The 57671-nt window shown below is 37.5% G+C and carries 51 protein-coding genes (1 of these 51 running past the window's edge); 19 read left to right on the forward strand and 32 right to left on the reverse strand.

Annotated features, from left to right (window positions below):
- Positions 1 to 131: 131 nt before the first annotated feature.
- Together OM074_RS13875 and OM074_RS13880 are read right to left on the reverse strand one after the other, a co-directional pair.
- Positions 132 to 1367, reverse strand: a complete 1236-nt coding sequence (locus OM074_RS13875; RefSeq protein WP_301200416.1) for an ATP-binding cassette domain-containing protein — start codon at positions 1365 to 1367, stop codon at positions 132 to 134.
- 122 nt (positions 1368 to 1489) lie between these two features.
- Positions 1490 to 2020 (reverse strand): hypothetical protein, encoded by a 531-nt coding sequence (locus tag OM074_RS13880; RefSeq protein ID WP_301200418.1) that lies wholly within the window; start codon positions 2018 to 2020, stop codon positions 1490 to 1492.
- 294 nt (positions 2021 to 2314) lie between these two features.
- Between OM074_RS13880 and OM074_RS13885 the strand changes: the two genes are divergently transcribed.
- The 5 genes from OM074_RS13885 to dusB all read left to right on the forward strand — a co-directional run bounded on the left by OM074_RS13885 (position 2315) and on the right by dusB (position 5789).
- Positions 2315 to 3031, forward strand: coding sequence for a hypothetical protein (locus OM074_RS13885; RefSeq protein WP_301200420.1), 717 nt, complete (start codon positions 2315 to 2317; stop codon positions 3029 to 3031).
- Positions 3032 to 3097: 66 nt separating this feature from the next.
- On the forward strand, positions 3098 to 3514 hold the full coding sequence (locus OM074_RS13890; protein ID WP_301200421.1) for a DUF8840 domain-containing protein: 417 nt from the start codon (positions 3098 to 3100) through the stop codon (positions 3512 to 3514).
- Positions 3511 to 4173: a hypothetical protein gene (locus tag OM074_RS13895; protein WP_301200423.1), complete on the forward strand. Its 663-nt coding sequence runs from the start codon at positions 3511 to 3513 to the stop codon at positions 4171 to 4173. Before OM074_RS13890 ends, OM074_RS13895 begins: the two co-directional genes overlap by 4 nt.
- A gap of 9 nt (positions 4174 to 4182) precedes the next feature.
- Positions 4183 to 4785 (forward strand): TlpA family protein disulfide reductase, encoded by a 603-nt coding sequence (locus OM074_RS13900; protein WP_301200425.1) that lies wholly within the window; start codon positions 4183 to 4185, stop codon positions 4783 to 4785.
- Complete coding sequence (gene dusB, locus OM074_RS13905) at positions 4785 to 5789, forward strand: tRNA dihydrouridine synthase DusB (protein WP_301200427.1); 1005 nt, start codon at positions 4785 to 4787, stop codon at positions 5787 to 5789. Before OM074_RS13900 ends, dusB begins: the two co-directional genes overlap by 1 nt.
- Before the next feature lie 35 nt (positions 5790 to 5824).
- Here the strand turns inward: dusB and OM074_RS13910 are convergent, their stop codons facing one another.
- From OM074_RS13910 to OM074_RS13955, 10 genes are all read right to left on the reverse strand, one after another.
- Positions 5825 to 7054 carry an ABC transporter permease gene (locus tag OM074_RS13910; RefSeq protein WP_301200429.1) on the reverse strand — a complete coding sequence of 410 codons (1230 nt, stop codon included), beginning with the start codon at positions 7052 to 7054 and terminating at the stop codon, positions 5825 to 5827.
- A 9-nt stretch (positions 7055 to 7063) separates the two neighbouring features.
- A complete protein-coding gene (locus OM074_RS13915; RefSeq protein ID WP_301200431.1) occupies positions 7064 to 7891 on the reverse strand; it encodes a class I SAM-dependent methyltransferase in 828 nt (275 codons plus the stop codon).
- A 2-nt stretch (positions 7892 to 7893) separates the two neighbouring features.
- Positions 7894 to 8232, reverse strand: a complete 339-nt coding sequence (gene rbfA / locus OM074_RS13920; RefSeq protein WP_301200433.1) for a 30S ribosome-binding factor RbfA — start codon at positions 8230 to 8232, stop codon at positions 7894 to 7896.
- A gap of 63 nt (positions 8233 to 8295) precedes the next feature.
- A complete protein-coding gene (gene yidD / locus OM074_RS13925; protein WP_301200435.1) occupies positions 8296 to 8547 on the reverse strand; it encodes a membrane protein insertion efficiency factor YidD in 252 nt (83 codons plus the stop codon).
- Positions 8534 to 8947, reverse strand: coding sequence for a ribonuclease P protein component (locus OM074_RS13930; protein WP_301200436.1), 414 nt, complete (start codon positions 8945 to 8947; stop codon positions 8534 to 8536). The genes yidD and OM074_RS13930 overlap by 14 nt, the downstream gene beginning before the upstream one ends.
- Positions 8948 to 9039: 92 nt before the next feature.
- Complete coding sequence (locus OM074_RS13935; protein WP_301200437.1) at positions 9040 to 9792, reverse strand: uroporphyrinogen-III synthase; 753 nt, start codon at positions 9790 to 9792, stop codon at positions 9040 to 9042.
- Positions 9793 to 9825: 33 nt separating this feature from the next.
- Complete coding sequence (locus OM074_RS13940; protein ID WP_301200438.1) at positions 9826 to 11013, reverse strand: DUF4271 domain-containing protein; 1188 nt, start codon at positions 11011 to 11013, stop codon at positions 9826 to 9828.
- Between the two features lie 55 nt (positions 11014 to 11068).
- A complete protein-coding gene (locus tag OM074_RS13945) occupies positions 11069 to 11656 on the reverse strand; it encodes an LOG family protein (RefSeq protein ID WP_301200440.1) in 588 nt (195 codons plus the stop codon).
- A gap of 11 nt (positions 11657 to 11667) precedes the next feature.
- The gene (locus OM074_RS13950; protein WP_301200442.1) at positions 11668 to 12108 is read right to left on the reverse strand and encodes a DUF417 family protein; all 441 of its coding nucleotides are present in this window, start codon (positions 12106 to 12108) and stop codon (positions 11668 to 11670) included.
- Positions 12109 to 12123: 15 nt separating this feature from the next.
- Positions 12124 to 12501, reverse strand: a complete 378-nt coding sequence (locus OM074_RS13955; protein WP_301200444.1) for a YccF domain-containing protein — start codon at positions 12499 to 12501, stop codon at positions 12124 to 12126.
- 291 nt (positions 12502 to 12792) lie between these two features.
- Between OM074_RS13955 and OM074_RS13960 the strand changes: the two genes are divergently transcribed.
- Both OM074_RS13960 and OM074_RS13965 read left to right on the forward strand, forming a co-directional pair.
- Positions 12793 to 15012 (forward strand): T9SS type A sorting domain-containing protein, encoded by a 2220-nt coding sequence (locus OM074_RS13960; protein ID WP_301200446.1) that lies wholly within the window; start codon positions 12793 to 12795, stop codon positions 15010 to 15012.
- 124 nt (positions 15013 to 15136) lie between these two features.
- Positions 15137 to 15535, forward strand: coding sequence for a hypothetical protein (locus tag OM074_RS13965; protein ID WP_301200449.1), 399 nt, complete (start codon positions 15137 to 15139; stop codon positions 15533 to 15535).
- 70 nt (positions 15536 to 15605) lie between these two features.
- Here OM074_RS13965 and OM074_RS13970 read toward each other — a convergent pair whose 3' ends face one another.
- The 9 genes from OM074_RS13970 to rplM form a co-directional block, all read right to left on the reverse strand.
- The gene (locus tag OM074_RS13970) at positions 15606 to 16625 is read right to left on the reverse strand and encodes a branched-chain amino acid aminotransferase (RefSeq protein WP_301200451.1); all 1020 of its coding nucleotides are present in this window, start codon (positions 16623 to 16625) and stop codon (positions 15606 to 15608) included.
- A 291-nt stretch (positions 16626 to 16916) separates the two neighbouring features.
- Positions 16917 to 18716, reverse strand: a complete 1800-nt coding sequence (typA, locus tag OM074_RS13975) for a translational GTPase TypA (protein ID WP_301200453.1) — start codon at positions 18714 to 18716, stop codon at positions 16917 to 16919.
- 88 nt (positions 18717 to 18804) lie between these two features.
- Positions 18805 to 19626, reverse strand: coding sequence for a class I SAM-dependent methyltransferase (locus OM074_RS13980; protein WP_301200455.1), 822 nt, complete (start codon positions 19624 to 19626; stop codon positions 18805 to 18807).
- Between the two features lie 120 nt (positions 19627 to 19746).
- Positions 19747 to 21069 carry an SPFH domain-containing protein gene (locus OM074_RS13985; protein ID WP_301200457.1) on the reverse strand — a complete coding sequence of 441 codons (1323 nt, stop codon included), beginning with the start codon at positions 21067 to 21069 and terminating at the stop codon, positions 19747 to 19749.
- A 359-nt stretch (positions 21070 to 21428) separates the two neighbouring features.
- The gene (locus tag OM074_RS13990) at positions 21429 to 22166 is read right to left on the reverse strand and encodes a tRNA lysidine(34) synthetase (RefSeq protein ID WP_301200459.1); all 738 of its coding nucleotides are present in this window, start codon (positions 22164 to 22166) and stop codon (positions 21429 to 21431) included.
- A gap of 66 nt (positions 22167 to 22232) precedes the next feature.
- A complete protein-coding gene (gene tsf, locus OM074_RS13995) occupies positions 22233 to 23060 on the reverse strand; it encodes a translation elongation factor Ts (RefSeq protein WP_301200461.1) in 828 nt (275 codons plus the stop codon).
- A gap of 30 nt (positions 23061 to 23090) precedes the next feature.
- Positions 23091 to 23906, reverse strand: coding sequence for a 30S ribosomal protein S2 (gene rpsB / locus OM074_RS14000; RefSeq protein WP_301200463.1), 816 nt, complete (start codon positions 23904 to 23906; stop codon positions 23091 to 23093).
- A 190-nt stretch (positions 23907 to 24096) separates the two neighbouring features.
- Positions 24097 to 24483, reverse strand: a complete 387-nt coding sequence (gene rpsI, locus OM074_RS14005) for a 30S ribosomal protein S9 (RefSeq protein ID WP_301200465.1) — start codon at positions 24481 to 24483, stop codon at positions 24097 to 24099.
- A 6-nt stretch (positions 24484 to 24489) separates the two neighbouring features.
- Positions 24490 to 24945, reverse strand: coding sequence for a 50S ribosomal protein L13 (rplM, locus tag OM074_RS14010; protein WP_301200466.1), 456 nt, complete (start codon positions 24943 to 24945; stop codon positions 24490 to 24492).
- 370 nt (positions 24946 to 25315) lie between these two features.
- Between rplM and OM074_RS14015 the strand changes: the two genes are divergently transcribed.
- Positions 25316 to 25786: a nucleoside deaminase gene (locus OM074_RS14015; RefSeq protein WP_301200468.1), complete on the forward strand. Its 471-nt coding sequence runs from the start codon at positions 25316 to 25318 to the stop codon at positions 25784 to 25786.
- Entirely contained in the window at positions 25786 to 26295 is a 510-nt protein-coding gene (locus tag OM074_RS14020) for a DNA-3-methyladenine glycosylase (protein ID WP_301200470.1), read from the forward strand. Before OM074_RS14015 ends, OM074_RS14020 begins: the two co-directional genes overlap by 1 nt.
- Here OM074_RS14020 and OM074_RS14025 read toward each other — a convergent pair.
- Both OM074_RS14025 and OM074_RS14030 read right to left on the reverse strand, forming a co-directional pair.
- Complete coding sequence (locus OM074_RS14025; RefSeq protein ID WP_301200472.1) at positions 26289 to 27080, reverse strand: LytR/AlgR family response regulator transcription factor; 792 nt, start codon at positions 27078 to 27080, stop codon at positions 26289 to 26291. The two genes, OM074_RS14020 and OM074_RS14025, sit on opposite strands and share 7 nt — an antisense overlap.
- Before the next feature lie 11 nt (positions 27081 to 27091).
- Positions 27092 to 29071, reverse strand: a complete 1980-nt coding sequence (locus tag OM074_RS14030) for a tetratricopeptide repeat-containing sensor histidine kinase (RefSeq protein WP_301200474.1) — start codon at positions 29069 to 29071, stop codon at positions 27092 to 27094.
- Between the two features lie 245 nt (positions 29072 to 29316).
- Between OM074_RS14030 and OM074_RS14035 the strand changes: the two genes are divergently transcribed.
- From OM074_RS14035 to pbpC, 3 genes are read left to right on the forward strand one after another with little or no spacing between them, the layout of a single operon-like run.
- Positions 29317 to 30243, forward strand: coding sequence for an SdiA-regulated domain-containing protein (locus OM074_RS14035; RefSeq protein WP_301200476.1), 927 nt, complete (start codon positions 29317 to 29319; stop codon positions 30241 to 30243).
- Positions 30244 to 30252: 9 nt separating this feature from the next.
- A complete protein-coding gene (locus OM074_RS14040; RefSeq protein ID WP_301200478.1) occupies positions 30253 to 33951 on the forward strand; it encodes a metallophosphoesterase in 3699 nt (1232 codons plus the stop codon).
- Between the two features lie 3 nt (positions 33952 to 33954).
- Entirely contained in the window at positions 33955 to 36303 is a 2349-nt protein-coding gene (pbpC, locus tag OM074_RS14045; RefSeq protein WP_301200480.1) for a penicillin-binding protein 1C, read from the forward strand.
- Positions 36304 to 36379: 76 nt separating this feature from the next.
- Here pbpC and OM074_RS14050 read toward each other — a convergent pair whose 3' ends face one another.
- From OM074_RS14050 to nadB, 4 genes are all read right to left on the reverse strand, one after another.
- Positions 36380 to 36763, reverse strand: coding sequence for a DUF4890 domain-containing protein (locus OM074_RS14050; protein ID WP_301200482.1), 384 nt, complete (start codon positions 36761 to 36763; stop codon positions 36380 to 36382).
- Between the two features lie 172 nt (positions 36764 to 36935).
- Positions 36936 to 37688, reverse strand: coding sequence for a glycosyltransferase family 2 protein (locus OM074_RS14055; protein WP_301200484.1), 753 nt, complete (start codon positions 37686 to 37688; stop codon positions 36936 to 36938).
- A 12-nt stretch (positions 37689 to 37700) separates the two neighbouring features.
- On the reverse strand, positions 37701 to 38960 hold the full coding sequence (locus tag OM074_RS14060) for a glycosyltransferase (RefSeq protein WP_301200485.1): 1260 nt from the start codon (positions 38958 to 38960) through the stop codon (positions 37701 to 37703).
- Positions 38961 to 39007: 47 nt separating this feature from the next.
- On the reverse strand, positions 39008 to 40582 hold the full coding sequence (gene nadB, locus OM074_RS14065) for an L-aspartate oxidase (protein ID WP_301200487.1): 1575 nt from the start codon (positions 40580 to 40582) through the stop codon (positions 39008 to 39010).
- A 296-nt stretch (positions 40583 to 40878) separates the two neighbouring features.
- Here nadB and OM074_RS14070 point away from each other — a divergent pair, with 296 nt between their 5' ends.
- The gene (locus OM074_RS14070) at positions 40879 to 42435 is read left to right on the forward strand and encodes a glycine--tRNA ligase (protein WP_301200490.1); all 1557 of its coding nucleotides are present in this window, start codon (positions 40879 to 40881) and stop codon (positions 42433 to 42435) included.
- Between the two features lie 279 nt (positions 42436 to 42714).
- Here OM074_RS14070 and OM074_RS14075 read toward each other — a convergent pair whose 3' ends face one another.
- The 4 genes from OM074_RS14075 to OM074_RS14090 all read right to left on the reverse strand — a co-directional run bounded on the left by OM074_RS14075 (position 42715) and on the right by OM074_RS14090 (position 48876).
- Positions 42715 to 43884 (reverse strand): protein disulfide isomerase family protein, encoded by a 1170-nt coding sequence (locus OM074_RS14075; RefSeq protein ID WP_301200492.1) that lies wholly within the window; start codon positions 43882 to 43884, stop codon positions 42715 to 42717.
- Positions 43885 to 44054: 170 nt separating this feature from the next.
- Positions 44055 to 45890 (reverse strand): glutamine--fructose-6-phosphate transaminase (isomerizing), encoded by a 1836-nt coding sequence (gene glmS / locus OM074_RS14080; protein WP_301200493.1) that lies wholly within the window; start codon positions 45888 to 45890, stop codon positions 44055 to 44057.
- A 74-nt stretch (positions 45891 to 45964) separates the two neighbouring features.
- Entirely contained in the window at positions 45965 to 47905 is a 1941-nt protein-coding gene (locus OM074_RS14085) for a DUF4954 family protein (protein ID WP_301200495.1), read from the reverse strand.
- A 164-nt stretch (positions 47906 to 48069) separates the two neighbouring features.
- Positions 48070 to 48876, reverse strand: a complete 807-nt coding sequence (locus OM074_RS14090; protein WP_301200497.1) for a glycogen/starch synthase — start codon at positions 48874 to 48876, stop codon at positions 48070 to 48072.
- 331 nt (positions 48877 to 49207) lie between these two features.
- On the opposite strand from OM074_RS14090, the gene panC reads away from it, so the two are divergent.
- The 4 genes from panC to radA all read left to right on the forward strand — a co-directional run bounded on the left by panC (position 49208) and on the right by radA (position 52401).
- Positions 49208 to 50068: a pantoate--beta-alanine ligase gene (panC, locus tag OM074_RS14095; RefSeq protein WP_301200499.1), complete on the forward strand. Its 861-nt coding sequence runs from the start codon at positions 49208 to 49210 to the stop codon at positions 50066 to 50068.
- Entirely contained in the window at positions 50058 to 50408 is a 351-nt protein-coding gene (gene panD / locus OM074_RS14100) for an aspartate 1-decarboxylase (RefSeq protein WP_301200501.1), read from the forward strand. Before panC ends, panD begins: the two co-directional genes overlap by 11 nt.
- 67 nt (positions 50409 to 50475) lie before the next feature.
- The gene (gene rfaE2, locus OM074_RS14105; RefSeq protein WP_301200503.1) at positions 50476 to 50979 is read left to right on the forward strand and encodes a D-glycero-beta-D-manno-heptose 1-phosphate adenylyltransferase; all 504 of its coding nucleotides are present in this window, start codon (positions 50476 to 50478) and stop codon (positions 50977 to 50979) included.
- Positions 50980 to 51036: 57 nt separating this feature from the next.
- Positions 51037 to 52401, forward strand: coding sequence for a DNA repair protein RadA (gene radA / locus OM074_RS14110; protein WP_301200505.1), 1365 nt, complete (start codon positions 51037 to 51039; stop codon positions 52399 to 52401).
- Between the two features lie 63 nt (positions 52402 to 52464).
- Here the strand turns inward: radA and OM074_RS14115 are convergent, their stop codons facing one another.
- Entirely contained in the window at positions 52465 to 54825 is a 2361-nt protein-coding gene (locus tag OM074_RS14115; RefSeq protein WP_301200507.1) for a penicillin-binding protein 1A, read from the reverse strand.
- Between the two features lie 268 nt (positions 54826 to 55093).
- Between OM074_RS14115 and topA the strand changes: the two genes are divergently transcribed.
- Complete coding sequence (gene topA / locus OM074_RS14120; protein WP_301200509.1) at positions 55094 to 57517, forward strand: type I DNA topoisomerase; 2424 nt, start codon at positions 55094 to 55096, stop codon at positions 57515 to 57517.
- An 11-nt stretch (positions 57518 to 57528) separates the two neighbouring features.
- Positions 57529 to 57671, forward strand: the 5' portion of a protein-coding gene (locus OM074_RS14125; RefSeq protein WP_301200511.1) for an arginase family protein. 1018 nt of this gene lie beyond the right edge of the window; the window shows 143 of its 1161 coding nt (coding positions 1–143); its start codon is at positions 57529 to 57531; its stop codon lies beyond the right edge, outside the window.

Here is a 57671-nt window from a genome sequence, read left to right on the forward strand (position 1 = left end):
TTTTTATAATGTGCTGATTCTAAATACATTGAATAATTTATGGCAAAATTATTATCTTATTGATTTTAAGCGAATTGTAAATCAGTCTAATGTCTCTTATCTAAAATCTAACGATCTGTTAAAATAATATTCTACAATATAATCCCTTCCGAACCACCTTCATTCGTATTCAACTTATAAACATACTGGGGTAATAATCCTTCTTCTTTTCTATGCGACACATACAATATTGCGGTTTCACTTTCTTCTGCTATTTTCTGAATCAACTGAACCATTAACGACGCATGTATATCATCTAATCCGGTTGAGGGTTCATCTAAAACCAATAATGGGGGATGTTTAATCATAGCACGGGCAATCAATACCATTCGCTGGTTTATCTGGGATAATTTATAAAATCGTTCGTCTTTTTTGTTGAGTAACCCAAGTACTTTTAACCATTGTTGGGCCAGGTTTCTTTGCATGTCGGATGGTTTTAGGTACAAGCCTACACTATCCACAAGTCCGGATATAACCATCTGCTCTACTGTTTGGCTACTATGAAAGCGTTCAGTCATTGAGGGTGTAAAGTAGCCGATTTTTTCTTTGATATCCCAAACGCTTTCTCCACTGCCTTTCTTGTTTCCAAAAATATATATGTCCTGACCAAATGCCTTTGGGTTATCTCCGTAAATCATGGTAAGCAAGGTGGTTTTACCTGAACCATTAGGGCCAATCAGGTGCCAGAACTCTCCTTTGTTGATTGTCCAGTTGATATTGTTTAGGATACACCTGCCATCATAGTGCACCGTTACATTTTGTAATTTAACCAACTCATTTGGTGTGTTGCTGAACCGTTTAATTGGAGCGGGAATGGAGCCTTGCAAAAATGTAGACTCCAGGTGCAAGTGTCTCTTTTTAAATTCACCTATCGTGAAAGAATTGATCAGTTTTTCTTTTTCAATGATTAAAACATCGGTAACAAATGGCATCAGGTCGCTTTTTCTTTTAAAAAGCTGAATTAGCGGAAGCTGTTCCGATATTTCAATTAACTGTTGTTTTAGTGCTGCAACCGATTCCACATCCAGGCAATCGAAAGGGTTATCCAGAACCAGGAAATCGGGTTTCTGTTTAAAAAGGTATTGCAGTAAAGCTTTTCGTTGTTCACCGCTGCTATAAGTCCTGATGCTTCTTTTGGGGTCGGATGTCAATGCAAAATCATCATGCAAAAACTCTTCTTCAATCATCTTTTCTAAAGTAATTGTTGAGAACAATAATCCTTTCTTTCCCTGAAATTCCGGTAAATCAGTGTTTCGTCCTTTCAGTAGATGTTTTATCCAGTTTCCCTTTACCGAGAAATTTTGGCTTTCTATGGCGTAGTGTTTCAAAATAGTATAGCGTTTGATGAGAACAATGCTGCAAATTTAAACTCTTTTTTGAATTCTGATTTTAAATAAAAAAAGTTGCAGTATAGTGCTGCAACTTTTCTAATGTTCTTCTTTTTTTAGGCTTACAAAGAAATGCTGGTTCCTATAAAAAAACCTTGTCTACTAGAGTCATCATCAAAATTAGAAAAACCTTTAGTTGTTTTTTGATAATTATAGCCTGCCAAAAAATTAAGTCTTATTAAGCGGCTTAGTTTTATTTTATAGCCCATTCCTCCTAAAAACATATAACCTTTATCTTCAGTCGATGAGAAAGTGACCTGGGGCCCTCCTTCTGCTAAGAAAAATATGCCTTTAGGTTTCCCGTTAGGGGAGTATTTTATATTTAATACAAGAGGGGCTGTATTGATGCCATGTGCATTAGAATAGCCATCTAGGCCTAATCCTACATTTATATTAATATGATTGTTGATATGATAACCCAATAGGAATCTAATAGAGTTTCCAATAGAGTTTTCATCTTCAAATCCATAATTTGGAGCATTAATATTTGTAGCCATAATTAAATTGTATCTCAATTCTGCATTTATTTTATTTTGAGCAAAAATGGTATGACTGTACAGAATTAAAAATATGGAAATAAAAATTGTTTTCATTTTTAAAGTTATTTAAGGTTTATGAAGAATCGTAACAAAGCAACATCAAAGATGTTTGATTAGCAAATAATTTGAAATTTGCGGTCAAATATTCAACATTAATTAAGTATGTAGAATGCATCAATGCGTTATAGGGGTTAGAAAAGGTTTTTCTGTTCTGGAAACAGAGTTTGCTTAGTATATATTGACATTTCCTATTAAAAAAGATTAAAAACGCCTTCGTGGCCCCTTTAAAATGCAAATTATGTTTGGATAATTGGTATTTTTGAAGTTTCAACCCCAAAATAAATGATTATGGATTACCTGGAAGCTACTGTTTTTTTAAAACAACTGATAAAAGAAACCAATAACGAATTGCTGGCTGTAAATAAAAACGGACTGGTTGAAAAAAACAGGATGGTAATCCGCACCAATTTTGGGAAAAGTATTAGTACCAAAATGGAGGCCTTTACCAATGAGTATGTATATAAAAGTTTGGGCGAATATGAATCGGAGGCTTTTGTAATTACTGATTTGGTTTCGGCAGAAGCAAACGGACAGGAAATAACCTATTTTTTATACAAAGGGTACCATTCATTGTTTGATAAAGGGGTAGTTTATTTTCAAATGGTAGATAAAAATACACTTGCTCCAAAAGGAGAGTTGGATTTTAGTAACCTTGAAGAGAATATTTTTTATAAAGTTGAATTTCCCGATGTGGAGGAAAGTTCGTGTAATGCCATAGAAACTGCTGAAAATACTGCCAAAAATCCAAGTATTGCCTTCTTAATTGGCCACATGAACGAAGAGCGTTTGGTTTATGATATTAATCGTTTGATTTTTGATACGGCCAATAATGTACAAAAGCATAAAAACCGCCATTTTAAATTTACCATCCAGGTGTCTGTTTTTGGAAGTAAGCCATCTGCCAATCTGTTAAAAGAGATAGAAAATATCAAGCAAACGCTTAAAACTTCCGTACATCCGGCATATCCTAATTCTACTTTTGTTTTTGATGTTGATAATGAATAAATAATCAGTTATTCTTTCGATTATTTAGTCTGAATTTCCCAATTTTGCAGCCACAATTTTAAAAATATGGCTGAAGGAAAAATTATGAACCTGGAAGAACTGCATTTTCTGGGTATAAAGGTTGTTTATAAAGATTTGGTGGATAAAGGATACGAAGTCCTTAATGTGCGAAAGGAACTGGATGTAAATCCTCAGATTCTGGCCAAAAAGGATGATGAGTTCCATATGGTTGTAGTTAAAACCGGTTATTATCCTGAAATGGGAATCATACTTCCGGAAGTAATTGAGCAGGTAAGGGAATTGGGTAAAAAGCACCATTCAAAATGCTGGTACGCCAGTGTGGGTATTGCCAATGCCAACGGACAAACAGAGGAGGAGATGGCTAAGCCGGTAGTTGGTGGCGAATTTTATATCAATTATAAAGGGATCATGGCCTTTCCGGAAATTAAAGTTTCAAAAGATTCTTCAGAGAAAAAATCATGAGCAGGCAGTTAAATAATTTTCTTGATTTTTTTAAGAAAAACAGGATTATCATATACGTTATGCTTGGTTTGGCCCTTATGATGCAGGTATGTAGCAGGGGTGCCGGCATACAGGAATCCATGCCTGAAGCTCCGCAATCAGAAGTAGTATCCCCTCAAACATCTGATTATCCTTCGCAAGCCCCGTCTGATGAGGCACCATCAGGAGATGGTGGATTTGTTTCAATGCTGTTGGTAACTATAATTGTTTTAGGCTTTTTTGTTGCCAAACGGTATGGCTATCTCGATAAGTTGCTGCCTAAAATAGTTATATTCCGGGTTGGTTACTATAGGTTAAAATCCAACGGAAATCTTGCCTTGAAGGTGTATATCATCAACCAAACACAAAGAGATATTACCTTTAATGCTCCAACTATTTTGTTTTTTAAAGGCAAGGATAAAAGGGAATTTGCCATTAAAAATATTGGCGGACAAAATTATTTTCCGATTACATTGATGCCTGGAACAGGACATAAGTTTACTATTGATGCCCAAAAATTTTATAATAATGTGGATGGTTTAAATGATTATAAAACCATTCGCATGCAAATCTGTTCTAATTGCGGTAAATGTTATAAAAGTATGAAGTGGCCGGTTGGTTTAACTTTTAAAAAGATTTAAAACAAAACAATGAAGAAATTTTTCAAAGAGCAGTGGGAAAAGTACCGGAAGAGGAAAACAAAGGCAGGGATTGTGCTGGATTTCTTGTTTTTGATCTTGTTTATTTTAATCCTTAACCCTTCTACAAGGTTGCCGATTACTTCGTTTTTTATTAAATACACCATGACATCCCCAAAGGAGTCATCGGAAAAGCAAATATTAAACGAAAGCGATTATGGATGGAAATACCTGAACTTAAATCATGAAACAAAAGATTTTGCAGATTTAAAAGGAAAGGTGGTTTTTCTTAATTTTTGGGCAACATGGTGCCCCCCTTGTGTGGCTGAGTTTTCTTCAATAAATGATTTGTACAAAGAGTTTGGTGGTCAGGTTGAGTTTGTATTGATAAGCAATGAGGAGGCGGCCAAACTTAAAGGGTTTTTAGATAAAAAAGGATATGAAGTGCCGGTAAGCATCATGTCGCAAAGGGTACCGTCCAGCTTGTTTGGGAATACTTATCCAACTTCTTTGATTATATCAAAAAAGGGAGAAGTGGTGATCAATAAGGTAGGGGCAGCCAAATGGAACAGCGATCAGTTTAAAGCGCTTTTAAAGAAATTAATTGCAGAATAGTGAATATAGGTAATTTAAAGTTGAGAAAGCATCCGCTTTTACTTGCTCCAATGGAGGATGTTACGGATCCTTCGTTCAGGTTGTTGTGTAAAAAGTATGGTGCCGATTTAATGTATACTGAGTTTGTTTCAGCAGATGCTTTAATCAGGAGTATTGAAAAAACACAACGAAAACTTAAAATATTTGATGAGGAGCGGCCTGTTGGTATCCAGTTGTATGGCAAAGAAATAGATGCTATGGTTGAGGCTGCTAAAATAGCTGCTGAGGCCGGACCTGAATTAATCGACATCAATTTTGGTTGTCCTGTAAAAAAGATAGCAGGCAAGGGAGCTGGTGCAGGAATGTTGCGGGATATACCCAAAATGGTAGAAATGACCCGGCAGATTGTGGAAGCTGTGGAATTGCCCGTTACCGTTAAAACTCGTTTGGGATGGGATGATAGTTCCAAGGAAATTGTGGAAGTAGCTGAAAAACTTCAGGATACGGGTATTAAGGCATTGACAATACATGGTCGGACAAGGGCGCAAATGTACAATGGCGAGGCTGATTGGAGTTTAATTGGAGAGGTAAAGAACAATCCAAGGATGCATATCCCTATCATAGGAAACGGTGACTTAACGAATCCTGTAAAAGCAAAAAAATATCTTGATAAATATGGCGTGGATGCTTTAATGATCGGCAGGCCATCCATCGGGCGGCCATGGATATTTAAAGAAATCCGACATTATCTGGATACTGGTGAGTTGTTGGAGCTTCCTAAAATACCGGAGCATGTAGAGATGATACGAGAGAATTTGTCCAGTAGTATTGAATGGTTAGGTGAGAGGCGTGGGATTTTACATATGCGCAGGCATCTGGCTATTTCTTTTAAGGGGTTAAGGAATTTCAGGGAGTTGAAGATAAGGATGCTTCGAGCGGATACTGCCGAAGAGGTAAATCAATGCCTGGATGAAATAAAAGAAAGATATGCTGATTGTGTGTCAACAGTTGAGACGTATGAATAGCAGATGCTAAAAGAATTATAGCAGGAGTATGGTATTTAATTTTCGTTAAAGTATCTCTTAACAATAACCTTTACCGGGTATGATGCTGCAAAAAATCCAATGGTTGTTACTGTAAGCAGGGTGTAAAATATATCCATTGCCACCAGGGCAACCGGATATGCATCAACAACAAAACTACTGCTACCGCCAAATGTGATCACTCCAAAATATTGCTGGATAAGGACCAGGATAATGCCAATTGCTAAGCCACATATTACGCCAATCAAAGAAATAAGCCATCCTTCAACCAGAAATATCCTGGTAACCATCTTTTGATCCGCTCCAATGCTTTTTAATATTTTAATGCCTTCTTTTTTATCATAAATAAGCATTGACATGGTGCCGATGAGGTTGAAGGTTGCAATGATCAGGATAAAGCACAATATGAGATAGGCCACCATTTTTTCTACTTTCATCATTTTGTAAAAACTGGCATGTTGTTCGTGCCTGTTTTCAACTTTTAAACCGGCGCCTAATATCTTTTGTATCTTTTTTTGGGTGGCGTAATTATCGTAGCCATCTTTTAGTGCAATGGCCAGGGAAGTAACTTCAGAATCTTTATATTGGAATAAATCCCTCACCAGATCAATATCAACAAGTACGTATTTTGAGTCATAGTCCATTTGTTTTACAAGGAATATGCCTTTGGGATGGACATAATGGGTATTAAATGCTTCATTGGGGCGCATCAGATTGATCTTTTTATTCCGCTTGGGAACATATAAAAGCAGGGGCGTTAAAAATGATACCCGGATATTTAACTGGTCGGCCAATACATAACCTATGGCACCACCAAAACCCTGTTTATCCCTGAGGTTAAATTCCCCTTCGACAATGATGGAATCGAGTTGGCTGACTTTTGAAAAGGCGGCATTAACGCCCATGACAACAGCGGTAACCTGTCTGTCGTCATATTTTAGCAGGGCGTTGTCTTCAATTATCGGACAAATATAGGCAACTTCATCAAGCGCTTCTATTTCTTTGATATTTAACGAATCAGTAGAAAAGAACTTACCTTCAGTAGCTGATATTTTTATGTCCGGATCAAATGACCCATAGAGGCTGCCAATTAATCCGTGCAACCCGTTAAAAACCGAAAGGATGACCAATAAGGCAATGGTACCTACAGAAACCCCAACAATTGAGATGGTAGAAATAACATTTATGATGCCTTTTGATTTTTTGCCAAAAAGGAATTTTAATGCTATTTCGAGTATTAGGCGCATTGACTATTTTTATTTAAAAGCCTTTACAATCAAACCAGTTCCTTTGCTGAATTGGCCTTTCACATCCCAAATATTCAATATAAATGATATAGGGAAGGTAATTAAATAATAGAAAGGCAAAATAATAAAGAATACTTTGGATAAATTCAGCATGATAATGGGATACTTCATGGATAATTTCCATGAAATGTTGCCCGGCCATCCGTATGAGTATTTTACTTCAATATCTTTAAATCCGGCTTTCTGCAGTTTTTGTTTTATTTCCTGTTTGTTGTATCCGTCTCTTACATGTTCGTCAATAAATCCGGTTACGCCATCTTCGTGCTCTACTTCATGATGATGTGCATCAGAGCCTCCCTGATCACTGGGTGTAGAGATCAGTAGCATACCTCCGTTGTTCATGGCCATATTCAGGTTTCTGAACACGCCTTCATCATCTTCAATATGCTCCATTACATCAACAGAAACAACCAGGTCGTACAAGTTTTCTTCTCCCAGTTTGGTTAAATCAGCGTATTTAAAGCAAACCTGTTTGTCCCGCTTTATCTTGCCAAAAAACCTGTTGCAATCTTCAATCTGTTCCGTTTTAACATCAACGCCAGTTACTTTCCAGCTTTTGTTTAAGGATGAAATAAAATATACGTACTGGCCAAAACCTGATCCGGCATCCAGTACGTTGATGTCGTTGCCAATCTTTTTCGACCATGATTTTATTTCCTTCCGGATGTGCCATGCCCTTAATAGCAATAGGTCAAGCAACTTGTAAAATAAAATGCGCAGAAATGGAGAGCGGTTAAAAACTTTACCAAGACTTCTTTTTATAGGATCGTACTGCATTGCTATTCTTTTAAAAGACGGTCAATATTGTCAATGTAATCCAGTGAATCATCAATGTAAAACTGTAGTTCAGGAACAACCCTGAGTTGTTTCCCAACCCTTAATCCAAGATTTCTTCGCATCAAGGAATGGTGCTCTTGTATTTCGTTAAAAATATCTTCCTTTTTTGCTGATGGAAATATGCTGATATACACTTTAGCATTACCAAGGTCGGGCGAAATGCGTACCTTAGAAACGGAAACCATTGCACCTAGTGTATATGCTTTGGCTTCTTTAAGGAACATTTCACTTATTTCTTTTTGTAATAATCTGGATACCTTTTTTTGTCTGGTCGACTCCATATTTTTCTATTTAATTAACTCACGAAAATAAACTTTTTAATTGAATCTGCCCAATAATAAGGATTAAGGAACCGGGTCGTGACCGTGGCCACCCCAGGGGTTGCAGCTTAAAATCCGTTTTATGGCCAGATAGGCTCCTTTGAAAGGGCCGTGTTTTTTTAATGCTTCAACCGCATAAGCAGAGCAGGTTGGCGTGTATCTGCATGAGGCACCAAACATTGGCGATATGGCATGTTGATAAATCTTAATAGGTATTATTAAGATAAAGACCAACGCAGCTTTTATGCTGTTGATTGCCCATTTAATCAGTTGCATGGTTGCTGTTTTTATTAAGTGATAACTGCAATTTAGTTAAGGTTTTTTTTATTCCTTTTTCAATTACAGAGTAACCAAGTTCCTCTCTTGCTATATAAACCAGTGCAAACGTAATTTGTTGATTGTTCTGAGTAAGAAAAGAGGCAAATTCCTCCCTGTTCAAGCGATAGGCTTCCCTGCATCTTCTTTTAAGCAGGTTGCGCATTACCGCCCTTTTAAACCTTTTTTTTGATACGCTGAACAATACTTGCGAATGTATTGGGTCTGGAAGATTGGATTTTTTATAAACCACCCTGAAAGGATAACATACAAATGATTTTCCTTCGGCAAACAGTTGGTTAATTAGTGTATGGCTGCATAACCGATCTGATTTTGGAAAGGAATAATCCGAATGTGCCATTTGCAATTTATGTGTTTGTTAACCTTTAGTTTTGAAAGATAAAAAAAGGGCATTTTAAAATGCCCTTTTGTATTTTGAGTCTCTGTTGGATTCTATTTTTGAGCTTTGTTGTGCTTTTTGATAAACTGCTCCAATGCCATGGTCATTGATGGTGCTTGTGGCATAGGGGCTTGAATATCTAACCTGTAACCGGCCTCTTTAACAGCCTTTGCTGTAGCAGGTCCAAACGAAGCAATTTTTGTTTCTTTTTGATCCCAGCCAGGAAAATTTTGTAACAAACTGGCTATACCTGATGGACTAAAGAAAACAAGGATATCGTAATCAATATCTTTCAGGTCGCTTAAGTCGCTGCTTACGGTTCTGTACAATATGGCTTTTGAATACTTAATATTGTTTTTGTCCAGTAAATCAGGAATTTCTTGCTTGTGGATATCAGAAAGAGGAACCAGGTAGTTCTCATCTTTATGTTTTTTGATAACATCTGTCAAGTCAGCAAATTTTCCTGTAGAATGGAAAATTTTACGTTTCCTGTATACAATGTATTTTTGTAGATAATACGCAGTTGCTTCAGAAATACAAAAATATTTCATTGTGTCAGGAACAGTTACCCGCATCTCTTCTGCAACCCTGAAATAATTGTCAATTGCAGTGCGACTAGTGAAAATAACAGCTGAATGATCAAGGATGTTTACCTTTTGAGCACGAAACTCTTTGGTAGGCACACTCTCTACTTGAATAAACGGTCTGAAGTCAATTTTTACGTTGTTCTTCTCCGCCAATTCAAAATAAGGTGATTTTTCTGTTTGTGGTTTTGGCTGGGAAACCAGGATTCTTTTTATCTTCAAAACTATATCTCTTTAATTCTTACCACGCAATGCCTATTTAATTAAAATCTTATAAACAATCATGATAGGCAAAATTTCTAGGGCACAAAGATACAAAAACAAGTAAAATAATGAAGCTACATTTTTTAAAATAATTGCAAAACCCCTAAATAATTGCATTAAATAGAGTAAGGTGTATATAGAAAGGCCTAAATATATAACTCCCTGGATTGCTTCAGGCGAGATATATGGAAGAACAAGTATGATAGGTAAAATAGCAATGGCAAATACTTTGTTGTGCAGGGAGCTGAAAAACAGATATTCTTTTGTTTCGGGGATAGTGTCGAATACAAAGGCAACAAATCGGTAGAGCGCCATTTTTATTAAGCCAAAAATAAGTATGATCCCTATGATAATTGGGATGAGTATTAGGTTTTGACTGGAATAAGTTCTTATTTGGTAATGATTTATAACCTGGTATAAAAAGATTGAGGTGTTAAATAGAAACAGGCTATTAAGGATGAATGCCGGCTTTTGGTAGTGCAGGTTCACCGTTTTTAACATCTTCCTGGCATTCTGAGTATAAATTAGGGATGAGAACAACTCTTTTAAGTATTTAAAGTTAGTAACCCTTAAAAAACCCAGTATTGCTACCGAAATTAATATAAATCCAGACAGAATGTCTTTATTCCAATTGTGCTCGGGAGCTATGGCGTGTTGAGGATTGACTTCTGTATGTTCTTTTGTTTGTGTTCTACTTCCTTTTTGAGTGTCATTTAAACTGGTAGTTTTCTCCATGAAAAAAGAAGAATCAGTTTGGCTGCTTTCTGCTTGTGGCAGTGTGTTTGATATTTTAGTTTGTAATGTGTCTGTTACAGGTGCCGCATCGTTTTGTATGCCTGCCAATGATGGGTTTTGATTGATCCATATCCTGTCGCTTAAGGGTATCGGCGATAAAAAATCATCGACAATGTTCTTCTTTAATATCCCAAAGTCTTTTTGGTTCCGTTTTATTAGATTAAAGGATAAAGAATCTTCTGGTGATGCCTTAAATAATTCAGGTGTTTTTTTTGGGGGGGTGGCTTGTTTTAAAAATCTTTTGGGAGTTTCGGGAATGGATAAAGTAGAAGTTTGCTTTATATCAACAACGATTGAATCTTTTGGTAACGAGATCTTGTGGTCTTCAATTCTGTTTGTAGAATCCTGTTTTGTTGTATTTTCTGCGTTTATGTAAAGATCCATTGTTAAGTGATTTTTTGCAAAAATATAAAAACCATTGAAGAATTATAACTGAATTTTAAACGGCGGCAATCTTAAATGCTTCCATAGTCCAGGGGGTTGCATTTATAATTGCAGGAATTACATCTTCAGGTTTTTCAACAACACTCCAGATGTTTCGGTGTTCGTCCCTCATAAACTCCTCGTTGGCTATTTTATCAAGCATCTGGATCATAGGATTAAAGAAGCCATTTGTATTTAATAAAATTACAGGTTTTGTAAATAGGCCCAGTTTTTTGTTCGACAGTACCTCGAATAGTTCTTCAAGCGTGCCAGTGCTTCCCGGTAAGCAGATTACCGCATCTGTATTTTCTACCAATAACTTTTTCCTTTCTGCCATGGTGTCAACATGAATCATGTTAGCTACACCTTTGTGTTCCCATTCAACTTCAACCATAAATCGTGGAATAATTCCCGTAACATCACCCCTGTTTAGCAACATGCTATCTGCAATGGCCCCCATTAGTCCAACCGCACCACCGCCGTAGTTCATGCCGATACCTTTCTGAGCCAGAATCTTTCCAAGTAATACAGCGTCTTTGGTATAGCACTCTTTAACTTTTGAACTAGAAGCGCAAAAGACACATACTCTTTTTATTTCTTCCATGTGTTTAAATATTATAAACTGTCGCTTGTGCACCAGGCCGATGCCCCAAGTAAAATAATGTCCTTTAAAATAGTTTGCCCGGCTTTTGATAATTCAGGGAAGCCGTATCCTGTTTGCCATACAATTTTTGAAGTAAACAGTAGCGAAATGCTTACAATAAACATGGTGCAAGCTCCAATGCCACCCCACACCGACATCGGTTTTGATATGGGTTTGAGCATGAGAAAAATCCCTGTTACTATTTGCAAATAGGCAACAATATGATTTAATGCGTAAGGAGTCAGGTATTTTAATATCCACGACATGTATCCTCCAGAGATTAACTGGTGGGTATAGTCTGCTTCAATGTTCTTGAATTTTAAAAATCCTAACCAAATAATAACCAGTCCTAGTCCGTATCTTAGTATAAAAACACCTAGTGTTTTTACCAGTTTGCTTAAAAAGTTCTTCATCTCTCTTAGTAAGGTTTAACGTTTATATCTGATTTCCCTGCCAAATGGGGTTAATGCTATTGATGCCAATTTAAAGTGTTGTTTACCAAAGGGGATTCCAATGATGGTTATACATAAAATCAGTCCCCAAAAAACGTGTGACAGGGCAATCCAAATACCACCAACCAAAAGCCATAAAATATTCATGAATAGAGAGAGGCATCCATCAGCTCGTGGGGAAGCTACTGTTTCTCTTCCAAAAGGCCAGAATGCCAGGCTTGCCAGTTTTAGAGTCTGCAATCCAAAAGGAATACCAATAATGGTGACCATTAAAATTATGCTGGCTACCAAATACTCAAGCGCCACCATAAAGCCGCCAAAAATTAACCAGATTATATTTCCAAGTAGGTTCATGTGTTTTTGTTTCGAATATAACTAATATAACTGTAAAGTATTTTTTATCTCTATAAAATATTGGTATCTGCTTTTTGCACTAATTAAGTTCTCTTTGGCTCAGATATTTTATGTTGTAGCACATGGTAACTTATTTATTCGTCAAAATGTAGAATTTAATCATTTTTAAATTAGGTCGAAAATATTTAAACAATAACATGGAGAGTTGGAATTTGAAGCTTATGGAAATATGATGGGAACATATTAAGTATTAATTTGTTAACTTGATACAACTCATTAAAATATGGAATTATGAAAAAAGCTTTACTTCTGATTTTCGTTTGGTCAGTGATATCGAATTTTCTTTTTGCTCAAAGTTGGGTGCAACTAACAAGTGCTGACCTGGAGGTTCCTTTTCCTGAAACCTTGGTAAAACATCAAACCGATTGGTATTTGGGTACTCCCGGAGGGGTGTTTAAGTTGACCAATGGCAGTGATTCCTGGGTGTTGGTAAATAATAATTTAAATAATGTTATTGGACAGTTGCGAGTGGAAGGAATGGTATCTTCCGGAAACAATCTGGTTGTTGTAAATAGATGGTATGGCATTGTGTACTCAGCAAATGGAGGCTCTTCATGGGTTGCTTCTTCCGGATTGGATGGTTTTTATTATTTATCGAGAAATATTGTAAGTATAGGGGGGAGGTTATTAGTTGTTGCAGAGATTAATGACGGAACAGAAGCGTATGTGTATTATTCAGATGATAATGGAACCAGTTGGGAGCAGGGTATGCAGGTAACCGGGATTGATTACGAGCCTGATATATTTACCGATGGAACCTTTGCGTATATCACACATTCCAATACAAACAACACAGGTGAGTTTCTATCAAAAACTTCTAATGGTCAAGCTGCAGTAAGCCTGGGTTTTTCAGCTGCATACCCGGGAAGTTCTATTGAGAATACTACTATTGAGAGTCTTGTTAAGTCTGGAGATTATCTGATTGTTGGTGGAGAGGGTAGTTTATATCGCTATGATCAGGTTGGCTCAGAGGGGTGGACAAATATTGGTATTCCTCCATACTGGGAAAATGGGATAGTGTTTAATAACCTGTGCGAAAACGGTCTGGGAGAGGTGTTTGCTACATTTTTGGAAGGGGATATGTCTGTAGGTTTTTATAGTACCTTAAATCAGGGGGATAGCTGGACCTTGCATACAACCTCTTTAACAAAAGGGGCTCCTTTTGCTTTGGCATTTGATGCTGTAGGTAATGAAGTTATAGCTTGCTTTATTGATGATGGTATTCATTATACTCCAGATATTAGTACAACTGCAGTGTCTCCGCTTAATTCAGGTTTGTTGGCCAGTGATTTTCAAGAGTTATATGTGTCCGGAGATAACATGTTAACCTCCTTGTTTGTGTCGGGGATATATGGTTCATCTGATTTGGGAAGTTCCTGGAATGTATGGATGAATGGCTTTCCTGCGGAACAGCAGCTGGAGCGGGTATATGGTTATTTAAATAATGGCGCTTACCTGTTTGCCAATTACTCAAATAATCCAGACGATGACCCTGAGCCCCAGGATTTATATCGGTCGGTGGATGATGGTGAGAACTGGGAGAAAGTAAATTACCCGGCAACTATCGATAATGTCAAGGTCGTTGGAAAAAACGGTTCTGTTATTTTTGGAATGGCATTGGATGGAAGTGATATCCGGTATTATAGATCGCTAAATAATGGAGACGCCTGGACTGAAGCAACAACTATTCCTGCTGATTTTGTACCTAAAGTGATATCCGGAGATGGTGTTTCCGGAGAAAATAACTTGTTGTTTATGGCTGGTGTAAACACGTCCAATCTGTTAGAGGTATACAAATCTTCGGATGATGGAGAAACCTGGGCTTTAGCCATGGATGGCATCTCTACAGGAAGTTTGGAAGCTTTATATGATGATGAAGATGTTTTATTGATCACTCCTGCCGGTAAGGCATTTTTAAAGGTAAGGTATTCAAACTGGAATTATAGATTGCTATCCTGGGAGACTAATACATGGGTGCAAAAGTATTCTGGCGACCTACCTTACTATGATTTTAGTGCTATGGCTTATCACGATGGCGTGTTGTTTGTATCGCCCTATGATCAAGGGATTTATTTGAGTTATAATGATGGGGATAGTTATATCTCAACAAGTGGTATAAGTGCTGGTGTAGAGGTATATGATTTTGCATTTTACAATGGAGTAGCCTATACAACTACAGCTCAGGGAATATGGCAATTGACAATTCCTACAAATCTGGATGATTCAGAACTGTACGATGGCGCAGTTTTGTCACCAAATCCTGCCAGTGATATCGTTAACTTGAATATTGAAGCAAATAAAGTATCCATCTATTCGTTAACGGGAGATTTAATACATGTGTATAATGTTGTAGATAATGCTATTAATGTTTCTGATCTGAAAAATGGCATTTATATTGTGCTTGTTGAAGGTAATTCAAGATCTAAGGTGGTTAAGCTTATTAAAAAATAAGGTTGGAGCATTTTATTTTATGTGGGTACAAGATATAATAGGTGGGATAGTATCTTTTATGTATATCAACAATTATTAACAGAAATATCTCAAAATATTTTGGCACTTTTTATAATTTCGCAGCATGATTTACATAGTAGTGTTAATTTTGTTGGCTCTTATTGTGGCATGGTTTGCTTCAAACAAAACCAAACGTAAGGGTGAAGGGCAAGTAGAAGAAGAGGCGGTTGCAGTGCCGGATGATTGTTGTGGTGCACATGAAGTATGTGAGGCGGATAGTTTATTAAGTTCCAGTGCTGAGGTTAATTATTACGATGATGAAGAATTGGATAGGTTCAGGGGTACTGCTCCATCCGCTTATTCTGATGATGCCATTGAAGAGTTTCGCGACATATTGTATACTTTAAAAGGTATTGAGGTGGCAAGCTGGATGAAAAGCATTCAGCTCAGGCAGATTGAACTCCCGGAGATTATTCGTGAGGAAGCTTTGCTTATTGTAGGAGAGAGAAGGAATTTGGTTTAATTACTATAATTTTCAAAAATAAAAAGCCGACTATTTTTAGCCGGCTTTTATGTTTTATATCAATTAGAGATTATCCTATTACGGTAACCCAATTATGGGTATCTGGCTCGTCGCCATATTGGATAGCTCTTAATTTTTTGTATAGTTTCTGACTGATAGGGCCTGGTTCACCAGGTTCTCCATAATGGAATGATTTACCTTCTTCAACGTCGTCAATTTGTCCTACAGGACTAATAACCGCTGCGGTACCACATGCCCCAGCTTCTTCAAGTGAAGCTAATTCTGCAAATTCAATCGGCCTTCTTTCAACTTTCATTCCCATGTCTTCAGCAAGTTGTACCAGGCTCATATTGGTGATACTTGGAAGGATTGAATTTGACAAAGGTGTTATATAGGTGTTATCCTTAATTCCAAAGAAGTTTGCAGGGCCACATTCGTCGATGTATTTTTTTTCCCGGCTATCAAGATATAATACAGCCGAGTAACCTTTTTCATGTGCTATTTTACCTGCCACCATACTGGCTGCATAATTTCCACCTACTTTAATGTTACCGGTTCCCTGTGGAGCTGCTCTGTCAAATTTCCGGTTTATCATTAATTTTGTAGGCTTAAAACCTTCTTTAAAGTATGGGCCAACAGGAGTTACAAATACAATAAATGTATATTCGTCTGATGGTGAAACGCCAACTTTTGGACCTGAACCGATTAATAATGGACGGATATATAAGGATGCTCCTGACTCATATGGGGGAACATAATCCATATTGAGCTCAATTGCACGAATGACGGCTTTATTAAATAAATCAACAGGAACAGGTTCCATTAAAATACCCTCTGCAGATTTTTGCAGTCGTTTAGCATTTTCTTCCATACGGAAAACACGGACCTTGCCATCTTTCCCTTTAAATGCTTTAAGGCCTTCAAACGCCTCTTGACCGTAATGAACACATGTTGCCGCCATATGAATGGTAAGTTGCTCAGAAGTGGATTCTTCCAACTCACTCCATTGGCCATCTTTAAAATAACTACGAACGTTATAGTCTGTTTTTATATAACTGAACGATAGATTTGCCCAATCGATTTTGCTCATGGAGAAATGATTAAAATGAACTAATTTTTTTTACCGATATAAAACTATAACAAATTGGTGAAAGATTTTATGACAGATCGCAACTTTAATGGATGATATTTTATATTTTGACCTGTTTAGTTATTCTATTTCTGAATATTACGCGCTTTTAATTTGAAAGTATAAAAAACTATAATTTATTTTTAACGGATAAAAACAGCTTTGCGTTATTGCAAAAAAAAGCCGCATCAAAACGATGCGGCTAGCTGCTAACTCAAAAAACAGCAAATCAATAAATAATTTCTGTATTATTTATTGCTTTGCTAAACGTTTACGTTCGTGTTCTTCAAGATATATTTTTCGTATACGTATCGCCTGAGGTGTTACTTCTACGTATTCATCACCTTGAATATATTCCAAAGCCTCTTCTAATGAAAAGATGATTGGTGGTGCCAATTTAACCTTTTCATCCGAACTTTGGGTACGCATATTGGTTAATTTTTTTGTTTTTGTAATATTGATGGTTAAGTCACCATCCCTATTGTTCTCACCCACAACCTGTCCCTTGTAAATTTTTTCCTGGGGAGAAACAAAGAATTTACCTCTGTCCTGAAGCTTATCCAACGCATATGGAATAGCTGCACCATCTTCCATGGCTATCAGGGAACCGTTCAATCGTTTGTTGATTTCACCCTTATAAGGTTGGAATTCAACAAAACGGTGTGCCATAATAGCCTCACCAGCTGTTGCGGTAAGTAAAGAGTTTCTTAAGCCAATAATGCCTCGTGATGGAATGTGAAATTCAATAACAACACGTTCACCTTTGCGCTCCATATTCAACATTTCACCTTTGCGTAACTGTACCATTTCAATGGCTTTACCAGAGTATTCATCTGGCAGGTCAATGGTTAGTTCTTCAACTGGTTCGTGTTTAATTGCTGCAATCTCTTTAATGATTACACGTGGTTGACCCACCTGTAATTCATAACCCTCACGACGCATAGTTTCAATTAGTACCGACAAGTGCAATACACCCCTACCAAATACATTCCATGCATCAGCAGATTCAGTATCTTCTACGCGGAGGGCTAAGTTTTTCTCTAATTCAGCATCCAACCTGTCCTTGATGTGGCGGGAGGTAACATATTTACCATCCTGACCAAAGAATGGTGAGTTGTTGATGGTGAATAACATACTCATGGTTGGCTCATCAATGGCAATAGGATCAAGAGCTTCTGGTTCTTCAATGTCAGCAACCGTGTCGCCAATATCAAAACCATCCAATCCAATCAAAGCACAAAGTTCCCCACTTTTAACCAGGTCAACTTTCTTTTTACCTAAACCATCAAAAACATTTATCTCTTTGATTTTTGCTTTTGTAATGGAGCCATCGCGTTTTACTAACGAAACTTGTTGGTTTGTTTTTATTTCGCCTCTGTGTACCCTACCGATAGCAATACGCCCTGTGTACGGCGAGTGGTCAAGAGATGTGATTAGCATTTGGGGAGTTCCTTCAAGATATTCAGGAGCAGGAATATTTTCAATTACAGCTTCAAAAACGGCTGAAATATCTTCAGTCTGTTTTTTCCAGTCTGTACTCATCCATCCATTTTTTGCTGAACCGTAAATGGTTACAAAATCAAGCTGCTCTTCGGTAGCTCCAAGGTTGAACATCAGGTCAAAAACTGCTTCCTGAACTTCCTCTGGGCGACAGTTTTGTTTGTCTACCTTGTTGATAACCACAATGGGCTTTAATCCTAAGCCAATGGCTTTTTGTAGTACAAAACGGGTTTGGGGCATAGGGCCTTCAAAAGCATCTACTAAAAGAAGTACTCCATCAGCCATGTTTAAAACGCGTTCTACTTCGCCACCAAAATCGGAGTGACCAGGGGTGTCGATAATGTTTATCTTGGTGTCTTTATACATTACCGAAACGTTTTTAGAAAGGATAGTGATGCCTCGCTCTCTTTCTAAATCGTTGTTGTCCATGATTAACTCACCAACTTCCTGATGTTCTTTGAACAGTTTGCCTGCCAGTAACATCTTGTCAACCAATGTGGTTTTACCATGGTCAACGTGCGCTATAATTGCAATGTTTCTAATATCCTGCATAACATTATAAAAATGAGGGTGCAAAGGTAGCGTTTATTTTTGTTTTTGGATGAAGTAAATATTAAAAAGAGGTTTAAAAAGAATTGATTTAAGGGTTTTTAACCAAATTGATGGGTTGGTTTGAATTATCGGGTTTTAATACTGCATGGCCGTATTCCTCATTGCTAATTAGGTCAACGCTTAATCCTGCTAAGCGGGCTTCTTCTGTAATTTGGGTTCGGGTGTAATATTTTGCCCACATGCCGTTTTTAAACGATTCCCCAAGTTCTACGGTCCGCTTGTTTATTTTCTTTGCGATGCGATCAACCGTTTGGATTGTATCAGCATTTCGTTTTTCTGCCCAGAATGAGATGATGATCAAACCATTTTCTTTTAAGTTATGATTGATTTCTTTTAAGATTTCAACTCTTTTAGTTTTCCCTATAAAATGTGTGTATACACCCCAACCCAGCCAAAATACATCACATTTTGCACTTGGTATGGTATTGATTGGTAATTGGGTAAAGTTGACTGGCAGATTCTTTTCCTTAAAAAATGATTTGGCATAATTTGCCATAGCCAGGTCTGCTTCAAAAGCGTTTATCTGGCAACCAATTTTGGAAAGCATGTAGGCCTCCCTTCCTCCTCCGGCTCCTACAATAACAATGTTTGAATTTGCAATTGGATATTTATCAATGATTTTTTGCTCCCATGAAAATGGTCCCTGGGTTGTAGTCTCATCAGATCGGTATCTGGCGTTTTTCTGATAGAATTTTTGTAGTAAGTAATATAGTTTTTTTTCAGAAAGGACAGATAACCAAAATGCTTCAATAAGTATGTTGAGTTTATAGAACCAATGCCAAATAAACCTTAATATTTTAAAGTGTGCGTTAATGACTTTTTGTACGAACCTGATAAAGTAAAACAGCATGGAAATTTGTCTTTAAAAACCGATCAAAAATAGCTAAAACATTTATATAACTGGCATGTATAAACAAATTGAGGATACCCGATTATAGGTATCCTCATGAATAGTCTTTGTTAAAAGGAATTACTTTTTAGTGGTTTGCAACTGTTTTGCCATTGCTGCACCAATTAAGCTTTCCAATGGGGTGCCACCTTTTGAATCTCCACCGATTATCATGGTTTCGGGGAATTTTATTTTTGCAATTTCAGCGGCTACTTGTATATCCCTGTTCAGTTCCATTTGCAGTTTTACTTCAGGGGTAATACCGGCATGTACCTTTTTTGCAATTTCATATGCTTCTGCATCTGCGGTAACTTTCTTTTTCTGGGCATTTAATCTTTCTGTTTCCAGTGCTATGGCAGCAAGTTTTTTATTTGTTTCTTCCTGCTTTAATTTTGTTTCAATAGCAATAAGTGCCTTCACCTGTTCTTTTTCCTGATTTACCCGCTCTTCTGCCTTGTCCCTTTCTCCTTGGGCAACAATACGTTGTTGTTCTGCTTTTGCAGTTTCTATTTTTTGTTGCTCCAGTTGTCGTTTGGCTGATTCGTCTCTTTGGGCTTCCAGTCGTTTTTTAAATGTGGCTTCCAGATCAATTTTATCCACAATAACCTGTGAAACTATAATGTTGTTTTCTGATAGTTCATGAGGAATTCGTTTGGGGATGCCATTTTTCAATATTTTTTCAACGATATAGCTGGTCTGAATTTCTTTAATGGTTCTTTCCTTTTGAGTCATGTCTATCTGATGAAAGATAGTGTCTTTTACCTCAATTTTATTTACAGCATAAGTTCCATCTTTTAACTGCTCTTCAAATGTTTGGCGAAATGACTGAGCTTCTCCTGAGATGTAGTTTTGAGCTGCAAACATATAACCGGTATTGATTAACTGTTCGCGAACTGTGGGAATAATGGTGTTGTTTACCAGATTACTCATAGTTCGGTATTTTACGGCAAGGCTTACAAATGATTCTTCATCAGTAGGTAATTGAAAACGCAAAGATACGTATCCATTTGCTGTAACCTGGTCGATAAAGCGAATAGGAATAGGGTGCATGATACCTTCTAATTCATCTATATCTGATTCTGTTTGGTTGCTAACAACCTTTACGTCAATAAATTTTTGCCATTTATCAATTTTTGCCAATCCCCTCCATTTGATACCTTGTTCCATAACGGCACTCATTTTTCCTGTTGGCGATACTAAAAGGTAATTAAATCCGCGATCGGCAAAGAAAAACAGATAAGGTAACATTAACATAAAAATGGCCGCTAATACTAAAATATTGCCATGAGTAGTCTTTATGCCTTTTAACCATAAAGGTAGTCTGGCGTTGCTCTTGTCTATTTTAGAAATAACCCATGCTGTAAGTCCAGCAAGCAAAATTAAAATTCCCAAAAATGTAGTCATAGGTAATTGTTTATTTGTTTATAAAGAATATGATTGAATATAAATAATATTATTGTACTGAATATGCATATAGCAAATTTGAACTACTTAGAAGTAATTTGAATTTATTATAATGAATAAATAAAGGATTGCTCTTTTAAATATGGCGTAACGATTTGATATAATGAAGTGTGACATCATAGTTTATATTAAAGTTAATGTTTGATAATAACTTTTGGAAGTTTTGACTTTGGGTAAGTTAAAGCTTCCCGTGTTTGGTTTTGTAAACTTAATATTTCAAATGTATATATCCAAATTGAAAATTCAAAATATTGAAATTATTTTTCAATTTGAGTGTATTTACTCCGAATAGCGGTTGTTTATGGCAAATAGTCGTGGTCAATATGGCCCATGGATTTATATAGGTTGATGCGGGCCTGTGGGGTTATTGTCTCTAATTGATTAATCCATTCCCGGGCCGAGTTTCTTAAAGTGTGGTCTTCGAAAGGACATTCCTTTTTCAGTGATTTAAATTTTTTGATTTTTGCATACTCTTGCATTTCTTTGTTTGTATTGAGTATTAAGGGTCTGATCACTTCTATTTTGCCCTCAAACATAGTTAGGGTCGGTGGTATTGAAGAAATGTTTGCATGCATCACCATGTTCATTACCAGGGTTTCAATGGCATCGTCGAGGTGATGACCAAAGGCTATTTTTTTGAAGTTGTTTTTTCGGGCAAAATCAAATAATTCTTTCCGTCTGTTCCATGAACACGTAAAACAGGGTTTCTTATCTTGTTTTTCTTGTATGCCAGCGTGTGTTGTCAATAGGTGTAGGTGGATATTTCTGTTGTGGCAAAAGTCGTGTAAAAACTTCCTGTCTATTTCATAAGGTACGTCATCGGTAATGATGTGGATGGCATGTATTTCATAGTTAATGGGTAAAAACTTCCTTCTTTCATAAAGGATGTCAAGTAAAGCAAGAGAATCTTTGCCACCGGATACCGCCACTAAAATCCTATCGTTAGCTTCAATCATGTGGTGCTGATTGATAGCTTTTCCTGAAAGGTTGATGATTTTGCGAATAAAGTTTTTGTTTGTTTTTGAGATAGATTCCATTTTTATCAACAAAAAAAATCCCGGCACTGCATGCAGGCCGGGATAAATATATTTTACAGCGTAAAATTAGTTTCCTAATGCAAAACGCTTAAACTCAGTAACAGTTAAGTCTTTGCTAGTTTCGTTAAGATACTGCTTGATAGACTTTTTGTTATCTTTTACAAAATCTTGCTCAAGAAGAGTAGACTCTTTGAAGAATTTACCTAAGCGACCTTGAGCAATTTTATCAAGCATAGCCTCAGGCTTACCTTCTTCTTTTGCTTTTTCACGACCAATCCTTAATTCTTGCTCAACAATCTCAGCAGGAACCGAATCTTTGTCAACACCTACAGGAGCCATAGCAGCAACTTGCATAGCTACGTCTTTACCAGCTTGCTCTTCAAAGTCAGCTTGGTTGAAGCCAACAATTACAGAAAGTTGGTTACCTGGGTGAATATAAGGAACTACTGTTTCAGCGCTTACAACAGCATAGTCTTCAATCTCGATTTTTTCACCGATAACACCAATTTGCTCAGTGATAACATCTTTGATTGCAACACCATTTAATTCAAGTTCTAAGATATCCTCTTTAGTAGCAGCATCGCTATTTAATGCAACTTCAAGAATTGAATCAGTTAAAGCAACAAAGCTTTCGTTTTTACCTACAAAGTCTGTTTCGCACTTTAAAATTAAAACAGCACCTTTTTTAGCGTCGGCAGAAACTTTTGCTAAGGTACAACCTTCAGTAGTTTCACGATCGGCACGCTTGCTAGCCATTGCCTGACCTTTTTTACGGATAATTTCAACAGCAGCGTCAAAATCTCCATCAGTTTCGGTTAATGCCTTTTTACAGTCCATCATACCGGCACCGGTCATTTTTCTGAGTTTACTTACGTCAGCAGCTTTAATCGCCATGATATATCTATTTTTAGATGGTTAAATCAATTATTCTTTACCTTCTTTAGTATCAGCTTCTGTTTCGTCAGCGTCTACTTTAGCAGCAGCCTTTTTAGGCTCATCTTTTTTTGCAGCTTTGTCTTTTTTAGCAGCAGCTTCGCTTTCACGGTCTGCTTTTCTTTCGCTTAATCCTTCTTCCATGGCTTTTACCATGATGTCAGTGATTAATTCGATAGACTTAGTTGCATCATCGTTAGCTGGAATTACGAAATCCAGGTTAGATGGATCAGAGTTTGTATCAACTACACCAAACACAGGAATGTTTAATCTATTTGCCTCACGTACTGCAATGTGCTCTTTCATTACGTCAATAACAAACATAGCAGCTGGAAGACGAGTAAGGTCAGCAATACTTCCTAATGTTTTTTCTAACTTAGCTCTCTGACGAGTAATTTGAAGGCGCTCTCTTTTTGAAAGGTTTTTCCAGGCACTAGGATCAGCCATTAGCTTATCGATAGAACCCATTTTTTTAACAGCCTTACGGATTGTTGGGAAGTTTGTAAGCATACCTCCTGGCCAACGCTCCACAACATAAGGCATGTTAACACCTTTCATTTTTTCAGCAATAATTTCTTTTGCCTGTTTTTTAGTAGCTACGAATAAAATTTTTCGTCCAGATCTTGCAATCTGCTTTAATGCGTTTGCTGCTTCTTCAATTTTAGCAGCTGTTTTATGAAGATCGATAATGTGAATACCGTTACGCTCCATAAAAATGTAAGGAGCCATTGCTGGATTCCACTTTCTTTTTAAGTGACCGAAATGTACACCGGCCTCTAATAACTCATCGAAATTTGTTCTTGCCATTTTTGTTTTTTTTAAGTCGTTTACATTCTGTAAATATCAACCCTCAAGTAGCCTTTGTTAGTTGAAAGTATAAAGTTGAAAGTTATAAAGTAGTGTGTTGTACAAATACTTTATGAGCTTTGCCGACTTTAATAACTTTTTAACTCGCAAGGGTCTTGCGGATTTAGATACTAAACGCACCCGAAAAATATTAACGCTTACTAAATTGGAATTTCTTACGTGCTTTTGGTTGACCTGGTTTTTTACGCTCAACAACTCTTGCGTCGCGAGTCATAAATCCTTCAGCCTTTAAAGCAGGTTTATTTTCTTCGTTAACTTTTACTAGTGCACGGGCAACAGCCAATCTAATAGCTTCAGCTTGCCCTTTTACTCCTCCACCATAGATGTTTACTTTAATATCGTAGTTTTCAGCTACTCCTAGAGTATTTAATGGCTGAGTAACGATATATTGTAAGATTGGTGATGGAAAAAATTCCTTAAGGTCGCGTTTATTGATGGTAATTTGTCCCTTACCTTCGCTCAAGTATATACGAGCCACAGCAGCTTTTCTTCTACCTATTGCGTTTACTACTTCCATACTCTATTACTTATATAAGTTTAAATCAATAGTTTTTGGCTTTTGTGCCTCTTGTTTGTGCTCAGCTCCAGCATACACAAATAGGTTGCTGAAAAGTTGACGTCCTAAACGAGTTTTTGGCAACATACCTTTTACCGCTCTCTCTACAAGTCTCTCAGGACTTTTTGCAAACAATTGTGCAGGAGTAACATTTGTACGTCCACCTGGGAATCCAGTGTGATAAAAGAATTCTCTTCCTTCCCACTTGTTTCCGGTTAAACGAACTTTGTCTGCATTGATAATAATTACATTATCACCACAGTCAACGTGTGGAGTGTAGTTTGGCTTGTATTTTCCACGTAACAATTTTGCTACCTTAGAAGCCAAACGTCCAACTATCATGTCAGTTGCATCTACAACTACCCACTCTTTGTTAGCAGTTGCTTTGTTTGCCGATACTGTTTTGTAACTTAAAGTATTCACAGTCTTCCTTTGTTAATAAATTAAAAAAAATAAACAGTTTCAAACAGCCATAATAATCTAATTAACAACCTCTTAGAATCCAGGGTCCCATTCCTGATTCATAGATAAGTCATTCAATTCTATTATCTTATGCTGTTCGGCACGAATAATAATCGGGCGCAAAAGTACAGTTTATTTTTCTTATAACCCAAAAATATTCAAAAAAATATTAGATATTAGTTTGTTGATTTCTAAAATATAAGGTGATTCGTTGGGTAATATATTTGATTCTTATTTTTGTACTTTAGTTTTGGGGTAAATGGGTGTTTGAATAAACTTGTTATTTTTATGGTTTGATAACAGGTAGTAGTTTTAATATGATTTTACGTATATGATCGATCATAGGATGTTTATGGCTCGAGCCATTTTGTTGTCGGAGGATAATGTTAAAAAAGGAGGTGGTCCTTTTGGTGCCGTGATTGTTAAAGATGGAGAGATTGTTGCTGAGGGGTATAATCAGGTTACTGCCCAAAATGACCCTACTGCCCATGCCGAAGTGACTGCGATTAGGAATGCATGCAGAATTTTAGATACGTTTGATTTGTCGGGCTGCATTATTTATACTTCGTGTGAGCCTTGTCCGATGTGCTTGGGTGCCATCTATTGGGCCAGGATTGATAAAGTATTTTATGGTAATTCGAAAAGTGATGCTGCCAGTATCGGGTTTGATGATGATTTTATATATAAAGAATTGGAACGACCATATTCAGGCCGTTCACTTTCCTTTGTTCAGATCATGAAGGATGAAGCCAATAATGCTTTTAGGTTATGGGATGGTCTTGATTCAAAAACTGAATACTGATGCGATTGGGGGAGGAATTTTTTAAATTGGGAGCTCTTGAGCTGGCTCCTAAGTTATTGGGACAGAAAATTGTGAGGTGCTTTGAGGATGGGAGGAAATCGGAATTTGTAATTACTGAAGTTGAAGCCTATTGTGGTGAAGAGGATTTGGCTTGTCATGCAAGTAAAGGGCGTACAAACAGAACTGAAGTAATGTATCACAGAGGTGGAAAAGTGTATGTTTATCTTATCTATGGTATGTATTGGCTTTTAAATTTTGTTTGTGGAAATGATGGAGATCCCCAGGCTGTTTTGATTCGTGGGGTAGAGGGGGTGTCTGGGCCTGGAAGGGTTGGTAAGGCTCTTGGGTTGGATAAAACTTTTTATGGCGAAAATCTGCTATTTTCAGATAGGTTGTGGCTTGAAAGGGGTATAGATGACCTAAAAGTGGTTGCATCTAAAAGGATTGGGGTAGAATATGCCGGGCCCACTTGGTCAAATAAAAAGTATCGTTTTTTTGTGGATCAATAGTGGTTTTTATAGGATCTGTATTCTTGTGTGTTTTCCATGTAATTGGTAGTTAAAGGTTTTATGGATGCTAATCGTTTTTCTTCAAATGGTATTTTATTGTTGTTTGTCAGCATAAGGCACAATGTATTGTAGTTGACATCTTTAATGTGGTTGATGTTGACAATGTACCTGGGGTGACACCTGATGAATCCATAATGTTGTAACATGGACTCATATCTTCGTAAGGGTTCTTTTGTATTGATAAGTTTACCGGTTTTTAATGTGAAGTCTGATTTTGAATAGTTTGATTCCCCAAACACAATATTTGATATGGCAACCGAAAATATCTGTGATTTCGTTTTGAAAACAATGTGTTTTGGATTGTTTGGGTTGCTTGTGTTCTCAAAAAATGCCTGCATTTTCTTTTTGTAGCCCTCTTCAACAAGGCTGGTAATTACGTTGTCTACTACAATTAAAAGCTCACTAATATCAAGAGGTTTGTATATAAAATCAATGGATGCGAAACGGATGTCGTCAAGTGCATATTCCTGATAGGCTGACATAAATATAACTTTGTAATCTAAGTCAAAAGTCTGGCGTACTACTTCAATAGCAGTCCCTCCAAACAAATGGATATCAAGTAGTGCAATCTGTGGTTTATGGAAATAAAGGGCCTTTATAGTATCTTCAACAGTGTCTGTTTGTGCAATAATTTTTATGTTGCCAAAGTTTTCTACCAATATTTTTTCTATTGCAGTCCTGATTCTTATGTCGACGTCGGCAATTAATATGCTTATATTTTCCATAACTTATCAGATTAAAATGGTTTAACTTTTTTATTGAGCTTTGTTTTCTGATCGCGGCTTAATATGGGGAGTTCAAATTGTACCAGAACCCCACTTTGGTTAGGTGTGTTTTCTTGTATGTCAATAATTTTAAAATATGCTTTCTTGTGTGTTACTCTCCTGATTACATCTAATCGTTCATTTGTTATTTTAATTGCCATGGATTCGTGTTTCTTACCTATCGGAGGTGTTTTTTGTGAGGCTTTCCATCCAATTCCATTGTCCTCAATCTCGATGGCAAGGTTAGAGTCCATTATAAAAAATCTAACTTCAATTCTCCCGTTTGTACCTAGTCCTTTTATTCCATGTTCAACGGCATTTTCAACAAAGGGTTGGGTTATCATTGGGGGAAGCAGGATGTTGTCGGCATCAATATCTTCGGCAATGGTGATTTTATAGCTAAATGGGTGTACAAATCGCAATCTTTGTAGCTCGAGATAATAATCAAGCATTTTTTTCTCTTCAGATAAGGGCATGTACTCATATTGGGAACTTCTTAATACCTGTCTCATTAAAGAGGCGAAGTCGGATAGGAACAGGGACGATTTTTCCATATCGTTCTCTAAAATGTATACTTGTATTGCACTCAGGGCGTTGAAAATGAAATGGGGATTCATTTGAGTGCGCAACAAGCGCTGCTGCATAAGGATGTTGTTGTATTTTGATCGTAGTTTTATTTGCCGGTAAACCAAAACGGCAGCAATTATTAATACAATTGCTAATATGATAGTGCCGGTTATGGTCTTTTTTTGTTGTAGTATTAGTTTTTTCTGTAGCTCGGTTTTGTTGTTTAAAGCGGTCAATTGGTTTTGCGTTTGCTCAAATTTCCGCATGGTTTCCAGGGTGGTGGAATGTCGTAGATTTTCTTCGTTGATAATGCTGTCTTTGTATGCTTCGGCTATTTTAAGGTGGAGTAGTGCTTTTTTATTGTTGCTTAATGATTCATATATCTTTGAGAGCAGTCTGCTACAGGCTTCAATTTGATATTTCGATCCGATGTCTTCCGCAATTTTGAGGCCGGTGTTGAGATTGTTGATGGCATTAGGGTAGTCTTTCTTTAAATAATAGGTTTCTCCAAGTGTTGAATAGCTTACGGAAATATTGATTCTATCGCGGGATTGCTTGTTGAATATGAGTGCTTTTTCAAGGTGTTGGATGGCCAGGTTGTATTGCTTTTTCATGTTGTAGGCATATGCAAAGCTGTTGTGGTTTATGGCTTTGCCAACGGTAGAGTTTATTTGTGTATTGTAGTTTAATGATTTTGTAAAATAAACCAGGGCTGAGTCTACAAGATTCATTTTGAGGAGGGTTTCTCCGATATTGTTGTTGTTTATGGCCAAACCCAGGATGTTGTTCCTGTTTTGGGCAATGGCCAGTGATTTTTTGAAGTATTCTATGGCAGAATGGTAGCGTTTGAGGTTGATGTATATATTTCCAATACCATTGATGGCTACGCTGGTTTGGAAGGTGTCCCTGATATTTTCTGCAATTTTCATTGCTTCCATATGCAGATCAAGAGCGTGCTTGTTTTCGTCTATCCTGCGGTATACTACAGCAAGCGTATTTATATATTTTGCCATAAGGCTTTTATTCTCAATATCGCGTGCAATTTTAACCGCTTTGTCGTGATATATTAAGGCTTTGTTATATTCTGATCTGTTTCTGTGTCTTACACCAACAACATTATATATTTGGGACAGTTGTTCGTTAAAGTTGTTTTTTATCGCTATTTCTTCTGCTTGTTTAAGGTAATCATCGTAAGCAGTGGCCGTGATAATATTTTTTTCAAAAAATGTAATTGACTGGTTGATAAGGTTTGAAACTATGGTAGAATCGGTTTGGAGCAAGGGGGTGGAAAATTGGTTGTGATTGGCTTTTTTAATTGTTTTCTGACAGCTTAAGAAAACAACAACCAATAACAAATAGAATGAAATTCCCACAAACGCCTTCATGTTATAGTGTTTTGAGATGCAATTTAGTTATTTACAGTAATATACGCATGGAGAGGATTTTATAGTTATCAACTATTTATTAACATATGGTTTTCAATTAAGAATTTATTGTTTTAACAGGGGAAGTTATCGTTGTTGTTGTTTTGGATTTGAAGGATAAAGGTAACTTGATTTTAAAGGTTATATTTGTAAGAATGGAGATTTTGCTTTGCAGTTTTCTCTTTGTAATTCTAATTGTTTTATAGATGTATGTGATAAAGGAAATTCTTGCTTTTTTAATGTTGGCAATTCTTTGCCAGTGTAGTTTGGGTAATGATAAAAGCAAGCATAAAAACTATATAATAGAGCGTTTTTCGAAAAAAGAAAAATGTGATTATGATTATAATAACCCGGATAAGGTAAAGGGGCTGGATTGGTCCTTGTCTGAAATATCGGGTATGGCCTATAATGAAGCTCATCATACATTATTGGTGGTAAATGATGAAAAGGGAAATGTGTATGAGCTGGAAATTGATAATTTTGCTATTGTCAGTAAAAATATGTTCTGGAACACTGGAGACTATGAAGGGATTGGCTTTGACGGGGATTTTATTTGGGTCATTAAAAGCAATGGCAAACTATATCAATACAATCCCAACAGTAAGGAAACCGAGTCTTTTGATACGCCTATTTCGATGAGAAATGAGGCAGAAGGCTTGTGTTATAATGAAGAGACAAAAGAGTTGTTTGTGGCCTGTAAAGGAAATGCCCTGGATAAAGGTAAAAAATCGAAGGCTAAGGCTGTTTATGCGTTTGATGTGGAAAATAAAGTGTTTAAAGAAGATGAAGTTCTGAAGTTTCATCCTAAAGATATAATTGACTTTGTGGAAGAAACAAAAAAGGGGGAGATTGATAAAAACCTGATTGGTAGGATCAAGGTTTTTTCGCCTTCAGGGATTCAAATTAGCAGTTCATCTTCAGATCTGTTTGTTTTGTCGGCCAGGGGCAGTATGTTGCTGGTGATTGATTTAAAAGGTGAGATAAAGGAATTGGTCTTCTTTAATCCGAAGCATTTGCCACAACCCGAAGGGATTTGTACGGATGCAGAGGGTAACCTATATATTTCTACCGAAGGGAAAGCAAAAAAAGGAAAGATTTTTTTGTTTAAAAAAAAGAATAGAGAAAATAATTAAGTTGGTTTCATGAGGAATTTGTGTCTTGTTTTATTGGTGATGGTATTGGGAGCATGTGGTACTTTAAAGGCTCCATATTATTCAAGTGAATTTCAGGGATGGCAATCGCAAAATAAAACTTCAGATAAAAAAATAGTGCATACGTTGTTTCTGGTCGGGGATGCCGGGAAGCTGGACAGCGGTGAACACAACATTGTTCTGAATGCAGTAAAGAATGACCTGGAAGCTACTCAAGGCGTGTCAACCTTGGTTTATCTGGGGGATAATATATATCCTTTTGGAATGCCAAAAGCCAACGCAGAATCCCGGGTTGCAAAAGAAAAGGTAATCAATGCACAGCTCAATTTGGCAAAATATGTTAATGGAAACACATATTTTATACCCGGTAACCATGATTGGCTTAAAGGTAGAAAAGGGGGATTAAAGGCGTTGAAGAGGCAGGAGGAATATATTGAATCATTTTATGATAAGGGTTTTAAGAATGAGGTGAAGTTTTATCCCGGAAATGGCTGTGGCGATCCAAAAGTGAAGAAAGTCAATAAAGATTTAGTGTTTGTTTTTCTTGATAGTCAATGGTGGCTTGAGAATTGGGATAAAGTAAAAAAGATTAATAAAGGTTGCGACATAAAATCAAGGGGCGACTTGTTGGCAAAGATTGAGGAAATATTTATTGAGTATAAAAACGATCAGATAGTTGTCTTGATGCATCATCCTATCTTTACTAATGGTGTCCATGGAGGGAAATTTTCATTTTATGATCATGTTTTTCCCTTGCGCCATATTAAAAATCTATGGATCCCATTACCTGTAGTGGGTTCTCTATATCCAATTATTCGCCAAACAACAGGGTCGGTGCAGGATGCTAGCAATTCAAGTTATATTGAGTTGAGTCAGGGTATCAACCAAATTGCTGAAGATCTGGATGTAGATGTCATATTTGCATCAGGTCATGAGCACAATTTGCAATATTTTGATAAGGATAATGTAAAGTACATTGTGAGTGGCTCGGGAAGTAAAAAGACGTTTGCCATGGCTGGTGGGGATGTCGGCTACTCAAGGGAAGCAAGAGGTTATGCCAAGCTCCTTTTTTATGAGGACATGGAAACCTGGGTGGAATACTATACGGTTTCTGATAAAAATGAAATTCCCCAGTTGGAGTTCAGAACCCAAATTAGCAAACCCAAAGCAGGAACAGTGGATATTGCAAAAAAATACCCTCCGGTTACAATGTGTGATACTATGGTGGCTGCCAACAAGGACTTTGTGGCTGGAAAGGGGAAAGGGTTCTTTTTAGGGAAGCAATACCGCAATATCTGGGGAACGGATGTGGAAGTTCCGGTTATTGATCTGGAAAATAAACTGGGAGGACTTACTCCTATTAAAAAGGGAGGGGGCATGTCGTCAAATTCATTGCGAATGGAGGCGAATGATGGCAGGCAATATATTCTTCGTTCAATAAACAAGGATTATACAAAGCTGGTCGACCGAAAATACAGCACGCTTAAAGTGCTGGATATTATGAAGGATCAAAACAGTGCCAGTCATCCATATGGTGCATTGATGTTGCCTGCTCTATCTAAAGCGGCCGGTATTTACTACACCAGTCCCCAATTGGTATTTCTTAAACATCAAAAACAGTTGGGAAACTACAATGAACTGTTTCCTGAGGAGCTTTATTTACTAGAGCAGCGTCCTAGCGGAGATTGGAGTGATGCTGAACAGTTCGGCAAGTCGGATGATATTATCAGCTATAACGATCTGCTTGAAAAATTGCGCGAAAAAAAGAAACACTATGTGGATCAAAAGTGGGTGCTCAAATCCAGGATGTTTGACCTGTTGGTTCACGATTGGGACCGACATGATGACCAATGGAGATGGGCAACGTTTGAATATGGGGATAGCGTTGTCTATCGGCCAATTCCCAGGGATAGGGATCAGGTATTCTATAAGTTTGAAGGGGTAATCCCATGGTATGTATCAACCTTTGTAATAAAGAAGTTTAAAACCATGAAAGGCAATGTTAGAGATGTAAAAAACCTCTCATTTAATGCCCGATATTTTGATCGTTATTTTCTTAATGAATTGGACTGGAAGGACTGGGAAATAGTGATCAGGGAGCTTCAGGATAGTATGACCGACGAGATACTTGAAAAATCATTGAGTGCCTTGCCACAGGAAGTAACAGGCCTTAATGCCGAGATCCCTGAAATTTTGAAATCCAGAAGGGACAACCTTATGGCAATAGGTAAAAAGTTATATGATTTTATCTCTAAAGAAGTTGAAGTTACAGGAACAGATAATGATGAAGATTTTTTGGTTGAGAGAAAAAATGATGGGAGTGTAACCATTAGTTATTCAATTGAAAGAGAAGATAAAGGTGATTTGAAAAAGTATGAAAGAACCTTTTATCCCAATACAACCAAGGAGGTTCGGCTATATGGATTAAGGGGCAAAGACGAATTCAAAATCATTGGCTCAGATGTGAACAAGATCAGGATTCGGATTATAGGGGGAGAAGACAATGATAAAATAGTAAATGAAACCAAAGGAGGCGGCTTATTTGCCTATGATCTGAAAGACGGAATTAAAATAAAAGGAAAAGGCGTATGCGACAAAACAAAGGACGAGGATATTTGGGTTAATGATTACGACAGGAAAGGATTTAAATACAATAAGTACTTCCCCTTTGTTCGTTTAGGGTATACCAAAGATGATGGAATGTGGTTTGGGGCTTCGTATTCGATGACAACAAATAAATGGAGAAAATATCCTTACAGTTCAAAACAACGAATGTACTTTGAAGTAGCACCCGGAAACCAGGATGCTTTTAAATTTGGATACGATGGCCATTTCCCTGATATGATAGGGGGGATTGATTTTAAGCCAAGGATAAATGTCGATTTCCCAAGTATTGAAAACTTTTTTGGTTATGGAAACGAATCGGTTAATCCGGGAAGAGAAAAGGAATATAATTGGGTTACATTAACTGGGGCCAAGGTAAATCCCCTGTTTTCTTTGGAGAGCAAGAATCAGCATTTTATTTTTGATTTTGGGCCAGCTTATCAAACCATGGAAATTCAGGATAAAGCAGGGAGAGTGTCATTAGATCCTATATTAGGTTTTTCGGCCAAAGAACTACAGCGGAAGCATTTTGTTGGGGCGGAGTCACATTTTACTATGAAATCAATTGATCGGGAAGACAATCCATCAAATGGGTTTTTGTTATATGCAGGGTTAACCTACCAATACAATTTAACTGACGAAGATGATTTGTTAAGCCTTTCGGCTAATTCAAAGTTTTATTTGACTTTATGTAATTACCCCAAGGTGATTTTGGCCAATAATATAGGTTTTAAAACTATTGAAGGGAAGGCGCAGTTTTACCAAACGCCTGATATTGGAAATCTGACCAATTTACGGGGATACCGGAAAAACAGGTTCCGGGGGGAATCCGTTTTTTATGAGAATGTAGATCTGCGTTTCCATGTATGGGATTGGAGCAATACTTATGTGCCGGTAAACATAGGTTGTACCTGGGGATTTGATGTAGGCAGGGCCTGGGAAGAAAATGAAAAATCAAAGCGTTGGCACAACAGTAAAACAATAGGGATTTGGTTTGATGTGCTGGATGCTTTTGTTATGCAGCCCTATTATTCATTTACTGAAGAAGATGATTTTTTTAGTTTTATAATGAGGTTTAGTTTTTAATAAATGATAATAGGTAGTAGAAAAAGGCTGGTATTTATCAGTATTCCTTTGTTGCTTTTTATAGGTTTCTGGTTTTCATTATCCTTTCCTCTCTTTAAGGTACCTTACTCTACGGTAATTTATTCTTCTGAGCATAAACTGCTAGGGGCCCATATTGCTTGCGATGGGCAATGGAGGTTTCCGCAATGTGATTCGGTACCCCATAAGTTTAAAGAGTGTATTACTATGTTCGAAGATGAACACTTTTACCGACATCCAGGTGTTAATCTGGTTTCGTTGGGCAGGGCTTTATATCAAAATATTTCTAAAGGTAAGATTGTTAGCGGGGGCAGTACTTTATCCATGCAGGTAATCAGGCTCTCAAAGCAAAGGGAAAGAAATGTTGTGAGTAAAGTGATTGAACTCATCCAGGCCTTACGTTTGGAATTGGTGATGTCAAAAGAATCCATCTTGAAAAAATATGCTACGCATGCTCCTTTTGGAGGGAATGTGGTTGGTATTGATGCCGCTTCCTGGCGGTATTTTCAGCGCCCTGCATATCAATTGTCATGGGCAGAGCAGGCCATGCTGGCGGTTTTGCCTAATGCCCCGGGACTTATCCATACCAATAAAAACAGAGGGATGTTAAAAGAGAAAAGGGACCTGTTGCTCAGGAAACTGTACAATAAAGGGAAAATTGATTCTGTTACTTTAATGCTTGCAGTCGATGAGCCTGTGCCTGATCATCCTTATGCTTTACCCCAGCTGGCTCCTCATTTGTTAGACTATTGTCGTAAAAAGAAGGAAGGGGAGATTTATACCCTTTCATTAAAATCTGAATTGCAACAACAAGTAAACAGCACCCTTCAATTTCATCATGAAAAATTAAAGCTGAATGAAGTACATAATGCTTGTGCAATTGTTATTGATGTAAAAACAGGAAAAGTACTTTCCTATTGCGGAAATGTAATGGGGGAATCGAACCAAAATCATGTTGATATTGTAATGGCTCCCAGAAGTACGGGGAGTATCCTCAAGCCATTTTTATATGCAGGCTGTCTCCAGGATGGCCAGATTTTACCTCGGATGTTGGTAAAAGATGTACCGACATACTATAAGAATTTCGCTCCCAAAAATTATTCCCGTATGTATTCCGGAGCAGTTCCTGCCGATGAAGCGCTGAGCCGCTCGCTAAATGTTCCTGCCGTTAATATGCTTGAAGACTATGGAATTGGGCGTTTTTGTAATTTGCTTCAAAAAACGGGTTTGGGTACCATAAAATCTGACCCCGATTATTATGGTTTGAGCTTAATTTTGGGTGGGGGTGAGGCAACACTGTTTGAACTGGCAGGTGCTTATGCTTCTATGGCCCGGACATTAAATGAATATTGCACTAATAATGGTTTGTATCGCACCAAAGAGTTTTTTTCACCGATTGTTTTTAATAATGATACAATTAGCAAGGGTGTGATTTCTTCTTTTTACCCGGTGTATAGTGCAGGTTCTGTATATTATACTTTTAATGCAATGACAAATGTGGCTCGTCCACCGGAGGAATCCGGGTGGCAAACTTTTTCGTCAAGCAGAAAAATAGCATGGAAAACTGGAACCAGTTTTGGATACCGCGATGCCTGGGCAGTTGGTGTAACACCTGAATATGTTGTAGGAGTATGGGTTGGTAATGCTACAGGAGAAGGACGCCCTGGAATTGTAGGGGGGACGGCCGCAGGCCCGATACTTTTTGATATTTTTCATTTGCTTCCGGCTACAACCTGGTTTCAGGTTCCTTATGATGATATGGAGAAGGTTGCGGTATGTAAAAAGTCCGGCTGTTTTTCCGGACCTTATTGTGAGGTAGATAGCGTATTTGTGCCTGTTGCTCCTGTTAAAATACAAAGATGTCCATACCATAAGCTTATTCATTTAAATAAGGAAAAAACGCATCAGGTAAGTTCAGATTGCTATCCTGTATCAACAATGGTTCATGAGGGATGGTTTGTGTTGCCGCCAGTTATGGAATGGTATTATAAAAAGAATCATCCGTTGTATAAAACATTGCCGCCTTTTATGGATGGATGTGGGTTGGGCAATAATAAAATGATGCAATTTATTTATCCGCAAAATAACAATAAGGTTTATATCCCGGTAGGTTTAAATGGTGCGTTGCAATCTGTTGTGTTAAAAGTAGCCCATCGCAATGCAGGATCTACTATTTATTGGCATTTGGATGATGAATATTTGGGAGCAACTTCTTTTGTTCACCATATGTGCATACAACCTGATCCGGGCAGTCATCTGTTAAGTTTAATCGATGACAAAGGCAATACATTGTATAAGAAGATTGTTTGTGTGGGGAGAGGTGATAATAAATAAGGATGCATGCCAGAGTGATCCCAACAGATATATTAAAGCAGGCATCCTTGAAATCTATGAAAAAACAGAGTAATTTTTATTGATGATATTTTCCTCCCTGGTGTCCTTGCATTCGTCGTTCCTGCATTTTCTTTTCGTCTTCAAGCATCTTCTGGTATTGCTCTTCGTTTAAAACCTTTTTCATCTGCTCTTTATGTTCAGCTCTTAAGGTCTGCATAGATTCTCGCATGGCTTCTCTGTCTGTGTTGTTCTTTCTCATTTCCTGTACCTGCTTCGCAAAATCAAGGTTGATTTCTTGTATTTTTACAGCTTGTTCATCTGATAGTTCCAGTAGTTCTTTCATCCTTTCGGTTTGCTTCTTGCTTCGTTCAACAGGATCCATATTCCTTTGCGGACGTTGGGCTGTTAGCTGGGTTGATAGCGATAAGATCAAAATGGCTATAAATACTAAATTTTTCATTGTTGTAATTTTATATGGTTTTTACTTTCAGGATATTTGACGCTAATAGAATTTTTATCCTGCGTTGTAAAATGCTAATCTAAGTCCAACGTTGTATTGGATCTGTCTGATTCATAACCTAAGGGTACTCCATATAAAGTTCAAATTGCGTTTTATGCTTATTGCAAGCAAATCAAAAACGCTTATGTCTGGCAACAAACGAAAAGAATTTAATGCTGATAAAAATATGATTGTAAAGGGTTGGGATTAGCCCAAAGTGTTTGGCCATTATTTTAAACCGTTCTTTTAATCCGGCTGCGATATTTTGCTTGGTAATGCCCCCGTCTAAAAACTTACTTAATATTAGGTGGGTGTTAAATATGTTGTCAGTCTTTTTTAATGCGGTAAGGCACCATTCAAAGTCGGCAGAAAACTTGTAGGTAAGGTTGTAATGGTTAATAAGTTTCTTTTTTACGATAAACGATTGGTGGCTAACGAGCATTCCTCGCTTAAAACTTTTCCAGGTCAGGTTTTCCGGTGGAGTCAGGCGTCTGTTTCCAATCTCCTGTCCCAAAGAGTCAATCATTACAGTGTCACCATAATATATGTCCGCATCGGTGTTTGATGCGAATATTCTTTCTAAAGTATCATAATTGGCAATTTCGTCGCCTGAATTGATATACCATAAATAATCTCCTGTTGAAAGGTCGATACCCTTGTTCATGGCATCATAAATCCCCTTGTCAGGTTCGCTGATCCAGGCAGAAATCTGCGATTCATATTTTTTTATGATTTCAACAGTGTTGTCTGTGGATTTACCATCAATGATAATGTATTCTATATTTGGATAGGATTGATTTATAATACTTTTAATAGTTGTCTCCAAGGTTTGTCGACCGTTGAATACCACTGTGATAATTGATATTTTTGGAGAGAAATTCTTCATAAACAAGAAAAGTTACAACAAGCTTTTGTATAAGTTCATATACTTATTGGCGATTAGTTTGTTGGAATAGTTGGATAGCACAAAATTTCTGGCGTTTTCTTTTACTGCCTTAGGGTCGGTGTTAAACAAAGCTTCATAAATTCCCAAAGCCAGGCCATCTGAATCTTTCATGGTGGTTAAAAAACCATTTTTTTTGTTTTCTATCATTTCAGGTACGCCTCCAACCCTGAAACTAACAACCGGTATCCCACACGATTGGGCTTCCATTACCGTGTTGGGCAGATTGTCTTGTAAGGAAGGAAGTACAAATGCATCGGCACAATTGTATAGTTTTACCATCTGCTCAGTTCCGTCAATATAGTTTAATGAATGAACTTTATAGGGGTATTTGTTAAAGTCTATATCTTTGCTTTTTCCAAAAATGATCAATTCTATTTTGTCAGATAATTCCGGATATCTGATGTCCAAAATATGTAATGCTTCCATGAGGTAGCGGGCTCCTTTTCTTGGATCAGAGATGTTAGCCGCTCCAAACAACAGGAGTTTCCTGTTTAAAGGCAATCCCATTTCTTTTCTGCATTCATCCATGTTCATGGGTGCAAAAACATTTGTGTCTATAGGATTGGGGATTGAGTATATTTTTTTTCTTCGCAACAGGGAGCTTTCCTGGGCTAATGACCCAAGCCATTTGCTACACGAAACAGCATGGATATTCGCCTGGTTCCATATATTATATTTTTTTTCATGGATTTTTGAAGAAAGATCGCAGCTGTTCGACCACCGAAGGAAAGGGCAATGCCCACAAGTGTCAATGTAGTGGTTGCATGTATTTGCATAATGGCACCCTCCTGTAAAAGGCCACATATCATGCATGGTCCATACTACCGGTTTTTTGAGCCTGAATAACTGATCCAGATTTTTCAGTGACAGGAACCCGTGGTTAATCCAGTGCAGATGAATGATATCTGCTTCCTGTACCATGGGATGTTGGCTTATGTCAATGCCCGCAACTGCAGGGGAAAAGCTGAATCGAACCGTTTTGTTTTTTTCGTAAGGCAAAAAATATAAACGCTCTTTTATAAAACGGTTAAAAGCTTTTTTTTTGTCAATGCGTTTATGACAAATGGTTGATATATCCACATTTTTATTAACAGGTTCTTCAACCAACATACCAACGTCAGCCTCAATATCCTTTAATGAAGTATAAAGCCTGTTGGCAGCAACAGCGGCTCCTCCGGAATGAGCTGATTTATTTATGATTAGTATTTTCAAAATCCTTTGCTAATAAATATTGTGATTTAATATCGCTATGTCCGGGTTTACAATTTTGTTCTGAGCTTGTTCTGATCAAGCGTATAGTGCAACCCTTTGCTCTCCTTTCTTTTCATGGCCATTCTGATGATTAGATAGCCAACATTGATTTTGTTCCTGAGTTCGCAAAGCTCCTGAGTGACAATGGAATCGTCAAAAAGGGATTCTGTTTCGCGGTAAATCAGCTCAAGTCGGTCTAAAGCTCTTTTTAACCTTAAATTTGATCTTACAATACCAACGTAATTGCTAAGAATCTGTTCAACTTCTTTATTGGTTTGCGTAATAAGTACCATTTCTTCGTTGTGCGATGTCCCTTCATCGTTCCAGCTAGGTATCTTTGTGTTGAACTTGATGTCCTGTATTTTTTCTATGGCATCTTTAGAGGCCTTGTCAGCATATACAATGCCTTCGAGCAGGGAGTTGGAAGCAAGCCTGTTTGCACCGTGTAACCCTGTTGAGGAACATTCGCCGGCAGCGTACAGGTTAATTATGGAGCTTCGACCGGTTAAATCCACTTTTATGCCACCGCAAAGGTAATGAGCAGCAGGTACAACGGGAATCATATCTTTTGTGATATCTACACCTAATTCAAGGCATTTGTTATAAATTGTTGGGAAATGATTCCTTGTTTCTTCAGCATTTTTATGGGTCACATCCAAATATACAAATTCATCGCCCGTATTTTTCATTTCATTATCTATGGCCCGGGCAACAATATCGCGAGGGGCAAGGCAACCGCGCTCGTCATACTTTTCCATAAAAAGGGCGCCGTCCCTTCTTCGCAGCAGCGCTCCATACCCCCTCATGGCTTCAGTGATTAAAAATGAAGGCCTTTCTTTTGGGTTGTACAGTGAGGTAGGGTGGAATTGCACAAATTCCATATTTTCTATAATGCCTTTTGCCCTGTAAACCATTGCAATTCCATCTCCAGTGGCAATGGTTGGATTTGTAGTGGTTTGATATATGTTGCCAATCCCACCCGTTGCCATCATGGTAATTTTTGCCAGAATGGTATCTACCTTTTGGGTTTCTTCATTTAAAACATAAGCGCCATAGCATTCCACATCCGATCTCCATCTGTATGTGATCTCACCCAAATGGTGTTGGGTAATGATGTCAACGGCATAAAGGTTTTCAGAAAGCTCAATGTTTTCATGTTGTTTTGCTTTTTCAATCAAAGCTCTCTGAATTTCAAAACCTGTATTATCAAGGTGGTGAAGAATCCTGAATTCACTATGTCCGCCTTCTTTGTGCAAGTCATAATGTGATTTGTCTTTTTTGTCAAACTCTGTACCCCATTCAATCAGCTGTTTGATTTGTTCGGGGCCGTTCTCAACCACCATTTTTACCGCGTCCGGGTTTGATAAAAAGTCGCCGGCAACCATGGTGTCATTAATGTGCTTGTCAAAATTGTCAGGTTCGTACATTACCGAGGCAATGCCACCCTGTGCATATGCAGTGTTGGTTTCATTAATTTTCGTTTTGCTGATAACCAGTACCTTACCGAAGTCGGCTACTTTTAAAGCAAAGCTTAATCCGGCAATACCTGAGCCTATCACCAAAAAATCTACTTTTTTTCTCATTTTACTATAACCAGTGGCAAATTTTAATAAACTGAAGCTACAAATATAGTTATTTCGGGAGATGCATGGTGTAGATATGTCAAGTAATTAACAATATGTTGCACGCGAGCCAGAAAAAATCATATTACGCAGACTAATAATTCGGAAAAAAAGAATTTTGGTTTATTTTTGCATTCGCAAAACAATTCTCCGTAATTCAATGGATTAGGAGATGTTCAACTGAATATTAACTGGATTTAGGTAATAAGAAATTAGAACTTATTTAATCTGATCATCTATTATACTGTATAGAAAATATGGCTCAGGAAGATGTTTTTAAAAAATTGGTAGCCCATTGTAAAGAGTATGGGTTTGTGTTTCAGTCAAGTGAGATTTATGATGGACTGGGAGCTGTTTATGATTATGGTCAACTAGGTGTTGAGCTTAAAAATAACATCAAAACTTTTTGGTATGATGCTATGGTTAAGCTTAATGAAAATGTTGTTGGTCTTGATTCGGCTATTTTTATGCACCCAACAACATGGAAAGCTTCTGGCCACGTGGATGCTTTTAATGATCCTTTAATTGATAACAAAGACAGTAAAAAACGTTACCGTGCCGATGTGTTGATTGAAGATTTGATTCAGAAAATTGAAGCCAAAATTGAAAAAGAAGTCGCAAAAGCTAAAAAGCGTTTTGGTGAATCTTTTGATGAGGATCAGTTTAAATCAACTAATCCAAGGGTTTTGGCAAACCAGGAAAAAATTGATGCGATCCATGCCCGCTTTACTAAAGCATTAAATGATAATGACCTTGAAGAGCTAAAGCAAATTATTGTGGATAATGAAGTTGTTTGTCCTATTTCGGGAACTAAAAACTGGACTGATGTTCGCCAGTTTAACCTGATGTTTGGAACTGAGATGGGATCAACGGCTGATGGAGCAAGTAAAATATATCTTCGCCCTGAAACTGCTCAGGGAATTTTCGTGAACTTCCTTAATGTTCAGAAAACTGGTAGGATGAAAATCCCATTTGGGATTGCTCAGATTGGTAAGGCCTTTAGGAATGAAATTGTGGCGCGTCAGTTTATCTTCCGCATGCGTGAGTTTGAGCAGATGGAGATGCAGTTCTTTGTTCGTCCCGGCGAGGAAATGAAATGGTTTGAGTATTGGAAAGAGTTTCGTATGAAATGGCATAAGTCGTTGGGAATGGGAGATGATAATTATCGTTTCCACGACCATGAAAAGTTGGCTCACTATGCCAACGCCGCTACTGATATTGAATACAGAATGCCGTTTGGATTTAAGGAGGTTGAGGGGATTCATTCAAGAACCGACTTTGATTTGTCGCAACATCAGGAATATTCAGGTAAAAAACTACAGTATTTTGACCCGGAATTAAATGAAAGCTATGTTCCTTATGTAATTGAAACTTCTATTGGTGTAGACAGAACATTCTTAAGTATGATGGCTGGTGCCTATACTGAGGAAGAAGTGGCAGATTCAAAAGGTAAAAAGGAAATGAGGGTTGTGTTGAAATTGCCTGCTGTATTGGCTCCGGTAAAAATGGCAGTGCTTCCTTTGCTTAAGAAAGACGGTCTTCCAGAGAAAGCAAGGGAGATTGTTGATCAATTAAAACTTGATTATAACCTTCAGTATGATGAAAAGGACTCAATAGGAAAACGTTATCGCCGTCAGGATGCTATTGGTACGCCTTTCTGTATTACTGTTGATCACCAAACTTTGGAAGATAATACTGTAACTATTCGTTATAGGGATACTATGGAACAGGAAAGGGTTAATATTGATAACCTTGAGGCTATCCTGGATGAAAAAGTGAGCAAGAAACATTTATATAAAGGACTGGTAAAGTAATAGGAGCCAAGAAATATTGAATGGTGCTTAATATTACTTTTTTAAGATAATTGAAATCCCCTTAGCAATTCGGTTAAGGGGATTTTTATTTTCTAACCTGAATAGTTTTAGTGGATCTCTTTGTTTAGTCAGAATATCTAATGAATGAGAAAGCAGGAATGGTTAGCTATCTGGGTTATTGTTGATAATTCTTTGGTTTAATTTAAAATGGAAAAGGACTACTCATGAGGTAGCCCTTTCGTTAAAATTGAAAAAGATAATTAGTTAATAGTGTATAATTTACAAAGTACCATTAACCAGCTTGGCCGACCATAAATCATTCTTACTTTCTTCAGGAGCCAATGCAATTGATTTTTTGGCGTATTTCATGGCTTCTTCTTGCATACCCAATTTATAAAGTGTTAATGCATATGTATCTGTGTTGGCAAAATTTGCGTTAATTTCAACCGACTTTTTAGCAATTTTCATTGCCTTTGTAAGAATCTCTTTGTTTAATTCAACTTTGGCATCAGCAATTGTCCAGGCATACTGGTTTAATGATTCAGAGTTGTCAAACTCGTATTTGATACTATAATCTGCTAATGCATTATAGAATTTTGTTTTGTCAGGACTACGATAAAGCATATTCAACTCCATCCCGTCAAAAATTTTATTGGCTAAGTTTTCATCAATTTGAGATAATTCCTTCTTTTTGTTTTCAATAGCTTCATTGTCTCCTGATCTCATTACCATTGCTAACTCCGTGCTCATGACTTGTTCAATAAATTGATAAACATTCAAGGAATTATCTAATTGCATGAATTTATCTTTGTTTTTCAGCACATACTTGAATTTATCATCTGAGGTGGATTGGACTGTTCTGAAAATAATCTCCAAGTCTGTGGCGTTTATTAAATCCTCGTTCTTTCTTTGGGCATAATAAGCATCGCTGGCTTCTTTTATGTTGAATCCACATTCTGATCCGGTTAATAGAAATTCCTGTAAAAATGCAATGCTTCTATCCCCGTTGTTGTATTTTTTTTCGAGCGAAGCCCAATTGCGTTCGGGATCATTTGCGATTTTTGCTGTTTCAACAAGGGTTGATGCATCACCGGCTCCTACCATTTTGTGTTGAATAATTCCATCTGCATTAAGCCAAAGTAGAGTTGGGTAGGCTTTAATGCTATATTTTTGAGCTAGAGGTTTTCCTGCCTCAGACTCCATGTCCATTTTTATGCACACAAAGTTTTTATTGAAATACGTACCAACTTGTTCTTGTGTAAAAATATTTTTGGCCAGATGCTTACAAGGGCCACACCAACTTGTGTAACAGTCCATAAAAACCATCTTATTCTCTTGCTTAGCTTTGGCTAAAGCTTCTTCAAAAGTGCCGTGTTCAAATTCAATTCCCTGAGCAAATATATTTGCTGTCATTAGTACTGCTATAGCAGTAAAAAGTATTTTTTTCATTGTCAAAATATTTTTATTAGTGCTCAAAGTAATAAATCACAAGTGGCAAAATGGGTTAATGCATAGTTAATTGTGGTCTCTTGTCGGTTAATTAAGGTTAATGCATAAAAAAAGACCGATGGAAACAGAATTCTCATCGGTCTTTATGATATTAATATTAATTAGATCGCTTATTCAACGGTAACTGATTTTGCCAAATTTCGGGGCTGATCAACATTACAACCTCTCATAACAGCAATATGGTATGAGATGATCTGAAGTGGAACTACGGTTAACAATGGTGCAATTGATTCGTGGCTATCAGGAACTTCTATAACATGATCCGCCATATTTTTAATGGTTTCATCACCTTCTGTAACAATAGCAATGACACGACCGCTTCTGGCCTTAACTTCCTGTATGTTGCTCACAATTTTTTCATAGGATTTATCCTTTGTAGCGATAACAAAAACAGGCATGTTTTCATCTATCAGGGCAATAGGGCCATGTTTCATTTCTGCAGCAGGATAGCCTTCAGCATGGATATATGAAATCTCTTTAAGCTTGAGGGCACCCTCTAGTGCAACAGGAAATAAGCAGCCTCTTCCTAGATAAAGAGCGTTAGTTGCATCTTTATACATTTCGGCAATTCCCTTAATGTAGTTTTCTGATTTTAATATGATTTCCAGTTTTTCAGGGACTAACGTCAGTTCATGAATTAGTTTCTTGTATAGATCATCATATAAGTTACCTCTTTTTCGGCCAATCATAAAGGCCATCATGGTTAGTACAGTAACCTGTGAGGTAAAGGCTTTTGTTGAAGCAACACCTATCTCAATCCCGGCATGGGTGTAAACTCCGGCATGTGTTTCCCTGGGTATTGATGAGCCAACTACATTACAGATGCCAATAATAGTTGCACCTTTTTCTTTAGCCATTTTAATTGCAGCCAGCGTGTCTGCTGTTTCCCCACTTTGTGAAATGGCAATAACAACATCATCCTGGTTGATAATTGGATTGCGGTACCTGAATTCGCTTGCATATTCAACTTCAACAGGTATTCTTGCATATTCCTCAAATAAATATTCGCCAACAGTACCAGCGTGCCATGATGTACCACAAGCTACTATGATGATCCTTTTGGCTTGAGTTAGTTTAGGCATTACATCTATAATACCTCCCAAAAATATCTTTGTTTTATCAATTGAGATTCTACCCCTGAAAGTATCACCGATTGATGTGGGTTGTTCGTGGATCTCTTTAAGCATATAGTGCTCGTATCCATTCTTGTCAATCTCGTCTATACTTAGCTCAATCTTTTGGATCTTAGGTTTTTGCTTGTCGTTTTGGATATTTTTCAATACCAGGTCGTCCTGGGTTAAAATAGCAACATCTTCGTCGTTTAAGTAGATCACCTGATCGGTATATTCAATTATTGGTGATGCATCGGATGCTAAAAAATATTCATGCTCGCCTACGCCAATAACCAGTGGACTTCCTTTTCTTGCTGCAATTAGTTTTTCTTTTTCATCTTCGCATGAAATCACCAAACCATATGCCCCAATAACCTTAGATAATGCAGCCCTAACTGCAATTTCGGCATCTACTTTTTGTTCCATGTAGATACTTTCAATAAAGTTTACAAGTACTTCAGTATCGGTTTCGCTCTGGAACTTATATCCTCGGTTAATTAGTTCCTTTTTGATATGGGCATAATTCTCAATAATCCCATTGTGAACTAATGTGAATTTTCCATTCATTGAAGTATGTGGGTGCGCATTTGAGTCGTTGGGTTCTCCGTGGGTAGCCCATCGTGTATGGCCAATTCCAATGTTGCCGGTTACCTTTTGATCCTTTGCAAAGTCATCAAGATCTTTAACTTTTCCCATCTTTTTATAAGTATGGGTGCCTGAGTTTATCAATGCTACTCCTGCAGAGTCATACCCTCTGTATTCCAGCCTTTGAAGACCTTTTATTAATATAGGATAAGCAGGTTTTTTACCTACATATGCTACAATTCCACACATAGTCTGTTGCTTTAATTGTTATTCATTAATGTATATGACAATTTGATTTGTGTATATACGTATTCTTTATTTGATTATAATATAGATTCCTTAATGTCATTTGCTTCACTGTTTGCCTTTGTAAAGGTTTGTGTAAGCGAAACAACAAAATCATTTTCTTCAAAACTACCTCTGACGGCATAAAAATCATCCTCTTTTTCTTTCTCTCCACCATCGTGGCCAAATCCGGTTTTGGTTTTGGCGTTAAACTCTTTTTTTGCATCAGAAGTAATGGCGGATAAAATTTTATTATTGTTCTCAACCCATTTGTCAATAAAGGCAGCCAGTTCTGTTTTTAAATTGGTGTCAATGTTAAAATAATTATTTAATATTTGAAAGGCGTGTGCCTGTTTGTTGGCTTCGTATTTAATAAAAAGCGATTCATACAACTGGTTTAAATCATCAATTTTCATTTTGTTGCCCGAAAGATCATCTTCAAGAGATCGGATGTCTGTTTTTTTACAGATTAATCCTCCTAAATCAATCCACTCTTCTATGCCTGAATAATTTGCCGGTTCTATAAAGTTGGAATCTTTTAATTTATTTACCAACGCATCACCTGCATATTTGATTAATGCTTGTTCGTATAGCATGATTCCCCTTTTTACCATGGTTAATGATAACTGGGTGCTGTTATACATGATGGTTTTTCTTTCAGGAGTGGCCTTTTCCTGAAGTTTTTTCAGCAATGAAATCGCATTCAGAATCTTATTAATTGTATATGGATTTAATGCTTCAGTAATAATTTTGTCGTACAGTACACTGCCTTTGCGTTTGTCACGTTTGGGCCATTTGTCAACGTCGCGGGTTATCCCCACATTAAAAATGTTTTGCGCCGGCATTAAAATACTCTTGCCATCTTCTTCAATAAAATAAGAAAAAGGCAGGTCTGAAATATCAGGGTTGGAATAGTGTCGGCCAAGAATCATTGTGAAAGCGCCTATTTTTGCGGGCCATAAAATATAAGAGTCGCTACCTGTTTTTCCACCTCTTTCAATAATGCCCTGATGTACCGGCCCAAGCTTGTACATATGGTTGCTTTGGTTGGTTCCGCTCCCGGCATTAAAAAAGGAATAATACCCAGCAATGAGCAAAGTGGATTTATGGTGTGTTACGGTGTAGGGACCTGCAAATATAGCGCAGGCCTCGCCTTGAAGGCATTGACTGTTTGCAAAGAATACCGAGTTTTCTGCTGTATAATGATTGGAGATTTCAACCCCCTGACCAACAAAACAGTGCCGGAGGTAAGCTCCGTCGGAAACTATAGAACTTGTCGATAAAATAAAATGTGAGGCATTAACATTATAGCCAACGTACGCAGGTGCTTCTTTGCTGCTGTTTATGCTTCCCTCGTTTAAATAGGTAGCTCCTTCAATTTTGCAATAAGAACCAAAATTTACATTAGTGATAGTTCCGCAGTTTAATATAGACGTACCTTGTTTTACAGTCCCTTTGCTTGATTTTATTTTATCAGAATATTCAGTAATCAGTTTCCTAATATTATTGGTAAGTTTTGGATTGGCAGAATAAAAGGCCATAATATAAGCTGTATGTACTGATAGTTCATTGTAAATATGAACTTCTCTGCCTCCGGCTTCATTTATTGGAGTTATTTTTTCCCCGTTGCCAAAGCTCGATTCACCTATTGCTTGTATGGAGTTGGTGTTTTGGATGATGCAATCATTTTCTATATTGTAATTGCAAATAGAGTTGCTGATGTTTTTAATATATACCTGGTCTCCTATTCGGCAATTGTGCAAATGGGCATTATAAATACCTGAAAAATCACTGGCCCCGCCAAGCTGAAGTTTCTGGTTTAAAAGGCCGATATAATTTTCACCAGAAAAGGTGGTGTGTTTAATATTGTCAGGTACAAAAGAGTTTGTAACAAAAACGTTTTCCCATCCATCAACAGCTTTACAGTTTTGATTTTCTAGTTGTTGGATTTCCGAGTTGTTTAGTTTTCTAAAGTTCATTTGTATGGATTATATTTTGTCAGGCTAAAATATGAAAAAGACAAATAGGAATTGGTAAATAGTTTGTAAAAAGAAATTCAAGGGCTGGCATTGCGGTTGATCGTGCCCAAAAAAAATGCCATGCTTATAATTAAGCATGGCATTTTGTATATGATTGTTAAATATTAATTCACTAACTGGTCATAGAATTCATTGTATGCTTCTATATAACTTTCTTCATCATGAAAATCAAGGAAAGGTTTGCCTGAATTTTTGGCATAATCAATGATTTCACCACTGGCATCAGGATGTGCTTTAATAATTCCATCACTAAAGTTAATGGCTAGTTTACTAAGGTTTTGGAAGTTGAAAGGAGTTAGTCCTTCGTAGTCGCTTCCTTCAACACCTTCCAATGTAAATTTCTCAGGGAATGATTCAGGGAACGTTTGAGAGAAATCATCATTGTAAACGGAGTAAACCAATTTAGAATTTGCAAAATGAGGATCCTCATTCATTGCTTTTTTAATATATAATGGAACCAATCCGGTAAACCATCCATGGCAGTGGATAACATCAGGAGTCCATCGTAATTTTTTTGTTGTTTCTAAAACACCTCTTGCAAAAAAGATCGCCCTCTCATCGTTGTCCATATGTTCGGCACCTTCTTTGTCAACCAAAGTAGATTTTCTGTGGAAATAATCTTCATTATCGATAAAGTATACCTGCATACGGGCTGCCTGGATGGAGGCAACTTTAATGATCAACGGGTGATCAGTATCATCAATGATTAAATTCATTCCCGATAACCGTATTACCTCATGCAATTGATTTCTTCTTTCGTTGATACATCCAAATCTTGGCATGAATGTTCTGATTTCTTTTCCTTTTTCCTGTATTCCTTGAGGTAAATATCTTCCTATCTTCGACATGTGAGATTCGGGAAGGTATGGAGTAATTTCTTGGGAAATAAATAAAACCTTTGTTTTTTCCATCGTACTTGTGGTCAATTTTGCTTATTCAAAATAATTAAGGTGCAAAATTACAAAAATATAGTTCTCAAACAAAGTGGTCGGTTTATATATTCTTCAAATTTAAGGCAGTACTTCATTAAAAAATCTTAAAAAATAATTAAATGCTGATTTGATAAACAAAAACTTTTTCATTTTAGAATGGTTGATATTATTGAGTGGCAATGACTTTTGTTGCTGATGGTTGGGGTGGGATTGGTTTTTGATATAGAAAATATTTTTGCGGGTAATGATATAAGTGCTTTTATCGTATTGATATTATTATTTACTTTGCGGCGTTTTTTTTGAATATATCATGGATATTGTTGTTAAGGCAGAGGAACTTAGGTGCCTTGTTGAGAGACATAAAAAGGAAGGAAAGACGATAGGCTTTGTTCCCACGATGGGAGCTTTGCACCAGGGACATTTGTCGTTGGTGGGTCAGGCGTCTAAAATGTCGGATGTTGTTGTTGTTAGTGTTTTTGTAAATCCAACTCAGTTTAATAATGCTGATGATTTGAAAAACTACCCAAGAACAATTGATGATGATGTTAAAAAGCTTGAAGGGACGGCTTGCCATATTCTTTATAATCCCTCAGTTGAAGAAGTATATCCTGAGAAAGATGAAAGGATTTTTGACTTTGGTTTGTTGGATAAGGTAATGGAAGGGGAATTTAGACCCGGTCATTTTAATGGTGTGGCGCAGGTAGTTAGCCGTTTTTTTGATTTGGTACAGCCCGATAAAGCTTTTTTTGGTGAAAAGGATTTTCAGCAGCTCGCCATAATAAAACGAATGACCCGGATGCTGAACTATAACATAGAAATTGTTCCTTGCCCTATAGTTCGTGAAGCGGATGGCTTGGCTATGAGTTCCCGAAATGCCTTGCTAAGTAAGGAATATAGAAGGGAATCTGTATTGATTTCGAAAATTTTATTTGATTCTAAGGAGTTAATTACAACAAGAAATACAAAAGAAGTTATTAATTTTGTTGTTGAGAACATAAATAAGTCTGCACTGCTCAAGGTTGAATATTTTAGTATTGTAGATGGTGATACATTACAACCGGTTGATGATTGGGATAAGAGTGATTATATAGTTGGTTGTATTGCTGTTTTTGCAGATAAGGTAAGATTGATTGATAATTTGATTTACAAAAACTTTCAGAATGAATGTTGAAGTTGTAAAGTCTAAACTACACAATGTCTCGGTGACAGAGGCTAATTTGAATTATGTAGGCAGCATTACTATTGATGAAGATTTGATGGATGCTGCTACTATAATTGAGAACGAAAAAGTTCAGGTGGTGAATAATAACAATGGTGAGCGATTGGAAACCTATGTTATTAAAGGAGAACGTGGTTCTGGTGTTATTTGTCTTAATGGTGCAGCTGCACGTAAAGTTGCAGTTGGCGATGTGATAATAATTATTACTTATGCATCGATGCCTCTTGAAGAAGCCAAACAGTTTAAACCGGTTTTTGTGTTTCCGGATACAGAAACAAATAGGCTGGTATAACAACATAACTAAAGAAGCAAATTAACCCCGGTTTATTCCGGGGTTTGTTTTTTTAATACAATTAGGTATGGAGAATTTTTATTCGAAAATAATTGATGCCCAAAGGGCACATGTAATTGTATCAGGGTGGCAGAAGCATGGGGAAAAGGTGGTGTTTACTAATGGCTGCTTCGACTTGGTTCACAGAGGTCATGTGGAGTACCTGTCAAAAGCTGCTGATAAGGGAAGTAAATTGGTACTAGGCCTAAATACAGATGCTTCGGTGCAGCGGTTAAAAGGGCCAACACGACCTATAGTGGATGAAGAAAGCCGCGCAATTGTTCTGGCTGCGTTTGAATTTATAGATCTTGTTGTGTTTTTTGATGAGGACACCCCATATGAACTGATTAAAACAGTTCAGCCCGACGTGTTGGTAAAGGGGGCAGATTACAATGTGGAAGATATCGTAGGGTATGATATTGTAACCCAACGGGGTGGTTCTGTAGAAACTATCACCTTTGTTGATGGTTTTTCCACCACAAATATCATTGAAAAAATTGCAAGTGAGGTAAAGGAGAAAGGCGCTTTGTAAAGTCCCTGTTTAGCTTTGTGAATATATCTTTTTGTACAATTTGTTTATCTTGGTTGTATGGCTAAATCAAAATCGGTTTTTGTTTGTCAAAACTGTGGCACAGAATCCCCAAAGTGGATTGGGAAGTGTAATGCCTGTGGGCAATGGAATACTTTTGTGGAAGAATTGGTTGTAAAAACGACCAAAACATCTGCTTCGCAGTCTTTTTTGGCCACTGAATCGGCAAAGCCGGTTGCAATTAAAGAGGTTGAGATTTCTGAATTACCAAGGATAAATACTTCAAACGGTGAGTTGGATAGGGTGTTGGGAGGTGGAATGGTGCCCGGATCGCTAATTTTAGTAGGTGGAGAACCTGGGATAGGAAAGTCAACGCTTGTTTTACAGATGGCTCTGCAGGTAAAGTCGCGAAAGGTTTTATATGTTTCTGGAGAAGAAAGCCCGCAGCAAATTAAACTGAGGGCTGATAGGATTCATCCCGGGGGAGAAAACTGCCTGGTAGTGAGTGAAACTTCCCTTGAAAAAATTTTAGGGCACATAAAAAATACAAATCCGGATTTACTGGTGGTAGATTCTATCCAGACAATTAGTAGTGAGGTGATAGATTCTTTGCCTGGGAGCGTTTCCCAAATCAGGGAATGTACAGGGGCCATCCTTAGGGTTGCCAAAGAAAAGAACCTTCCAGTGATTCTTATCGGGCATATTAATAAGGAGGGCAATCTTGCCGGTCCCAAAGTATTGGAGCATATGGTTGATGTGGTGCTTCAGTTTGAGGGGGACCGTAATCATATGTACCGGATTTTGAGGTCTATAAAAAACCGTTTTGGCTCAACTGCAGAGATAGGGATATTTGAGATGCTCGGAAATGGTTTGAGGGAAGTAGTAAACCCTTCAGAGTTGTTGCTTTCGCACCATGATGAAAGTTTGAGTGGCGTTGCCATCGCTGCAGCCGTTGAAGGGATGCGGCCGTTTTTAATAGAGGTGCAGGCATTGGTAAGCACTGCTGCTTATGGAACTCCTCAAAGATCCTCTACAGGTTTTGATTTGCGAAGGTTAAATATGCTGCTTGCAGTAATGGAGAAAAGGGCTGGGTTCAAGCTGGCTGTAAAAGATGTTTTCTTAAATATAGCAGGAGGAATCAAGGTTAATGACCCATCAATTGATCTGGCTGTGGTTTCTGCAATATTATCTTCTAATATTGATATACCTATGCCTTCGGGAGTTTGCGTTGCCGGTGAAGTGGGGCTTTCTGGTGAAATACGACCAGTTACACGGATTGAGCAGCGTATAGGAGAAGCTTCTAAGCTGGGATTTGAGAGGATAATTATTCCTAAATTTAACAAGGGGATAGATTTCTCTAAATATGAAATTGAAGTGTTTCAGGTAAGTAAATTGGAAGAGGCATTTAAGCTTTTGTTTGCATAAAAAAAAGAAGGTCGGAACATAAAAATGTTATCCCGACCTTTTGTAATGATATTTGTTTTCTTATCAGAAGAATTCAGATTCATCACCATTGGAATATTCTTCTTCGTTATCTTCTTCGTTATTTTTAGGTGTATTATCTCCTTCGCAGTTCAAATCAAGCGTGAAATTTATAGGTTCTTCAAATATATCATCTTGAGTAATTGGCAAAGATTCGTCGTTATAGACTTCCTTCATATATAATGCCCATATCGGAAGTGCCATGTTGGATCCTTGTCCTAAAGAAATTCCGTCAAAGTGGATGTCTCTGTCTTCACCTCCAACCCATACTCCTGTTACAAGGTTAGGTGTTACGCCTATAAACCAACCATCAGACTGGTTTTGAGTCGTTCCTGTTTTTCCGCCAATTTGCCCGGTGAATTGGTAGGTGTACCTTAGTCTTATGCCAGTACCTTGATTAACAACTCCTTGTAATAGGTTGAGCATTAAAAAAGCTGTTTCTTCACTAATCACTTCCTTTTTCTGAGGCGTAAATTGTGCAATCACGTTGCCAAACCTATCCTGAATTCGTGATATCATGATTGGTTCAATGTGTACGCCCTTATTAGCAAAGGTACAATAGGCACTTGCCATTTCCTGTAATGTAAAATCAGGAATCCCTAAGCATAGGGAAGGAACTGCCGGCATTGGGCTTTTTATTCCAAGTTCATGAATCATCCGCCTGACTGCTGTTGGGTTGTATTGTTTCATTACCCAGGCAGATATATTGTTGTTTGAGTTGGCCAAGCCCCATTTAAGTGTTACCATCTCACCTTTGCGTGAGCGCCCGCCATCTTTAGGAGTCCAGGTTTTTCCATCTGGCAACACAAAAGTTTGCGGGATATTCGGAACCATCTCGCAAGGGGTGTGCCCTTCCTGCATGGCAAGTGTGTATACAAAAGGTTTAATAGTTGATCCCACCTGTCTTCTGCCCTGTGTAGCCATATCGTACATAAAATACTTGAAGTTTGGACCACCAACATAGGCCTTAACGTGTCCGTTTGATGGGTCAATAGAGAATAGACTAGCTCTCAGGTAAAATTTTAAGTGCTTAATAGAATCCAAAGGCGTTAAAACCGTGTCCCTCTCACCATTCCATGTAAACACTTGCATGTCAGTTGGAGTGTTAAACGATTCCATGATTTTTGCTTTCGAAAACTTAGCCTTCTTTAATACACGGTATCTTTCCGAATTTTTTATGGCTCTGTTGATGATGGCATCATATTGCTCTTGAGACAATTTGTTTGTAAAAGGCGCCCTTGTTCTGCCTTTCTTTTCTCTGAAAAAGGCTTGCTGGAGGTTGTTGGCAAGATGATCTTTAACCGCCTGTTCAGCATAGGTCTGCATTTTGTAGTTTACCGTAGTGTAAATTTTCAAGCCATCCCTGTATACATTATAATGGGTTCCGTCGGGTTTCAGGGTTTTGTTAATAAAACCATATGCCGGATTATTTTCCCACTCTATACTATCGGCAACAAACTTATCTTGTAACCATGAAGGGTAGTTTTTTCTCTCAGGTTTTGGTGCATTAAGAGTTAGCCTAAGGTGTTCGCGCAAGTAGGGAGCAACACCTTCTTTATGGTCTCTTCTATTGAATTTTAATGTTAAAGGGATGTTGGCCAATGAGTCATATTCAGCCTCGCTGATAAATTGTGCTTTTCTCATTTGGTTTAATACAACATTTCTTCTGAATTCAGTAGTGTCTTTTCTTCTGACAGGATTAAACAGTGCAGGGTTTTTGAGCATACCCACAAGTGTGGCTGCTTCTTCTATTTTAATGGTGTCGGCAGAAGTGTTGAAGAATGTTTTTGCAGCAGATTTTATGCCGTATGCATCATATATGTATTCTACTTTATTCAGGTACATAGTTATGATTTCATTCTTTGTATAGCTTTTTTCTAGTTTTATTGCTATTACCCATTCGTTTAGTTTTTGTAAAGCCCTTTCCCAAATGTTTTTGGCAGGTTCATGAAACAGCAGTTTGGCTAACTGTTGGGTAATCGTACTTCCCCCGCCGGAACCTTTGTCTCCCATAATAACAGTCCTGACAGCAACGCGCAGTAGTCCCCTTGGGTCGATTCCTGAATGGTCGTAAAAGCGCACGTCCTCGGTGGCAACCAGGGCATTCACTAAATAAGGAGAGAGTTGTTCAAAATCAATAAAAGTCCTGTTTTCAATGGCAAAGTTTCCCAATACTTTGCCGTCTTCGGAAATAACTTCGGTTGCAATGCTGTTTTTGGGATTTTCCAGGTCTTCGAATGAAGGCATTACTCCCAAAAAACCTTTGGCAATCATGAAAAACAGGATAAATACCATTAAAAAGGCAGACAGTACACATCCCCAAAACCAGTAAAGTACTTTTTTTATTTTGTGATTACTTGATGACATAATGTTGTATAGTTGAAAATTTGCGGTAAAATTAGCATTTTTACGTAATATTTAAAGTAGTGGAGTTCGTCTTGTGATTGTAATTTGATATTGTTTGAATGAGATGCTTCCACTATAAAAAAATAATTCTAGAGTTGTTAGGGTTAGAATTTATAGGATAATTTTTTAAATTTGACGCCTTTAAAGTAAAAAACGAATTTTTAACCATAGTAGTATAAACAATTTAAAAGTTTTTCTGCATTAAATGGTTCCAAATATAAAATTGTAGATGGCAAAAAAGAGCGCAGCAAGTGAAGGTAATCTGGTAATAGTGGAGTCCCCAGCTAAGGCCAAGACAATTGAAAAGTTTTTAGGCAAAGATTTTCTGGTAAAGTCAAGTTATGGTCATATCAGAGATTTGGCTAAAAAAGATTTCGGTATAGACATAGAAAATAATTTTACGCCTCATTACATAGTGTCTGATGACAAAAAGGATGTTGTTAAAGAACTGAAAAAGTTGTCGAAAGAGGTGCAGACCGTATGGCTAGCTTCCGATGAAGACCGTGAAGGAGAGGCCATTGCCTGGCATCTGTATGATGAATTGGGCTTGACTCCGGAGAATACAAAAAGGATCGTTTTTCACGAAATTACAAAAAGTGCCATTCTTAATGCCGTTGAAAAACCTAGGGATATCGATATAAATCTTGTAAATGCGCAACAGGCCCGCAGGGTGTTGGACAGACTGGTGGGTTTTGAGTTATCTCCGGTTTTATGGAAAAAAGTTAAGCCATCCTTATCTGCAGGTAGGGTTCAATCAGCCACAGTTCGGTTGATTGTAGAAAGGGAAAGGGAGATTTTTGCCTTTAATGCTGAGTCATCTTATCGTGTAACCGCTGTATTTACAATAGAAGGAAAAGATGGAAAGGTTTCAGAAATGAAAGCCGAGCTATCGAAACGGTTTGCAACTATTGAAGAAACCAATTCATTTTTAGAAAAGTGTAAAGATGCGAGTTGGACTGTAGAGGGGGTTACCAAAAGGCCTTTGAAAAAAACACCGGCTGCCCCGTTTACAACATCTACGCTTCAGCAGGAGGCAAGCCGGAAATTAGGCTTTTCGGTTTCTCAAACCATGTCTGTAGCACAAAAGCTATATGAAGCCGGTAAAATAACCTATATGCGTACCGACTCGGTTAATTTGGCAGATGCAGCCTTAAAAATGGCTGCCGATCAAATTACCGGAGAAATGGGTGAGGAATATTTGAAAATACGGAAGTATCAAACCAAGAGCAAGGGAGCTCAGGAAGCTCACGAAGCCATTCGTCCAACTTATCTTGAAAAATCAAGTGTATCCGGCTCACAGCAGGAGCAAAAACTATACGATCTGATCTGGAAAAGAACCATTGCGTCTCAAATGAGTGATGCTGAACTGGAAAAGACAACCATCAGCATTAAAGGAAGTGGAGTTGAGGAAACGTTTACTGCAACCGGAGAAGTAATAAAATTTGATGGTTTTCTTAAAGTATATATTCAGGCTTCGGAAAACGAAAATGAATCTGAAGCTGAAGAAGATGGAGGGTTGTTGCCGCCGATGAAGATAGGTGATGCTTTAGGAGTTGATATTATTGAGGCCAGGGAGAGGTGGACTCAAAAGCCTGCCCGCTATTCAGAAGCTTCCCTAGTTAAGAAACTTGAAGATTTAGGTATTGGTCGTCCATCTACTTATGCGCCAACCATATCAACAGTTCAGAACCGAGGCTATGTTGTTAAGGAAGAGCGTGAAGGAAAAGAAAGGGAGTATAATTATTTGTCGCTGGTTGATGGCGAAATTTGTGCTGAAGTAAAAAAAGAAATAACAGGAGCCGAAAGGAATAAATTATTCCCTACAGATATAGGAATGGTGGTGAATGATTTCTTAATGAAATATTTCCCCAATATTGTTAGTTACGATTTTACCGCTAAGGTGGAAATGGAGTTTGATGATATTTCCCTTGGTAAAATTGTGTGGAATGAAGCCATAGATTCTTTCTATAAAAATTTTCATAAACAGGTTGAAGACACCTTGGAAAACTCGGAAAGAAATAGCGGGGAAAGGCTATTGGGTGAGGATCCGAAAACAGGGAAGCCTGTAAGTGTAAAAATCGGACGCTATGGACCAATGGCTCAGTTGGGAGAAAGTAGTGAAGATAATGAAGTTGAAAAGCCAAAATTTGCTTCACTTCAGAAAGGACAGCATCTTGAGACAATTACCCTGGAAGAGGCATTGCGATTATTCGATCTGCCCAGGGATTTAGGATTGTATGAAGATAAGAAAGTAGTTGTGGGTATCGGTAGGTTTGGTCCTTATGTGCGCCATGATGGTAAATTTGTGTCGCTGAAGAAAGGGGTTGATGATCCTTTGAGCATAGAGCTCGACAGGGCGATAGTTTTAATTGAAGAGAAAAGAAAGGCTGACAGGGAGAAGTTTATCAAGAGTTTTGATGAGGATCCGGAATTGCAGATTTTGAACGGAAGATGGGGGCCTTATATTGCTTATCAAAAAAAGAATTACAAAATCCCTAAAGATACAGATCCTAAAGAGCTTTCTTTTGAAGATTGTCAGAAGTTGATTAAAGAAGGGGGAAAAAAGACAACAAAAAAGAAAGCCGCAACCAAAACAACTAAGGCAACAAAAGCAACAAAGACTACCAAAGCTAAAAAGGCAACAAAGAAATAAGATTGTAACTGGTGAATATTAGTGACTTTTTTGAAATAGTAAGTAAACAGAATAAATCTTTGGGCTTGATGCCTGAAGAGGATGAATTGAGTAATCAAATTACTTATGGATTTTGCAGTTGCATTGATGAAGAAATCAGTCAATATGATGTTGC

Source organism: Plebeiibacterium marinum (genome assembly GCF_026013615.1).
Taxonomy (GTDB): Bacteria; Bacteroidota; Bacteroidia; order Bacteroidales; family Marinilabiliaceae; genus Saccharicrinis; species Saccharicrinis marinus_A.

What these genes read in the sequence shown, in the direction of transcription:
- OM074_RS13880 (WP_301200418.1), bottom strand. Translation starts at nt 2,020, where the DNA reads ATGAAAACAATTTTTATTTCCATATTTTTAATTCTGTACAGTCATACC.
- OM074_RS13885 (WP_301200420.1), top strand. Translation starts at nt 2,315, where the DNA reads ATGGATTACCTGGAAGCTACTGTTTTTTTAAAACAACTGATAAAAGAA.
- OM074_RS13890 (WP_301200421.1), top strand. Translation starts at nt 3,098, where the DNA reads ATGGCTGAAGGAAAAATTATGAACCTGGAAGAACTGCATTTTCTGGGT.
- OM074_RS13895 (WP_301200423.1), top strand. Translation starts at nt 3,511, where the DNA reads ATGAGCAGGCAGTTAAATAATTTTCTTGATTTTTTTAAGAAAAACAGG.
- OM074_RS13900 (WP_301200425.1), top strand. Translation starts at nt 4,183, where the DNA reads ATGAAGAAATTTTTCAAAGAGCAGTGGGAAAAGTACCGGAAGAGGAAA.
- OM074_RS13910 (WP_301200429.1), bottom strand. Translation starts at nt 7,054, where the DNA reads ATGCGCCTAATACTCGAAATAGCATTAAAATTCCTTTTTGGCAAAAAA.
- OM074_RS13915 (WP_301200431.1), bottom strand. Translation starts at nt 7,891, where the DNA reads ATGCAGTACGATCCTATAAAAAGAAGTCTTGGTAAAGTTTTTAACCGC.
- rbfA (WP_301200433.1), bottom strand. Translation starts at nt 8,232, where the DNA reads ATGGAGTCGACCAGACAAAAAAAGGTATCCAGATTATTACAAAAAGAA.
- yidD (WP_301200435.1), bottom strand. Translation starts at nt 8,547, where the DNA reads ATGCAACTGATTAAATGGGCAATCAACAGCATAAAAGCTGCGTTGGTC.
- OM074_RS13930 (WP_301200436.1), bottom strand. Translation starts at nt 8,947, where the DNA reads ATGGCACATTCGGATTATTCCTTTCCAAAATCAGATCGGTTATGCAGC.
- OM074_RS13940 (WP_301200438.1), bottom strand. Translation starts at nt 11,013, where the DNA reads ATGGATCTTTACATAAACGCAGAAAATACAACAAAACAGGATTCTACA.
- OM074_RS13945 (WP_301200440.1), bottom strand. Translation starts at nt 11,656, where the DNA reads ATGGAAGAAATAAAAAGAGTATGTGTCTTTTGCGCTTCTAGTTCAAAA.
- OM074_RS13950 (WP_301200442.1), bottom strand. Translation starts at nt 12,108, where the DNA reads ATGAAGAACTTTTTAAGCAAACTGGTAAAAACACTAGGTGTTTTTATA.
- OM074_RS13955 (WP_301200444.1), bottom strand. Translation starts at nt 12,501, where the DNA reads ATGAACCTACTTGGAAATATAATCTGGTTAATTTTTGGCGGCTTTATG.
- OM074_RS13960 (WP_301200446.1), top strand. Translation starts at nt 12,793, where the DNA reads ATGAAAAAAGCTTTACTTCTGATTTTCGTTTGGTCAGTGATATCGAAT.
- OM074_RS13965 (WP_301200449.1), top strand. Translation starts at nt 15,137, where the DNA reads ATGATTTACATAGTAGTGTTAATTTTGTTGGCTCTTATTGTGGCATGG.
- OM074_RS13970 (WP_301200451.1), bottom strand. Translation starts at nt 16,625, where the DNA reads ATGAGCAAAATCGATTGGGCAAATCTATCGTTCAGTTATATAAAAACA.
- typA (WP_301200453.1), bottom strand. Translation starts at nt 18,716, where the DNA reads ATGCAGGATATTAGAAACATTGCAATTATAGCGCACGTTGACCATGGT.
- OM074_RS13980 (WP_301200455.1), bottom strand. Translation starts at nt 19,626, where the DNA reads ATGCTGTTTTACTTTATCAGGTTCGTACAAAAAGTCATTAACGCACAC.
- OM074_RS13985 (WP_301200457.1), bottom strand. Translation starts at nt 21,069, where the DNA reads ATGACTACATTTTTGGGAATTTTAATTTTGCTTGCTGGACTTACAGCA.
- OM074_RS13990 (WP_301200459.1), bottom strand. Translation starts at nt 22,166, where the DNA reads ATGGAATCTATCTCAAAAACAAACAAAAACTTTATTCGCAAAATCATC.
- tsf (WP_301200461.1), bottom strand. Translation starts at nt 23,060, where the DNA reads ATGGCGATTAAAGCTGCTGACGTAAGTAAACTCAGAAAAATGACCGGT.
- rpsB (WP_301200463.1), bottom strand. Translation starts at nt 23,906, where the DNA reads ATGGCAAGAACAAATTTCGATGAGTTATTAGAGGCCGGTGTACATTTC.
- rpsI (WP_301200465.1), bottom strand. Translation starts at nt 24,483, where the DNA reads ATGGAAGTAGTAAACGCAATAGGTAGAAGAAAAGCTGCTGTGGCTCGT.
- OM074_RS14015 (WP_301200468.1), top strand. Translation starts at nt 25,316, where the DNA reads ATGATCGATCATAGGATGTTTATGGCTCGAGCCATTTTGTTGTCGGAG.
- OM074_RS14020 (WP_301200470.1), top strand. Translation starts at nt 25,786, where the DNA reads ATGCGATTGGGGGAGGAATTTTTTAAATTGGGAGCTCTTGAGCTGGCT.
- OM074_RS14025 (WP_301200472.1), bottom strand. Translation starts at nt 27,080, where the DNA reads ATGGAAAATATAAGCATATTAATTGCCGACGTCGACATAAGAATCAGG.
- OM074_RS14030 (WP_301200474.1), bottom strand. Translation starts at nt 29,071, where the DNA reads ATGAAGGCGTTTGTGGGAATTTCATTCTATTTGTTATTGGTTGTTGTT.
- OM074_RS14035 (WP_301200476.1), top strand. Translation starts at nt 29,317, where the DNA reads ATGTATGTGATAAAGGAAATTCTTGCTTTTTTAATGTTGGCAATTCTT.
- OM074_RS14040 (WP_301200478.1), top strand. Translation starts at nt 30,253, where the DNA reads ATGAGGAATTTGTGTCTTGTTTTATTGGTGATGGTATTGGGAGCATGT.
- pbpC (WP_301200480.1), top strand. Translation starts at nt 33,955, where the DNA reads ATGATAATAGGTAGTAGAAAAAGGCTGGTATTTATCAGTATTCCTTTG.
- OM074_RS14050 (WP_301200482.1), bottom strand. Translation starts at nt 36,763, where the DNA reads ATGAAAAATTTAGTATTTATAGCCATTTTGATCTTATCGCTATCAACC.
- OM074_RS14055 (WP_301200484.1), bottom strand. Translation starts at nt 37,688, where the DNA reads ATGAAGAATTTCTCTCCAAAAATATCAATTATCACAGTGGTATTCAAC.
- nadB (WP_301200487.1), bottom strand. Translation starts at nt 40,582, where the DNA reads ATGAGAAAAAAAGTAGATTTTTTGGTGATAGGCTCAGGTATTGCCGGA.
- OM074_RS14070 (WP_301200490.1), top strand. Translation starts at nt 40,879, where the DNA reads ATGGCTCAGGAAGATGTTTTTAAAAAATTGGTAGCCCATTGTAAAGAG.
- OM074_RS14075 (WP_301200492.1), bottom strand. Translation starts at nt 43,884, where the DNA reads ATGAAAAAAATACTTTTTACTGCTATAGCAGTACTAATGACAGCAAAT.
- glmS (WP_301200493.1), bottom strand. Translation starts at nt 45,890, where the DNA reads ATGTGTGGAATTGTAGCATATGTAGGTAAAAAACCTGCTTATCCTATA.
- OM074_RS14085 (WP_301200495.1), bottom strand. Translation starts at nt 47,905, where the DNA reads ATGAACTTTAGAAAACTAAACAACTCGGAAATCCAACAACTAGAAAAT.
- OM074_RS14090 (WP_301200497.1), bottom strand. Translation starts at nt 48,876, where the DNA reads ATGGAAAAAACAAAGGTTTTATTTATTTCCCAAGAAATTACTCCATAC.
- panC (WP_301200499.1), top strand. Translation starts at nt 49,208, where the DNA reads ATGGATATTGTTGTTAAGGCAGAGGAACTTAGGTGCCTTGTTGAGAGA.
- panD (WP_301200501.1), top strand. Translation starts at nt 50,058, where the DNA reads ATGAATGTTGAAGTTGTAAAGTCTAAACTACACAATGTCTCGGTGACA.
- rfaE2 (WP_301200503.1), top strand. Translation starts at nt 50,476, where the DNA reads ATGGAGAATTTTTATTCGAAAATAATTGATGCCCAAAGGGCACATGTA.
- radA (WP_301200505.1), top strand. Translation starts at nt 51,037, where the DNA reads ATGGCTAAATCAAAATCGGTTTTTGTTTGTCAAAACTGTGGCACAGAA.
- OM074_RS14115 (WP_301200507.1), bottom strand. Translation starts at nt 54,825, where the DNA reads ATGTCATCAAGTAATCACAAAATAAAAAAAGTACTTTACTGGTTTTGG.
- topA (WP_301200509.1), top strand. Translation starts at nt 55,094, where the DNA reads ATGGCAAAAAAGAGCGCAGCAAGTGAAGGTAATCTGGTAATAGTGGAG.